The sequence below is a fragment of the Andreprevotia sp. IGB-42 genome, assembly GCF_009848685.1.
Classification (GTDB): domain Bacteria; phylum Pseudomonadota; class Gammaproteobacteria; order Burkholderiales; family Chitinibacteraceae; genus Andreprevotia.
On the sequence record NZ_WXTX01000001.1, the window covers coordinates 512,074 to 569,744 of the forward strand.

Here is a 57,671-nt window from a genome sequence, read left to right on the forward strand (position 1 = left end):
ACGTACATGAAAGCGTTTTCAGACAACTTTGTTGATTTGTAGTCTGTCAGCACTACAAAGGTGCATTTTTCAACAGATGAATCAAATTTGTGCAGAACGGCTATTTGGTTCTTATTCGAAATAATGGTAAAAGCCAGCGCATTCTCAACCGTTCATGCAGTGGGTGTTAAAAATAACAAAAATTGTGAAACAGATCACAAACCGCCGCAAAACCAATACCCGCGCGACTTTCACAGTCATTTCTAATGTACTACAAGACTTACGTTTATCTGCTGCCTGGGTTTTGTCGTTGTAATGAAACATATGCCGTGGCATCCTGCGCTGGACAAAAAACACACCAAACAGTCAGGGTTTTGTAAACAAGTATTTTCTTATGCAAGGAGAACGAAACATGCGTTTTGCCAACACTCTCGCCAAAACCGTCGTCGCTTCGCTGCTGCTTGCCGCAGCCAGCCTGAGCCATGCGGCCTATAGCAAGTCCTTCTCGAGCGACCAGCACACACTGTTTGCCTTCGATACCTTCAGCAGCAGCACGCCATTCACACTCAGCTACTCAGCCACCCCCAGCGTTGCAGGTGGTCAGCTGGAAAGCCTGTTCGGCGTTCTGTTCCTGATGTCCCCCACCGGCACCGGCCAATCGCTGGTTTCGCAGGTGTTCTCGCCAGGTGCGCAAAGCTTCAGCGGCAGCTTCTTCATTCCGGAAGCAGGCACCTACAGCTATGCGTTTTCGCTGAACAAGAACAGCGATTGGCTGGGCTCTTTCAACCTGAACGTGGCCCCGGTTCCGGAACCTGAAACCGTTGCCCTGATGGGTATCGGTCTGATGGGTGTACTGCTTGCGCGTCGTCGCAAGCGCGGTTAAGCATCCGGGCGCGCTGCCGGGCCGGAATCCAGTCCGTGCCGGGCAGCAGCGCTTCAGGATGACCCGCAATTACCTGTTGAATGCAATGCGTTTTTACCGTTTCTCGATGTTGTGCCCCGGCGTGCTGCCAGCTTGGGGCGTGATGTTCGGTGTTGCCCTGATTGGCGCGGCCGGCAAAGCGGCCGCCGCATATGACGACGACGATGTCTTCACTGCTCATGCCGAGGTCAACACGCTGTACGACAGCAACCTGTTCCGCGTCTCGGACGGTGCTGCGTCAGCAGTAGGAAAAAAGAGTGACACGGTGGTTGAGGCCCGTGCAGGTGGCAGTATCGACAAAACCGTTTCGCGTCAGCGCTTCGTGCTGGAGGGGGATGTGTTCCGGCCTACCTACCTGTCACACCGGCAGCTCGACTACCAGGGCTGGCAAGGCTCGGCAACCTGGCATTGGCAGGTGGGCAGCCCGCTGTCGGGCAAGCTGGCCTATGAGGATCAGCACACGCTGTCGGCTTTCGAAGATGTGCTGCTGGGGCAGAAAGACCTGGTGCGCCAGCGCACCACCAGCGCGGAAGCGGATTACGCGCTGGATTCGCACTGGTCGGTGTTGGCCGCAGTTTCCAGCGGAGACCAGAAGCACGACAGCCGTGGCTATCTGGATTTGCACCAGCAGACTGCGGCAGCCGGGGTACGACTACGTACCGGACGGGGCAGCGAGGTGAAGGTGATGGCCGACTACCTCGATGTCGATTACGACCGCGACTATGCCATTGCCCCCCTGGCCGAACGTGGCTATCGCCAACGCGGGTTGCACGGCAACGTGAGCTGGCCCATAAGCGGCAAGACCACGCTGACCGCCAATCTGGGCATTGCCAGCTGGCGCTACTACGGCGACGGGGATTGGCGCCAGACGGGAACCGGTGGATTCGGAGCCATCTGGCAGGCAAGCGAAAAAACGCGCGTCAGCATCGATTACCAGCGCGATTTCGAAGCGCCGGGCCAGAACATCGGCCGCAATGTCGACGACAACTTCCGGCTGGCCGTGCAGTGGCAAGCCACCGGCCACACCGTGGTCGATGCGTCCTGGCGCCGCACATTGCGCCATGTGCAACAGGTTTTCGATTACGACGAAACCACCGATTACCTGCGCCTTGGCCTTGAGTACGAGTGGCATAAATCATGGTTCGTCAGTGTGTACGGGCAATACCAAACGCGTGATTCCGAACTGCCCGCCAATGACTATACGTCGGCGCAACTGGGCCTGAATCTGGGATATCGCTACTGATGTACAAGCAACAACGGTGCAGCGTGCTGCGCCAGGGTATGGGGGATTAAAGCGTGAGTCATTCCGAACTAGCCATCAAGGATCTGCCGCCGCAGATCATCGAAGATGCCGGCCTGCCGCCGCACCTGTCCCAGCTCAACGACCGTTTCAGCGAACTGGTGACTGCAGCGCCACTGACCGGTTTCTTCAAGTCATTTATAGACCCTGTCGTGGTGGTTGCAAGCCTGTATCTGCTGTCACTGCCGTTCCAGGTCACGTTCGATGGTTACAGCTGCCTGCTGGCGGTGGTGACCTTCCTGCTGACCTCACAGGTGCTCGACGGCGTGTTCCTGTTCGTACCGGGGCACGAGCGCCCATTACTCGGGCTGGGACGTTTTGCCGTGCAATGGTTGTTCATCTGCGCGGTACTCTGCCTGATCGGCTGGGCAACCGGCTTTGCCGCCTATTTCCATCCGCCATACATCCTGACCTGGTTCCTGGTGGCCCCTGCGGCACTGATCGGCGTGCATGCGATGTTCCGGCCGTTCCTGCTGGCATCACGCGGCAGCACGCAAGGCACGCGCAGCGCCATCGTGGTGGGCGCCAACCGCCCGGGTTGCGCGCTGTCGGATGCGCTACGCAACGATCCGCTGCACCGCATCGAATTCAAGGGTTATTTCGACGACCGCGAGCATGACCGCCTGCCGGGCGTAAACGCCGATGAAATCATCGGCAAGCTCAAGGACCTGCCTGCCTATGTGCGCGATCACTGCATCAACAACATCTACATTTCGCTGCCGATGAGCTCGCAACCGCGCGTGATGCAGATGCTGGACGGGCTGAACGATTCCACCGCGTCGATCTACTTCGTGCCGGACCTGTTCGTGTTCGACCTGATCCAGGCGCGTTTCGACCACATTGCCGGCATTCCGGTGGTGACCATCTGCGAGAGCCCGTTCGTGGGCCTGCGCGGCGTGCTCAAGCGCTTCTCGGACATCGTGATCGCGTGCGCGCTGCTGACGCTGATCTGGCCGATCATGCTGGGCGTGGCCGTAGCGGTGAAGCTCACCTCCAAGGGCCCGGTGCTTTTCAAACAGCGCCGCTATGGCGCCGACGGCGAGAGCATCCTCGTCTACAAGTTCCGCTCGATGACGGTGATGGAAGACGGCGACAAGGTGGTGCAGGCCACCAAGAACGACCAGCGCCTGACGCCGATCGGCGGGCTGATCCGCAAGACCTCGCTCGACGAGTTGCCGCAGTTCATCAACGTGCTGCAGGGCCGCATGAGCATTGTAGGACCCCGCCCACATGCGAATGCCCACAACGAGCAATACCGCGCGTTGATCAAGGGCTACATGATGCGCCACAAGGTCAAACCGGGCATTACCGGGTGGGCCCAGGTCAACGGTTTCCGTGGCGAAACAGACACGCTGGACAAGATGCAGCGCCGGATCGAGTTCGATCTCGACTACCTGCGCAACTGGTCGATCTGGCTGGATCTGAAAATCGTCGCCAAGACTGCACTGATGATGGTGCATGACAAAAACGCCTACTGAACTTCATCCCAAGCACGCAATAGATTGATCGAGACCACCATGCGATATCGTGAACGCAATACCGCAGTGCTACTGGTACTGGCCGTGGCACTGAGTGCATGCAAGCCGGCGGCAGAAGAAAAGACTTCCCCCAGCCAGGTAATCGCCCGTGTAGGCGATGCTGAAATCACCGTGCATCAGCTCAACTTCCTGCTGGCGCAGCAACCTGCAGCGGCCAGCCCTACTACCAAGCAGCAAATCCTTGACGGATTGATCGACCAGGAACTGCTGGTGCAGAAAGCCGTGACGCTCAAGCTTGATCGTGACCCCAACGTGGTGCAGGCCATCGATGCCGCGCGCCGGCAGATCCTGGCCCGTGCAGCGGCCGAGCGCGAGTTTGGCAAAGCCCAGCCGCCAACGCAGGCGCAGATCGATGCATTCATCGCGGATAACCCGTTGCTGTTCAGTGAACGCCGACGCTATGAGTTTGAAGTGTTCGCCATCGCGCACTCCGCACTCAAGCCCGAACAGGAAGCGATGCTGGATCAATCGAAATCCCCGAAAGAAACCATCGCGCTGCTGCAGAAAGCCGGTATTGCCTTCCAGCAAAGCGATACCCAGAAAAACGCCGAACAGGTGCCGATGGCACTGCTACCGCAAATTGCAGCAATGCATGTGGGTGACATCACCTCGCTGGCGGAGGGTGACAAATTGCTGCTGTTGCAGCTCAAGAGCGCCTCCCCGGCTCCGCTCGATGGCAGCCAGTCCGCCGAGAGCGTCAAGCACTACCTGCAGAGCAATCGCGTGCAGACACAAGTCGCCACCCGGATGAAAGCGTTGCACGACACCACCAAGATCGAATACCTGCAGCGTTTTGCCTCGGCAACGGCTGCGGTACAGCCGGTGGCGCAGCAGGACGTCACGGATGCCAGCATCAAGGCCGGCCTGAAGGGGCTGCAATGATGCGCCGTTTGCTGATTGCGTTTTGCGTGCTGCTTTGCGCACTGCCCGCCTTCGCCGCTGCTGAATACCGGCTTGGTGCAGGCGACGTGGTAAAGATCACCGTTTATGACCATGACGATCTGAATACCGAGCTGCAACTGACCCAGAGCGGCGAGCTGGCTTTTCCACTGATCGGCCGTATCAAGCTGGCGGGCCTTACCTTCTCGGAAACGGAGCGCCTGATTGCCACCAAGCTGGATGAAGGCGGCTTCGTCAAGAAGGCTTTCGTCAACGTACTGATCACCCAGTACCGCAGTCAGCGCGTGACGGTGATCGGCGAAGTGAACAAGCCGGGCCGTTATGACCTGGACGGCGTTGCCAATATCGTCGACGCCGTGGCACTGGCCGGCGGCGTAGCCCCCACCGGGGGTGACCGCGTGGTACTGACCCGTGGCGAAACGCGCAACGAAATCCTGTTGTCGCAATTCCTCAGCCAGTCGAAGGAAGGCGATCCGGCCACACAGATCCGCAATGGCGACGTGATTTTCGTGCCGCGCATGCAACAGATCTATGTATACGGCGAGGTCAACCGCCCGGGTGCATTCCGTCTGGAGCCCGGTATGACCGTGGTGCAGGCGATCGCGGCTGCAGGCGGCTTCAACCAGCGCGCCACCAAGCGCGGCCTCGAGATCGAGCGCCGCAAGCCGGAAGGCGGCACCGCCGTCATTGCGCCACGCCTGAGTGACCCGGTGCAGGACAACGACGTGATCAACGTCCAGGAAAGCCTGTTCTAAGGCGCTCACACAAGGACGACGTAGCCATGCCCGCTTATTTTTCTGTTTTCTTCCAGGTCCTCAAGGCCAGACGCTGGATTGCGCTGCCGGTATTCGTGCTGGTGGTGCTGGTCACGCTGATTGCCAGCCTGCTGCTGCCCAAACAATACACCGCCGATACCACGGTGGCACTTGACGTCAAGGCGGTCGATACCGTCACCGGGCAGCAGGTTACCGGTTACCTGGCCCCCAGTTACATGGCCACCCAAGTCGAGATCATCGGCAGCATGGCCGTCGCGCTTAAGGTGGTCGATGCGATGGGCGTGGTAAACCTGCCGGAGGCGCAAGCCCAGTTCCGCGAGGCCGGCAAGGGCGAGGGTGATATCCGCAGCTGGTTTGCCGGCCGCCTGTTGCGCGGGCTGGAAGTACGCCCCAGCCGCGAGAGCAACATCATCAACCTGCGCTTTACCGGGGGTGATCCCAAATTTGCCGCAGCAACGGCCAATGCCTTTGCCGCTGCCTACGTGCACACCATTGCCGATATGCAGACTGCCGCCGCACAGAAGAAATACGACTTCTTCCAGTCGCAGATCAAGGGTTTGCAGCAGAACCTGGAGAAGAGCCAGCACCAGTTGTCTGCCTATCAGCAGGAACAGGGCATCGTGGCCTCCGACGAGCGCATGGACATGGAAACACAGCGCCTGAACGAGATCACCACCCAGTTGGTGCAGGCGCAATCACTGGCTTTCGATGCGCAATCCCGTGCACGTGGCGGCGCTGGCGCATCCGATGTGCTCAACAACCCGCTGATCCAGCAACTGAAGAACCAGCTTGCCACACAGGAAGCCAAGTTCAGCGAGATTGCAGCCAAGAACGGGCCCAATCACCCGCATTACCTGCAGGCCAGGGCAGAGCTTGAATCCACCCGCAATCAGCTGAACCAGATGCTGGGCCAGTACGCGGGCGGCATGGACAACGCGGCCGGCAATTCGGCATCGCGCCAGGCCTCGCTGCAGCAGGCATTGCAGAAGCAGAAAGACCGCGTACTGGAATTCAAGTCGCAGCGTGCACGCCTTGATGTACTGCAACGCGACGTCGATAGCGCGCAGCGCGCGTATGACTCGGCCATGCAGCGCCTGTCGCAAACCATGCTGGAAAGCCGCTCCGAGCAAACCAACGTCACCGTGCTGAACGAGGCCACCGAGCCCATGCGCCACAGCCGGCCGCGCGTCACGCTGAACGTGCTGTTGTCGCTGTTTGTGGGCGTGGTGCTGGCAGCGGGTTGCGCACTGCTGGTTGAAATGCTCAACCGCCGCGTGCGCTCCGCCAACGATCTGCAGCGCCTGCTGGGCCTGCCGGTGCTGGCTGACCTGAGCCTGGTGACCAGCAAGAAGCAGCCCCGCAAGGGCTTTTTCCAACACCAGCCACAAGCGAGCTGAACCATGAATACGCCCAACGCGATTCCGCTGCCGCAGGCACATGCCCGGATTGGCACCCTGTTGCTCGAACGTGGCAGCATTACCCAGTCCCAGGCGGCTCTGGTGCTGGAACATCAGAGACGCCGCGGCTTGCGCTTCGGTGAAGCCGCCGTCGAACTTGGCCTTGTCAGCGATGCCGATATCCGCCGCGCGCTGTCTGCCCAGTTCGATTACTCGTACGCACACAGCGGCGAAAGCAGCATCAGCCCACTGGTTACCGCCGCCTGCAATCCGTTCTCGCCCGAGGTGGAGGCGCTGCGCAGCTTGCGCAGCCAGTTGCTGCTGCGCTGGTTCGAAGCCGAACAGCATGCACTGATGGTAGTCGGCAGCGAAGCCGGTCCTTCCGCCTCCATCCTTGCCGCCAATCTGGCAGTGGTGTTCTCGCAGATGGGAGAACGCACACTGCTGGTGGATGCGAACCTGCGCCAGCCACAGCAGCAGACGCTGTTCGACCTCAAGGGCCGCCACGGGCTGACCGACCTGATGGCAGGCCGCGCCGAACCCAGCACCTGCATCCAGCAATTGCACACGCTGCCCGGCCTCTCCATCCTGGCCGCCGGCACCCAGGTACCCAATCCGCAGGAACTGCTGTCACGCCAGGAGTTTGCACTGTGGTGCGAGCAACTGGCGCAACAGTTCGATGTAGTGCTGTTCGATGCCCCTTCGCTGTCGCTGGGGGCCGATGCACAGCTGATCGGTGCGCGCGCACGCGGTGCGTTGCTGCTGGCCCAGCGCAACAAGACCGCCGTAGCCGACGTGGCGATGCTGCGTGATCAATTGCGCGTTGCAGGTACCGAGGTGGTTGGCTGCGTGCTCGACAAGGCCAGGCACTGACATGACGGCAGACCAGGCAGCTGTTTTCCCCCCGTTCCAGATAGGACGTTTCATCACCCGCAATCTGCTGGTGCTTGCCGGGCTGGCCGCCCTGCTGCTGCCCACGCTATACGATCTGGGCACCGGGCTATGGCAGAGCAATGAACAGGGACATGGCCCGCTGGTCTTGCTGGTGGTGCTCTACCTGTTCTGGCGCCAGCGTGGCGCCTCGCCGGGCCGTTGCTCAGCATGGGGCTGGCCGCTGATCTGCGCGGGCCTGCTTGCCTACGTGCTGGGCCGTTCACAGGAAATCTGGCTACTGGAAATCGGCGCCTTCATCCCGCTGCTGGCAGGGCTGCTGGTGCTGGAAGGTGGCTGGAAGCTGCTGCGCCAGCATGCATTTGCGCTGGGCTTCATCGTGTTCCTGATCCCGCTACCCGGCGTACTGGTCGACTGGCTGACCACCGGCCTCAAGGGCGATGTATCCGCGCTGGTGGAACAGATCCTCTACACGGCAGGCTATCCGATTGCGCGCACCGGCGTGATGCTGAGCATCGGCCCGTACCGGCTGCTGGTGGCCGATGCCTGCTCCGGGCTCAACTCGCTGTTCAGCCTGCTGGCGATGGGCTCGCTGTATGTCTACCTCGTCCACCATACCTCGCGGCTGCGCTCGCTGCTGCTGTGCCTGCTGATCGCCCCGCTGGCTTTTGCCGCCAACGTGGTGCGCGTATTGATCCTGGTGCTTGTGACCTATTACTGGGGCGATGCAGCCGGCCAAGGCTTCATCCACCAGTTCGCCGGTATCGCGCTGTTTGCAGTGGCATTGGGTGGCCTCTACCTGTTCGATGCCTTGCTGGGCCTTGTACTGCCCGACCGGAGAACCGAATGAATTCCGCCCTCACCCGCAGCGCGCTGCTGTTCGCGCTGATGGCACTGACCGCAGTCGCCGCCCGCTCGCTCACACCAACCGAATTCAGCGCGCGCAAGCACCCGGTGCAACTGGAACAAATGGTGCCGACAGAGTTCGGCCCGTGGACGCAGGACAACCTGGCGCAACCTGCCGTCACCGCTTCAGAGCTAGATCAGAGCGTGAGCAAGGTCTACTCGCAAGTACTCACCCGTACCTACCGCAATGCCCGCGGCCAGCGCATCATGCTGTCGATCGCCTACAGCGACGATCAGCGCGATAACGCCGGCAAGCAGGCGCACAAGCCGGAAATCTGCTACCCGGCGCAGGGCTTCACCATCGAGGCGCGCAGCAGCAGCACGCTGATGCTGCAAGGCCAGCAGGTGCCGGTACGGCGGCTGGTGGCGGTGCAGGGCGAGCGCATCGAGCCCATCACCTACTGGATTACGCTGGGCGGCAAGCCGCAGCGCAATGCCACGGATCTCAAGCTGGCGCAGATTGCCGCCGGCCTCGCCGGGCGCATCGAGGACGGGCTGATTTTCCGCGTGTCGTCCCTGGATGCCGATAGCGGCCTTGCCTACCGGCAACAGGCGGCGTTCATCGACGATCTGTACCAGATTGCCTCGCCAGCGGCACGCCGTGCCTTCTTCGGGGTAGGTGCATGAGCAATGCCGCAAACATTGCCGTACCTGCGATGACCAGCCGCAGCGGCTGGCTGGGCAACACGCTGGCGCGCGTACCGCGTCCGCTGCTGTCCTTCGTATGCCAGGGCCTCGTCAGTGGCGTGAGTTTCCTCTCGTCGCTGGCGGTGCTGCACTGGGCCGGCCGCGATGATTACTCGGCCTACGTGCTGTTCATCAATGCCTATGTGCTGCTGTCGAGCATACAGAACGCGCTGCTGCTGTCGCCGCTGGTAACACTATCCGGGCGCATGAGCGTGGCTGCACGCGAACACGCGGTGAGCTGGGGGGTGCGGCTGGGTGTGGTGCTGGCTTTGCTGGGTGGCCTGGTGCTGATGGCGTACTGGCACTGGCAGGCGCCGCACAGCATGCCGCAGTGGCTGTGGGCAGGTGTACCGGTGGGCTTCGGGCTGCTGCTGTTCCGCGACCTGCGCCGCGCCATCTGGTTGCTGCTGGGTGATCTGGTGTCGTTGCTGCGGCTCGATATCGTCTACTTCCTGCTGTCCACGTTGATCCTGCTGCTGGCATATCACTACCGCGGCATGAGTCTGGGCCTCGCCATCGTTGCCGTTGCATTGCCGGCGCTGTGGGCATTGCTGAAACGCCCCCGCTTTGCTGCCAATACCAGGACGCCCGAATTCGAGCAGCTGGACAAGGCATTCCGTGCCGAATTGTGGGCATGCGCACGCTGGGCGCTGCCGGGCGTGGGTGTGACCTGGCTGTTCAGCAATGGCTACTGGTTCTACCTGGACGCCGTGCAGGGCAAGGCTGCGGTGGCCTTGCTGGCGGCCACCCGGCTCTTCTATACCCCGATCGGTCTGATGATCCAGGGCTGGGCCGGCTATTACCGGCCGGTGTTTGCCCGCATGGAACAGGCCGGCCAGCAAAAGGAAAAATGGGTGCTGGTATGGCGCCAGGTGGTATGGGCGGCGTTCATCGTCGCGAGCTTTGCTGCAGTACTGGCGGCAGTGTCGCTGTGGGTGCCCGCCATCCTGCCGCACTTCATCGATCCGCAGATGTGGCTGCTGTCGGTGGCGCTATGGGCGGTGTATTTCATCATCCAGTGGGGGCGTACCGTCGTCGCCACTGCCCTGCTGGCCGATCCCACCGGCTACCGCGTGGTATTCCAGGCGGGCCTTGCCGGCTGCGTGCTGTTCTATGCGCTGTTCATTCCGCTGGCCGCGTTCACCCACCAACCCCTGTACTGCCCGCTGGCGCTGATCGTGGCTGAAGCCGCCATCGCCCTGTGGCTATGGAAGAAGCGCCATGTATAAGCCCCTGCACAACCCTACGGTTGCCATCCTGGTCTGCACCTTCCGCCGGCCAGGCATGCTCAGCGACCTGCTCGATTCCATGGCCGCGCTGGAGCGTGATGGCCTGCAACCCAGCCTGTACGTGATCGACAACGACCCTGCCCGCTCGGCCGCCGAGGTGGTGGCTGCGCGCCAGGCAGGCTTTCCGTTCCCGCTCACCTACCTGCACGAACCGCAGCAGAACATCTCGCTGGCACGCAATCGCGGTCTCGACAACGCCAATGCCGATTACATCGCCTTCATCGACGATGATGAAGTGGCGGTATCCGGCTGGCTGAAAAGCCTGGTCAGCACTGCCGGCAATTTCCAGGCCCAACTGGTGTTCGGTCCGGTCACGCCCATTTACCCGCCGGACATGCCGCACTGGCTGATCGAAGGCGGGTTCTATGAGCGCGCAACACACCCGAGTGGCACGCCGATGCCACTACTGGAAGCGCGCACCGGCAATGTGCTGATCGATAGCCGCATCCTTGGCACACCGGCATTGCGCTTCGATCCGGCACTGGGCTTGAGCGGTGGCGAGGACTATGTCTTTTTCCGCCATCTGTATGCAGCAGGTGCAAAAGGCGTGTTTGCCGAAGACGCAGAAGTGCGCGAAGAAGTACCGGCGGCACGCGCCAACGCGCGCTGGCTGGTGAAGCGCAGCTTCCGGGTAGGCTCGGTAGAAGCCACGCTGAGCCGCCGTGCCGGCGTGGCCAGCAGTGCCCGCATCGTGGCCAAGATTGCGTACGTGCTGGCGCGCAGCCTGCCGGCGCTGGCCATCAGCCCGTTCCGCTCGCAGGCGGGCCGGCTGTGGGTGCGCCGTCGCGTTGCCATCGGTTTGGGCCTGATGTATGGGCTGGTAAACGGACCCTATCGTGAATACAAGTAATCCTGCCCTCCATTTTGCCGCACAGCCAGAATGGCGCGGCCGCCTGTACGCACTGGCGCTGTTCCTGAGCGTGTTTGCGATCGTGGCGTTGGGTGCATCGCAAACCGGTGGCGGCGGCAGCATCGGCCGACAGCTGCAATGGCTGGGGCTGGCTGGCGGCGCAATCTGGGTGCTGCGGCGTGGCGACACCCGCACGCAACCGATGGCGTTCGGCTGGGCCAGCGCGGTCGGTATGCTGGTATTGCTGTACATCGCCGTATCCGCCGCGTGGTCCGTCGTGCCGGATATCACGCTCAAGCGCGCGATCCTGCTGTGGATCGTGGTGGCACTGTGCGTGGCGACGTTTGGCCAGTTGCGCAACGAACCGGTGGATTTCCTGCACTGGCATTACTGGCCGGTGGGTATTCTGCTGATCTCGTCGGTGATGGTGGCCGTGGCGTGGCCAGCCTATGGCGTGACCGCCATCGGCTGGCGTGGCGTGGCTTCGCACAAGAATGAACTGGGGCAGCTCGCCACGCTGGGTGTGTTGATCTATGCCACGCTGGCGCTGACCGGCCGCGTGTGGGTGGGTGGTGGCCTGGCGGTACTGGCGGTATTCGTATTGTGGCGCTCGCAAAGTTCCAGCTGCACGCTGGCGCTGGCCGTGGCGCTGATGGTGGGCGGCGTGGCATGGACCATTGCGCAGGCGCGCAACAGCCAGATCGCCAAGCCGCTGGTACTGGGTACCGGCCTGATGCTGCTGGTGGTGTTGTTCGCGCTGTTCGTTGCCGGGCTCATCCCGGATGTGCAGGGCATCATCGATATCGTATTCGGTGCGCTGGGCAAATCATCCACGCTCACCGGCCGTACCGAATTGTGGGAGCTGGTGCTGTACAACTCGCATTTCCAGAACCCGTGGCTGGGCGGTGGCTATGGCGGCTTCTGGAACGGCGTGGACAGTATCGCCGGCTATATCGCCTATCGCTTTGGCGGCGGTTACGTGGGTCAGGCGCACAACGGCTATATCGACCTCTTCAATGATCTGGGCTGGATCGGCATCGGCCTGCTGGTGCTGTTCCTGCTGACCTGGTTAGAGCGCATCTTCGCCGCACGCCGCATTGCCGGTACCGAGTTCTATTTCCACCTGATGTTCTTTGTCTTCATGGCGATTCTCGATATCACCGAGAGCGCGTACTGGCGAACGACACAGTCACTCAATATCGTGCTGATCGCATCGTTCATCCGGGTCAACACCCTGGCGATTGCCGCAGCAAGGAGCAACCGATGATCCGTTCCCGCGAGGATTACCTCCGCTATCTGGAAGCCGACCGCATTTCGCTCGGGGCCGACAACACGCTGTTCCAGCGCCTGTTCAACGATCGCTGGCAATACCAGCGCCTGCTGCGCCGCGTGGAATACCTGAAGAACTGCCGCAAGAACAAGCTGCTGCGGCTATGGGTGGAATGGCGTCATCGCAAACTGGGCCGTTTGCTCGGCTACTCGATCCCGCCCAATGTGTTCGGCCCCGGACTGGCCATTCCGCATCGTGGCACCATCGTGGTGAACAGCTACGCGCGCGTCGGCGCCAATTGCCGCATCCATGTCTGCACCAATCTGGGTACCAACTTGGGCACGCTCGATGAAGCGCCGGTGCTGGGCGACAACGTCTATATCGGTCCCGGTGCCAAGCTGTACGGCAAGATCGTATTGGGCGACAACATGGTGATCGGCGCCAATGCAGTGGTGAATCGCAGTTTCCCCGAGGGTAACTGCACTGTTGCCGGTGCGCCCGCACGCGTGATTTCCGAGCGCACATCCGCCGGCGGACTGATCCGCGGCCACGCCGTACCGCAAGGCGAGGCAATCGGGGCATGAGGCTGTCTGGCGCGCCCGACTGCTTTGAACGCTGCATTCGTGCGGCCATGCAAACCATCTCGTTGCTGAACCGGAAGCATGCGGTCAAGCGCGCTTTCCTTTCATCAAATTCTTACAAAAACCGGCTTGCAAGCCAAATACCTTACAAATCATGGTGGGAAAAATTTTCTGGAAAATTGACCTTTCGTCAAGGAACATTAGAACTCACTAATGCGATTCCAGTCCAACAGTTATCTCAACTGGAGGACCTCATCATGAAGATCGCAACGCTTGCCGCCATTTTGGCATTGGGGGGCTGCCTGGGAACCACTTCTCCGCGCGCCAAGGCAGACCTGTTTCTCGGACAACACATTTTTTATGCATCCAGCTGGCAGCCTGTAGAAGCCGGCTATTTCGATGGCGTGCGTATCTGGTCAGGCGCATCGCAATCCGTCACCTGGAAGGACATCGAGCCCACCAGCGGCAATTTCAACTTTTCCCTGCTTGATCAGCATGTTGCCAATGCAAAATCGCGCAACATGGATGTGCTGTACACGCTGGGGCAGGCCCCTGGCTGGGCATCTGCACGCCCTGCCGAACAAGCCAACATGGGCAAGGGTGCAGCAGCCGAACCCAGCGACATGAGCTTCTGGAGCCGCTATGTCGGCACCGTGGCCGCCCGGTATCGCGGCAAGATTTCTGCCTACGAGGTCATGAACGAGCCCCGCATCCCGGAAGCCATCCTGCCGTATTCGCCAGGCTTTTTCTCCGGCAGCACCGATCAGCTGGTGCACATGACACAACTGGCACGCGACGCCATCAAGGCTGAAGATCCAAATGCATTGGTGGTCTGCCCGCCCATGGATGGTGGTGACCTTGGCGTGAAGCGGCTGGATTATTTCCTGAGCCATGGCGGCGGCCAATATTGCGATGCAATCGGCTTTCACTTCTACCTGAAAACGCAAACCGTAGCGGAGTTCAATACGCTGCTGGCAGGTGTGAGAAGTGCCATGGTGCGCAACGGGGTAGGCAATCTGCCGATCTGGGATACCGAAATCGGCGTGCTGGTTGCACAGAGCGGCACCAATGTCGTGCCGCGCAGCCCCAGTGGCGCGCTGTCCACGGTACTGGATGAAAAAGATGCTGCTGCGCTGATGCTCAAGCTGGTGCTTGCCAGTCAGGTTGGGGGCATTGCCCGCACCTACTGGTTTGCGCATGACAGCTCGTCCATGGGCAGTACCCAACCGAACAAGACCGTGGGCGCCCTCAACCAGCTTGGCGTCGCTTATATCCAGGCCAAGGAATGGCTGAACGACAAACAGCCGCTCAACTGCAGCATCAATGATGGCAGCACCGACTGTACGCTGGTCAGCGGCAACACGCCTGTAGCACGTGTGAGCTGGAGCAAGACACTGACCGTGACGAGCTTGCAGCAGGCCGGCGTGCAAGCGGTATGGCTGCTCAATGGTGAGCGCCAGAATCTGGCCGGCATGAGCAATGCCACACTCGCCACACTGACGCGCAATTTTGCCGATCCGGTCTATCTGGTATTGCAGGACTGAATAATGGCGGCACCGGCACGCAATCTCACCCTCGACCTGCTGAAAGTGCTATTGGCGCTGATGGTGGTGGGCTTGCATGCCGGTTTACTGACCGATAGCGCGCCGGAGCTGGGCCAGTTGCTGGTGCAGGGATTGTTCCGCATTGCCGTACCGTCATTTTTCATCGCTAATGGTTACTACTTTGCTGCATGGCTGACCCGTGGCAAACCGATATCGAAATGGCTGCTGCGCATACTGGTGTTGTATGCGGTGTGGATGGTGATCTACGCGCCGCTCTACCTGCGCGCGTTCTGGAAAAGCGGGGATACGCTGGACCTGCTGACCGATCTGGTTTTTGGTTACCGCCACCTGTGGTATCTGCCGGCAATGCTGCTGGCTGGCTTGCTGCTACATATGCTGCGTGGGGCAAGCGTAAAGCGTATTGCAGCGCTCAGCAGTGTGCTGTTCGTATGCGGCCTGCTGCTGCAGAACAGCTGGCGCTTCGCAGCGGAGGCCCCAGGCCTGGCCGCGCTGCCCGCCGATCTTTACCGCAACGGCCTGTTTTTCGGCCTGCCGTTTTTTGCCGCCGGCTATTGCCTGGCGCGCGCCGACGCGCTGGCAACGCTGGCCCGTGGTTACTGGGCAGCGCTCGCACTGGCTGGCGTGGTGCTGATGCTGCTGGAATCGGATATGGACTACCGCTTGTTGCCGCCCGGAATGGGCCTCGATCTGCAATTGGGCCTGCCTGCCGCCAGCATCGGCCTTTTCATGTGGGCCAATCAATCGTTGGCAAAAACCAGCACCGACCTCTGGTCACGGCTATCCGCAGCCATCTATTTCATTCACCCGCTGTGCCTGACCGTACTGCTGGGTGTGCATCACTTCAAGAGCACCGTACTGACCGCACTGGGCGTGGCGATGTCGCTGTTGTGCAGCGTGGTATTGCTGCGCGTGAACCAGCGCTGGCCGGTATTCCTGTGACAAGCAAACCGTTTTTCCATCCGTACAGCCGGCCATTGCGGCCGGCAAGGCGAGCATCATGAAAGTGACCATTTTCCAGTACCGGCTGTTTCACTACCGCCAGCGCCTGTTCGAACTGATGCGCGAGAAGTGCATTGCGGCCGGCATCGACCTCAACCTGGTCTACGGCCAGCCGTATGGCGATGAAATCAAGAAGAAAGACAGCGTGGAATTGCCCTGGGGCATCAAGGTGAAAAGCCTGTATTTCCCCATCAAGGAAAAGAAAGACCTGTGCTGGCAACCGGCACCGGCATCGGTACGCGATTCGGACCTGTTCGTATTCATGCACGAGAACCGCCTGCTGGCCAACTACTGGTGGCTGCTGCGCCGCAGCTTGGGCCTCGGTCCAAAGGTGGCGTTCTGGGGGCATGGTCGTGATTTCCAGAGCAGCGCCCCCGGTGGCCTGCGCGAAAAGTGGAAAAGCCTCACGCTCAACTGGCCGGACTGGTGGTTTGCCTATACCGGACTTACCCGCCAGATCGTGCAGGCGGCGGGTTTTCCGGAAGAGCGCATTACCGTGATCAACAATGCCATCGACAATGAAGAGTTCGTCGGTGAGCTTGCTGCAGTGGATGAAGCGGCACTGGCGGCATTGCGCACCGAGACCGGCTTTGGCGTGGATGACTTCGTCGCCATCTATTGCGGCTCTCTCTACACCGAAAAGCGTATCGACCAGTTGCTGGAGATTGCCGAGCAATTGCACCAGCGCCAGCCGTCGTTCCGCCTGCTGATCATTGGCGATGGCGCGCTGCGCAGCCAGGTAGAAGCGCATGTGGGCAGCCGGCCATGGATTGCCTATCTGGGCGCGGCGCATGGCGCACGCAAGGCCACTTGCTTCAGGCTGTCGAAGTTGCTGCTGTGCCCTGGCGCGGTCGGCCTCAACATCCTTGATTCCTTCATTGCCGGCACGCCACTGGTTACCATGAAAAGCGCCAAGCACGGCCCGGAAATCGGTTTCCTCGAGCACGGCAGCAATGGCTGCATGATCGATGATTCCGCCGAGCAGTACATCGACCAGGTGGAGCGGCTGATTGCCGAGCCAGCCGAACTGGCACGCCTGCAGCGTGGCGCACAGATTGCCGCCCAGGAATACACCGTGGACCGCATGGCAGAGCGCTTTGTCGATGGCCTGCGCGCCGCACTGGCGGACCGCCGCCAGGAGCAGACCGCATGAAGGTGGCCATCGTCGGATTGCGCGGTTTTCCGGATGTACAGGGTGGCGTGGAGCGCCATGTGGAATCGCTGGCGCCATTGCTGGTGGCACAGGGGGCCGACGTCACGGTGTACGTGCGCTCGCCATACATGCAGCATGTGCAGGGCAATGAGTATCAAGGCGTGCGTTTTTGCCGGGTATGGTCGCCCACCGGGCGCGCTTCGGAAACGCTGGTACATACCTTCCTGGCGGTGATCGCCGCCGCATGGCAGCGCAACAAGGTGATCCACTTCCATGCCATCGGCCCGTCGTTCTTCGTGCCGCTGGCACGCCTCCTTGGCATGCGCGTGGTGATGACGCATCACGGCCAGGATTACCAGCGGCAGAAGTGGGGCAAGGGTGCGCGCCTGTTCCTGCGTACCGCAGAGAGCCTGGGCGTGCGCTTCTCCACCCACGTGGTGGTGATCTCGCACCAGTTGAAGAACCTGGTTACCGATACCTTCAAACGTGATTCGGCGCTCATTCCCAATGGCGTGACGGGCTTTCCGGCGGGCAGCGGCGATGCGGGCCTGCTGGCCGGCATGGGGCTGGAAGCCGGTAAATATGTGCTGAATGTCGGCCGCTTTGTACCGGAAAAGCGCCACCACGACCTGATCGACGCCTTTCTGCGCCAGCCGCCGGCTGGCTGGAAGCTGGCGTTTGCCGGGGGCGCGGATCACGAGGACGCGTATTCGCGCTCGGTACTGGAACGCGCAGGCGACAACGTGGTGTTCCTCGGCCGCCGCAACGCCACCGAGCTGGCCAGCCTGTACCGCCATTGCGGCCTGTTCGTGCTGCCCTCTTCACACGAAGGATTGCCGATTGCATTGCTCGAGGCACTGAGCCTGGGCGCGCCGTCGGTGGTCAGTGATATCGAACCGCATCTTGAAATGCACCTGCCGGCGGAAAGCTATTTTCCGCTCGGCAATGTTGACGCGCTTGCCGCACGCATCCAGCACTTTGCCCTCACGCCCGCACGCTGGGACGAATGGGCCGAGCGCGTGAAGCGTGATTACGACTGGCAGGCCGTTGCCCAAAAAATCCACACCCTCTATCAAACGCCATGAAGCAAGGAAAGAAGAAAATGACAACACTCGCAGTCGTCGGTCTGGGCTATGTCGGCCTGCCCCTCGTGGTCGAATTCGGCAAACAGATCAAGGTCATCGGTTTCGACATCGATGAAAACAAGGTAGCCCGCTGCCAGGCAGGCAAGGACCCGTCGCAGGAAATCCCGGATGCGGAAATGGCCTCGGCCATCCACGCCGAGTACACCAGCGACGGCAAGCGCCTGGCGGAAGCGGATTTCATCATGGTGGCCGTGCCTACGCCGGTGGATCAGGCGCACCAGCCTGACCTGCGCCCGCTGCTGTCGGCCAGCCGTTCGGTCGGCCAGAACCTGAAGAAAGGCGCCATCGTCATTTTTGAATCCACCGTGTACCCGGGCGCCACCGAAGAGGATTGCATCCCGGTGCTGGAGCGCGAATCGGGCCTGAAGTGGAAGGAAGACTTCTTCGTCGGTTACTCGCCGGAGCGTATCAACCCGGGTGACCGCGAGCACATGCTCACCAACGTGATCAAGGTGGTATCGGGCGATACGCCGGATACCCTCGTCAAGGTGGCCGAGCTGTACGAGCTGGTGGTAAAAGCCGGTACGCACCGCTGCTCCAGCATCAAGGCAGCCGAAGCGTGCAAGGTGATCGAAAACACCCAGCGTGACCTGAACATCGCGCTGATGAACGAGCTGGCCATCATTTTCGACAAGCTCGACATCGACACCAACGAAGTATTGGAAGCCGCCGGCAGCAAATGGAACTTCCTCAAGTTCAAACCGGGCCTGGTGGGCGGCCATTGCATCGGCGTGGACCCGTACTACCTGACACACAAGGCCGAGAAGATCGGCTACCACCCGCAGGTGATCCTGGCCGGCCGCCGCATCAACGACGGCATGGGCAAGTACATCGCCGAGCAGACCATCAAGCAGATGATTGCCGCCGGCAGCTATGTGAAGGGTGCGCGCGTGAACGTGCTGGGCCTGACCTTCAAGGAAAACTGCGCCGACCTGCGCAACTCCAAGGTGGAAGACATCGTGCGCGAGCTGAAGGAATTCGGCGTGGAAGTGGCCGTGCATGAACCGTGGGGCGATGCGGAAGAAGCGCTGCACGAATACGGCGTGAAGCTGCACAGCTGGGAAGACCTGCCGCGCGCCGATGCCATCGTGGCCGCCGTTGCGCACCGCAACTTCCTTGAGCTGGGCCTGGAAGACCTCTCGAAGAAGCTGGTGAAGGGGGGTTGCTTCATCGACGTGAAGTCGCAATTCAACAGCCGCCAGCTGGAAGAAGCCGGTTTCCGCGTGTGGCGCCTGTAATCGGCTAGCGCCTGATCAGACAGCCTCGCTCGCGGGGCTGTTTTTTTGCGTGCACTGCAGATACCTTGCGTCTGCAGTGTCGGCATCCTGTGCGCGCACGCGCCATGTTGCCCATACAATGAACTGACTCTCTCAGGGGATACCTCATGCCTGCATCCGCCAAACCATGGCGCCCGTACCACACGCTGGAAGACCGCCTGCTGATACCCAGCGCCGAAATACGCGGCCCCGGCGCGATCATCGTCACCGGGCCATCGAGCTGCGGCAAGGGGGAGATCTCCAACGCGCTGTGCGAGCTGCTGTCGATTCCGCATACGCGCTGGCTGTCGATGGGCAACATCCTGCGGGCCACCTACGAGCATGCGGCCAGCGATGCCGAATTCAGGAATCACCTGGCCAACAAATACAGCATCAGCAGCGAAACGCTGGTGCTCGACTGCATCGATACCACGCCGGAACTCGCTGCCAAGGTGGAAGCACACGCGGAGCAACTGAACGCGCAAATGCGTGCCAGCCACCAGATCATCGGCACACCGGACCTGTGGCGCTCTGCCACGCAGCTGGAATGGCTGGAACTGTGCACGGTAAATGGCCTGCTGGTGCCGGACCGCTGGACGCAAGCGCTGATCGCCGCGCATATCGAATCCATCCCCGATCTGCAGGAACGCCCGTTCGTGATCGACGGCTACCCGCGCACCAAGGCTGCAGCCGCGCATTTGCTGGAGGTATTCGGCGAGCTGAACATCCCCGTGCTGAAGGTGCTGCACCTGAGCATCAGCAAGCAGGAAATGCTGCACCGTGCCGGCCGCCGCCAGCGCATCGACGACAATCACGAATCGCTGCTCAAGCGCTATGCGTTCTATGTCGACAACGTGCAGCCCAGCGTCGACTACCTGAAAAAAGCACTGGGTCCGGATGCCATTGCACTGATCGATGCGCACCAGCCGCATTACGATGAAGTGAACGGTGAAAAGATCTTCAACCTCAAGCAGTCGATCCGCAACGTGGTGTATGCATCCGCGCTGAGCATGGGGCTGCCACGAGTGGTGATCGATGCGCTGATCGCGGCGCGGCCATAAGGTGATGCCGGCACTGCCCACTGCGGTGCCAGCATCTGGCGTTCTGCCGGTATCATCCGGGTCTTGCCACCCGGATCACCTGCCATGACAGAACGCCAGCTCATCATTGCCGCCGCCCTCAACATGCTGATCGGCGTTGCTGCCGGGGCTTTCGGTGCGCATGCGCTCAAGATGCGCCTGCCACCGGATCTGCTGGCAGTATGGCAAACGGCGGTGCTGTACCAGATGCTGCACGCGCTGGGCCTGTTTGCCATTGCGCTGCTGCTGCCGCGTTTTGCCAGCCCCGCCCTCACCTGGGCTGGCCCGGTAATGCTGGCCGGCATCGTGCTGTTCAGTGGCAGCCTGTATGTGCTGGCCCTATCCGGTATCCGCATACTGGGTGCCGTTACCCCGCTGGGTGGCGTAGCGTTCATGGCCGCATGGGTGATGGTCATCGTTGCCGCGTGGCGCAGCCCGGCCTGAACTGGCATACCTTGTCGACTGATCCGGAGACCGCCCCATGCTGAGCGTCAACGATGCCCTTGCCCGCCTGCTGGCGGCAGCCCTACCCGCTGGCGCCAGTGAAACCATCGCGCTGGGCCTGGCCGATGCACGCATCGCCGCACGCGATTACACCGCCAGCGTCAACGTACCTGCACTGGATAATAGCGCCATGGATGGCTACGCACTGGCGCTGGCCGATGGCGCACCGCTACCCGCCAGCTTTCCGGTAGTACAACGCATAGCTGCAGGCCAGCTTGGCACCGCGCTGCCGGCAGGCTGTGCGGCGCGCATTTTCACCGGCGCGCCCATCCCGCCCGGCGCAACCCTGGTAGTGATGCAGGAAGACTGCGAGCTGCTCGATACCACACTGCAGCTGAAACCCGACGTGCAGCCCAAGCCGGGCCAGCATATCCGCCGCAAGGGCGAAGACATTGCGCATGGCGCCACGTTGCTGCAGCGTGGTGATGCGTTGAACCCGGCACACATTGCATTGCTGGCAGCCAGCGGCATTGGCGATGTCGAGGTTTACCGGCCGCTGAAAGTCACGCTGCTCTCTACCGGAGACGAACTGGCCGAGCCGGGCGATCCGCTGCCGGCAGGTGGCGTGTACAACAGCAACCGGCCGATGCTGATCGCCATGCTGCGCGCGCTGGGCTGCGCAGTGCGCGACGGTGGCAAGGTGCCGGATCAGCGCGCCGCGACCGAGGCCGCGCTACAGGCAGCAGCAGCCGATAGCGACGTGGTGATCAGTACCGGCGGGGTATCGGTAGGTGAAGAAGACCATGTAAAGGCCGCGCTGAGCGCACTGGGTACACTGGATTTGTGGAAGGTGGCGATCAAGCCGGGGAAACCGCTGGCATTCGGGCGCATCGGCAACGCGGATTTCATCGGCCTGCCGGGCAACCCGGTATCGGCGTTCGTTACGCTGCAGGTGCTGGTGCGCCCTTTCCTGCTCAAGCGCATGGGCGCCAGCGGGCTTGCCACCAGCGGCTGGCCGGTGCGGGCGGACTTCAACTGGCCACGGCCGGATTCGCGCCAGGAATACCTGCGGGTGGCGCTGGACGCCAATGGCCTGCAACTGGTCGGCCAGCAAGGCTCGGCAATGATATCCGGCCTGGCGGGCGCGCATGGGCTGGTGGAGGTGACGCCGGGCCAGATCATCCAGCCTGGCGACATGGTGCGCTTCCTGCCGTTTCAGTCACGCTGAACCGTATGGCGCCAAGCGGCCAGCAACGTGCTGACCGGTATGCCATCGATACTGGCACCATCCAGCTGGCAGCCGTTCAGCGCGGCACCGCGCAGATCGCAATCGGTAAGGCGGGCATTGCGCAGATCGCAGCGTTGCATGCTCACCGGCTCGGCTTCTTCGCCATTCCAGCCCAGATTGCTGTCGCTGAACTGCGCACCGCCCAGCGATACATTGCATAGCCGCACCCCATCAAGCCGTGCATTGCCGATGCGCGCGCCGGACAGGTTGACGTTATTGAAGACCGCCCCCGTCACATTGGCATTCTGGACCGTCAAACCGGCCATGCCGCTGCTGCTGATCTGCACACCGGCAAGATTGCACTCGAAAAAATCGGCGCCGGACAGCGTGCAGTCACGGTAACCGGTGCCGGCCAGATCCGCCGTGTATTGCTGGCGCTGCGCACTTGCACCGTCCACGGGTCGCTGCTTCCTCAGGTAATACTCATCGTCATCCTCACCAACCAGCACATACCCATGCTTCCGGTAGAACGCCAGATTGCGCGCGCTATGGCGTGTGGTATCCAGCGACCATGTGCTGACTTGCGGGTAGTGCGCTTCCAGCAGCTGCAGCACCTGTCCACCCAACCCCCTGCCCTGCCAGACCGGGTCCAGATAGAACAGCTCGATGCGTGCATGCTCGCGCCCGCTGTGCGTGAGCTGCACCGCGCCAGCCAGCATGATCTTGTAATAGGCGCCCAGGCCAGCCTGGTAACGCTGCATGCCGGGCTTGTGATGGTCGGGGATGAATGGCTGCCTGCCACCCAGCCAATGGCTGGCCTCATGGGCAACAATTCTGGCAAACAACGCGCACAGCGCATCGGCATCCGTCACTGCCTGCAGTGACGCGCTTGCGGGATGGGTCGTACTTGAAGACATCAAGGGTATTCCTGATCAGCATGGGCATGCGTACCCGCACAGGCGGCTAGCAGCATGCAAATCCCTGCAGCGGGTTGCGCTGGCAGGCCATCGTCGAAAGCGAAGGCAGATCAGTTGGACACGGCTGATTTCCACCGGATTTGCAGCGGTAGCGCTGCGCAAGCCGGCACAGTAAAGGAAGGGCGCGGAAAAGGGCATACCCGTGCATAGCGCTGTGGCGAAAATGCGCCACCCCGGATTGCGGTGTAGTGCCCAACCCGGCGATCTGGCCGGCTTGCCTTGCATTCGTCGATCACCTTTGGTGCAGCGCACTCCAAATCGGCAACTCAATGGGGCAGCTGCTATCCGTAGGCCAGATGGCACACGGATACTGCACCGCACAAGCAATTGTTCTTGCAGGTTTTTTCAAAGCACCCTAAAAATGTAAACGATTACATTATTGGTGCGACAGCATGCCCGAACGCAGTGCCAGCACACCTCAAAACGGTGCATCCATCACCACCGTCGCCTTGCAGGCAGGGGTATCGGTGGCGACCGTATCGCGTGTGCTCAATGGCCATGCCGGCGTGAAACCCGCCACACGTGACAAGGTGATGGCGGCGGTGAACGCCAGCGGTTATCGCATCAACGAAATGGCGCGCAACCTGCGCACATCGGAAAGCCGCTTGCTGCTGGCCATGGTGCCGGATGTGGGCAACCCGTTTTATGCCGAGCTGGTGCGCGGCATCGGCAGCGTGGCACGCCAGCACGGTTATGACGTATTGCTGTGCGATACCGGCGCAGACCCGGGGCGCGAGCGCACCTACTTTGACCTGCTGCGCCGCAAGCGTGCCGACGGCGCCATCTGCCTGGACCCGGATACCGTGCAGCATGCGCTGGCCGAGGAATCGCTCGATCTGCCGTGGGTAGCCTGCTGCGAATTCGATCCCGCGGTACCGGTGCCGTATGTGGGCATAGACAACCATGCGGCCGCGCGCGATGCAGTGCGCCACCTGCTGGCCACCGGCCACCGCCGCATTGCGCTGATCAACTCGGACGAAGGCTATCTGTATGCACGCCAGCGCCAGCTGGGTTATGTGGATGCACTGCGCGAGCTGGATATCGCCATCAACCCCTCTTGGGTGCTGAACGTGAACTCGCTCGATTACGCCGCTGGTGCCGATGCAGCGCGTGCGCTGATGGCGCAGGCCGATGCGCCCTCGGCCATTTTTGCGGTATCCGATACCTTGGCCATCGGCGTGATTGCCGGCCTGCGCAGCGTGGGCAAACGCGTGCCGCACGATATTGCCGTGGTGGGTTTTGACGATATCTCGCTCGCTACGCAAATCGACCCTCCGCTGACCACCATCGCCCAGCCGATGCGCGCGCTGGGTGAAACCGCCGCACGGCTGTTGCTGCAGCGGCTGGCACAGCCCGGCCATACCGTGCCGGGGGTATTGCTGCCCCATCAACTGCTGATCCGCGGGAGCGCCTGACCATGAGCGTTGCAGTGCATTTCGACGCGATACGCAAGGATTTCGGCCCGGTGCGGGTACTGCACGGCGTGAGCTTCGAGATCGCCCCCGGGCGCATCTACGGCCTGCTGGGCGAAAATGGCGCCGGCAAATCCACGCTGATGAAAATCCTTTCCGGCTATGAGACGGCCACCGCCGGCGAAATGCGCATCGATGGCGTACCGCAGGTATTTGGCAACTCGCGCCAGGCAGAAGCAGCCGGCATCGTGCTGATCCACCAGGAATTCAACCTGGCCGAGCACCTGACCATTGCGCAGAACATGTATCTGGGCCACGAAAAGCGCCGCGGTCCGTTCGTGGACGATGTGGCAATGCGCAAGGATGCGGCGCGCTACCTGGCGCAGGTGGGCCTGACCATCAGCCCCGATACCCGCGTGCGTGATCTGATCGTGGCCGAGAAGCAACTGGTGGAAATTGCCAAGGCGCTCTCGCGCAACGCCCGGTTGCTGATCATGGACGAGCCCACCGCCACGCTCACGCCAGGTGAAACCGCCCGCTTGTTCACGCTGATGACCAAGCTCAAGGATGACGGCGTGACGTTGCTGTACATCTCGCACAAGCTCGATGAAGTGGAGCACATTACCGATGAGATCATCGTGATGCGCGATGGCCGCTTCATCACCCGCGAAGCCACCGCCAATGTCACGCGCCAGCAGATGGCCAACCTGATGGTGGGGCGCGAGCTGTCCGACATGTTCCCGCCGCGCAATCCGCCGGCGGCCGATGCGCCGGTGGCGCTGAAAGTGAGCGGGCTGACCGTGCCCGGCTGGGCCAGCGAGCTGGACTTTGAAGTGCACGCTGGCGAAATACTCGGTTTTGCCGGGCTGGTGGGTGCCGGGCGCACCGAATCGTTCGAGGCCATCATCGGCCTGCGGCCACGCAGCGCCGGGCAGATCGAGATGCTGGGGCGGCCGGTGCAGCTGAAATCGCCGCGCGATGCGGTGCGCCACGGCCTGACTTACCTGTCCGAAGACCGCAAGGGCAAGGGGCTGCACGTGAACCTGCCGCTGGCCGACAACCTGACGCTGATGACGCTGGAGCGCTACGCCCACCCGTGGCTGAGCCTGCAAGCCGAGCGGGCGGCGCTCAGGCAGGCGGTGGCCCACTTCGGCATCCGCACCGGCGACCTCGACTTGCGTGCCCGCATGCTCTCGGGCGGGAATCAACAAAAACTGGCGCTCGCCAAGGTATTGCACCCCGATCCGAAGGTGGTGGTGCTGGACGAACCCACGCGCGGCGTGGATGTGGGTGCCAAGCGCGATATCTATTTCCTGATCCACCAGCTGGCCGCACAGGGCCGCGCGGTGATCGTGATTTCCAGCGAGCTGATCGAGCTGATCGGCTTGTGCCACCGCGTGGCGGTGATGCGGGGCGGCAGGCTGCAAACCATGCTGGGCATGGAACAACTGAACGAAGAGGAGTTGATCGCTCATGCAACCGGCACACACTGAAACCGGCAGCACCCGTCCATCGCTGCAGCGCATGCTCCGGCATGTGAGCAGCCTGGGACCGGTACTCGGGCTGATCGTGCTATGCATTGCCGGCACGTGGCTGAACCCGGATTTTGCCACGCTGGACAACATGATGAACGTGCTGACCCGCACCGCCTTCATCGGCATCATCGCGGTGGGCATGACCTTTGTGATCATTTCCGGCGGCATCGACCTGTCGGTGGGGTCGATGGCGGCATTGATTGCGGGCAGCATGATCTTCCTGATGAACAAGCTGGTGCTGGCCGGCACGCTCAGCCCGCTGGCCATCGTGCTGACCGGCATCGCGCTGGCACTGCTGCTGGGGGCGGCATTTGGCGCCATCCACGGGCTACTGATCACCAAGGGACGGATCGAGCCGTTCATCGTCACGCTGGGTACGCTGGGCATCTTCCGCGCCTACCTCACCTATCTGGCCGATGGTGGCGCGCTCACGCTCGATACCGCCCTCAACGATCTGTATGCGCCGGTGTATTACGCCAGCCTGCTGGGCATACCGGTGCCGATCTGGGTGTTCCTGATCGTGGCGGCGCTGGGCACCATCATCCTCAACCGCACTGCATTCGGCCGCCATGTGCAGGCGATCGGATCGAATGAGCAGGTAGCGCGCTACGCAGCCATCCGCGTTGATCTGGTCAAGATCGTTACCTATATGTTTCTGGGATTGTGCGTGGGCATCGCCACGGTGCTGTATGTGCCGCGGCTGGGGTCGGCCACGCCCACCACCGGCATCCTGTGGGAGCTGGAAGCCATTGCCGCGGTAGTGGTCGGCGGTACGGCGCTCAAGGGCGGCGAAGGGCGTGTGATCGGCACGGTGATCGGCGCCATCCTGCTGTCGGTGATCAGCAACATCCTCAACCTCACCAGCATCATCAGCGTGTATCTGAATGCAGCAGTACAGGGCTTCGTGATCATCATCGTGGCCTTCCTGCAACGCAGCCGCCACTAGAGCGGCGCGTCAACAGCAAGCGGGGGAACGGATTCGGTTTTTACCCATGGGCTGCCACGGCCGCCCACCATTTGGAGAGAGCATCATGAAACGCTTTACTCAGGTATTGGGCGCCGGCGTACTGGCACTGGCCTTCGGCGCAATCAGTGGCAATGCAGTGGCTGAAAAAGTCACCCTTGGGGTATCGATTCCCACCGCCACGCATGGCTTTACCGGTGGCATCGTGTGGTGGGCGGGCGAAGCCAAGAAAGAACTGGAAAAGAAATACCCGGATCTGAAAGTCATCATCAAGACCGCCGGCGGTGCGCCGGAGCAGGCCAACCAGCTGCAGGACCTGGTGACGGTGAACAAGATCAATGCGCTGGTGATCTTTCCGTTTGAATCCGCATCGCTCACCCAGCCGGTATCCCAAGTGAAAAGCAAGGGCGTGTACGTAACCGTGGTGGACCGCGGCCTGACCGATACCCGCGCGCAGGATGCCTATGTGGCGGGCGACAACACCGCATTCGGCAAGATCCCCGGCGAATACATCGGCAAGACACTGGGCGGCAAGGGCAATGTGGTGGCGTTGCGCGGCATTCCCACCACGCTGGACAACGAGCGCTACGAAGCATTCCAGACCGCGCTCAAGGCCACGCCGGATGTGAAAATCCTCGATGCCAAGTATGCCAACTGGAACCGCGACGATGCGTTCAAGGTGACGCAGGATTTCCTCACCCGCTTCAAGCATATCGATGCGATCTGGGCTGCCGACGATGACATGGCAGTGGGCGTGCTCAAGGCGCTGGACCAGGCCAAGCGCACCGACGTGAAGATCGTGTTCGGCGGTGCGGGCGCCAAAGGGGCCATCAAGACATTGATGGACGGCAGCGACAAGCGCATCCAGGCCAATGTGTCGTACTCGCCCAAGTTCATCTACGACGCCATCAAGCTGACCGCTGAAGCCCGCCTGAAAGGCGAAGCCCTGCCGGCCAAGACCATCATTCCGTCGGTGCTGATCACCAAGGAAAACGCCAAGCAGTTCTATTTCCCGAACTCGCCATTCTGATAGGCCGGGAGATGGATGGGGAAACGGATCAATCGGTGGGAAAACCCGGCGCGGGCGCAGCAATGGCGCGGCCGATGGATTGATCACGGCGCGGGCGCGCAGCAGGGGTAGGCCCCTGCTGCGCGCCCTTCCGGAGCAGCACTGCCGGCAGGCACCGCTGCTGGTGTAGCGGCCTTGCGGCCAGTTCAGCACACAGGACACGCGAGATGAAAACCATCAAGGGCCCGGCGATCTTCCTTGCCCAGTTCATGGGCACGGCAGCGCCATTCGATACGCTGGATCACCTGGCTGGCTGGGCGGCAGGCCTGGGCTACGAGGGTATACAGCTGCCGACCGATCCGCGGCTGATCGATCTGGCACTGGCCGCGCAAAGCCAGACCTATGCGGACGAGATACGTGGCACCGTTGCGCAGCACGGGCTGGCCATCACCGAACTATCCACGCACCTCCAGGGCCAGCTGGTGGCGGTGCACCCGGCCTATGACAGCCTGTTCGACGGCTTTGCCGCACCTGAGGTACGCGGCAAGCCTGCCGCGCGCACTGCATGGGCGATTGCGCAGCTCAAGGCGGCCGCGCAGGCATCGCAACGGCTGGGCCTGAGCGCACAGGTGACATTCAGCGGTGCGCTGGCGTGGCCCTATCTGTACCCGTGGCCGCAACGCCCCGCCGGGCTGGTGGAAGAAGCCTTCGGCGAGCTGGCACGCCGCTGGCAACCCATCCTGGACGAGTTTGACCACTACGGCGTGGATTGCTGCTTCGAGCTGCACCCCGGCGAAGACCTGCATGACGGCATCACTTTCGAGCGTTTTCTGGATGGGGTGAACGATCATCCGCGCGCCAGCATCCTGTACGACCCCAGTCACTTCGTGCTGCAACAGCTCGATTACCTGGCCTTCATCGACATTTACCACACGCGCATCAAGGCCTTCCATGTGAAGGATGCCGAGTTCCGCCCCGATGGCCGCCAGGGTGTATATGGCAGCTATAACGGCTGGGCGGAACGCGCCGGCCGCTTCCGCTCGCTGGGCGACGGGCAGATCGATTTCGTCGGCATTTTCTCGAAGCTGGCGCAGTACGATTTCCCCGGCTGGGCAGTGCTGGAATGGGAATGCGCGCTCAAGCACCCGGAAGATGGCGCGGCCGAAGGGGTGGATTTCATCCGCCGCCATATCATCCGCGTGGCGGAACGCGCATTCGACGACTTTGCCGGCAGCGGCGTAGATGCAGTGCAGATCAAGGCACTGCTCGGTACGCAGGAGGCATGACATGACACGGCGTTTGCGTCTGGGCATGGTCGGCGGCGGCCAGGGGGCGTTCATCGGTGCGGTGCACCGGCTGGCTGCGCGCATCGACAATCATTATGAGCTGGTTGCCGGTGCGCTCTCCGCCAATGCTGTGCGCGCTGCCGCCAGCGCGGCCGAGCTGCGGCTGGATCCGGCGCGCAGCTACACCGATTACCAGGAGATGGCGCGCACGGAAGCCGCGCGCAGCGATGGCATCGACGTGGTTGCCATCGTCACGCCCAACCATCTGCACGCGCCCGTTGCGACCGCTTTCCTGCAGGTTGGCATTCACGTGATCTGCGACAAGCCACTGGCCATCTCCTTGGCGGAAGGCCAGGCGCTGGCACGGCTGGCGCGGCAGCAGAACCGCCTGTTTGCACTCACCCATACCTATTCGGGCTACCCGCTGGTACGCCACGCCAGGGCGCTGGTGGCCGCGGGCGAATTGGGCGATCTCCGCGTAGTGCAGGTGGAATATGCGCAGGACTGGCTGGCAGAGCCATTGGAGCAAGGCAGCAACAAGCAGGCCGGCTGGCGCACCGATCCGGCGCTGGCAGGCCCGGCCGGTTGCCTGGGCGATATCGGCACGCACGCCTATCATCTGGCTGGCTTCGTCACCGGCATGCTGCCTAGCGAACTGGCTGCCGAGCTGCACACCTTTGTGGCAGGCCGCCGCGTGGATGACCATGTGCAGATGCTGCTGCGCTATGCCAATGGCGCACGCGGCATGCTGTGGGCCAGCCAAGTGGCCAGCGGCGAGGAAAACGGACTGAAACTGCGTGTGTACGGCAGCAAGGCCAGTATCAGCTTCGATCAGCAACACCCCAATGAGCTGTGGTTCACGCCGCTGGGCGGTACCGCGCAACGCATCACGCGTGGCCGAGCGGCAGGCAGCGCCGCCATGCATGCCACGCGTATTCCAGCCGGCCACCCGGAAGGCTATCTGGAAGCCTTTGCCCAGCTGTATAGCGACGCCGCACTACAGATTGCCGCCATCGATGCCGGCTTGCCCATCCCTGCGGAGGCAGCACTGCTGACCACGGTGGAAGATGGCGTGGCCGGGCATCACTTCATCGATGCAGCGCTGGCCAGCCATGCAGCGGGCGGGCAATGGACGGCCATCAGCACCGGATGAAGCGCCGCGCGCTGGGCGGGCATTGCGGCAAAACAGGCAGATGCCGCCCTTGCAGCGCCGGCCGGCAGCCCCATCTGTGCTGCATACACAGGGGAATGCAATGCGCGCGGCAGACTGGCTGATCGGATGGATAGGCAAGCACACCGGCAATCCGGCACGCAATGCGCACTACAACCCGGCGCTGGCACACCACCTGCCGGAAGGGTTCCGCAACAACTACCCGCATGGCCGCCCACAAGCCGGCGATCTGGCCCGCTGGCGCAAGGAGCGCAAGGCAGCGGGCCTGCCCAAGCCACCGCAAGCAGACCTCTCGCCGATTGCCGCTGATCTCGCCTTCATCCAGCAAAACCGCAGCCAGACTGCAGTAACGTGGATAGGCCATATCACCCAGCTGGTGCAGGTGGGCGGCATGAATATCCTCACCGACCCGATGTTCTCCGAGCGCTGCTCGCCGGTGCAGTTTGCCGGGCCCAAGCGCCACCAGCCACCGGGTGTGGCATTGCAAGACCTGCCGCATATCGATCTGGTGGTGCTGTCGCACAACCATTACGATCATCTGGATGCCCGCAGTATGAAGGCACTGGCGCGGCAAGCCGGCGGCCCGCCGGTCTTTGCGGTGCCGCTGGGCGTGGATGTCTGGTTCAGGCACAACATCCCGCAGTTGCCGGCCAGCAAGCTGATTGCGCTGGACTGGTGGCAAAGCGCCAGCGTGGGCAAGGCGGTCGTCACCTTCGTGCCGGTGCAGCACTGGAGCGCACGCACGCCTTTCGATCGCAACGCCACGCTATGGGGTGGCTGGGTGATCGAGGTAGCCGGCTGGCGCAGTTTCTTCTCGGGCGACTTGGCCGACTCCAAGGATATCGACGACATCGCCGCCTACTTTCCCGCCGGCTTTGATTTTGCGGCGATCGGCATCGGCGCGTATGAACCACGCTGGTTCATGCATAACCAGCACATCAGCCCCACCGAAGCCGTAAGCATCCATCAGCGGCTGAAAGCCAGGCAAAGCCTAGGTGTGCACTGGGGCACGTTCGAGCTGACCGATGAGCCGCTGGATGAACCGCCGCAGGCGCTGGCCCGTGCCCGTGCCGCCGCCGGGCTGAGCGAGGCCGATTTCTACGTGCTGCGCCACGGCGAAACCCGCGTGTTGCAGCCATTGCCCTCGCCTCTATGACGCAGCATGTTGAAGTGCACCCTTCCATCCGGACACCCCCGATTGCCTGCCGGCGCATAAAGCGCCACGCTGGCAGCGGCATCCGTGCTTGAACCCGGGAGAGAACACGCGCATGTTCATCGGCATCGACCTTGGTACCTCCGGCCTCAAGGCCATCCTGCTCGACCGGCACGGTCAGGTTGCCGCCAGCGCGCATGCGCCGCTTGCCATCAGCCACCTGCAGCCACGCTGGAGCGAGCAGCATCCTGCCGACTGGTGGCATGCGTGCGAAACCGCGCTGGTGGCCCTGCTGGCACAGGCAACGGCGCGCGGCATTGCGCTGCATGATATCGAAGCCATCGGCCTCACCGGCCAGATGCATGGCGCCACAGTGCTGGATGCCGGCGGCCAGGTGCTGCGCCCTGCCATGCTGTGGAACGATGGCCGCGCGCATGCCGAATGCGCAGAACTGGAAAAGCGCGTGCCGGATGCACGCAGCATCACCGGCAACCTGATGATGCCGGGCTTCACCGCCCCCAAGCTGCTGTGGCTGGCCCGGCACGAGCCAGCCATCTTTGCCCGCACCGCCAAGGTGTTGTTGCCCAAGGATTACCTGCGTTACCGGCTGACCGGCGACTACGCCACCGATTTATCCGATGCGGCCGGCACAATGTGGCTGGATGTGGGCAAAAGGGACTGGAACGACGCATTACTGGCCGCCACCGGCCTCAGCCGCAGCCATATGCCGCAGTTGTACGAAGGCAACCGGATTACCGGCACCTTGCTGCCTGAGATTGCCGCGCGGCTGGGGCTGCGTTGTATCCCGGTGGTGGCCGGCGCTGGCGACAATGCCGCGGGGGCCATCGGCATCGGTATCGTGCAGCCGGGGCAGGCGATGCTGTCACTGGGCACATCCGGCGTCTACTTCGTGGCGAGCGACGGTTTCCACGCCAACCCGCAACGCGCGGTGCACAGCTTTTGCCATGCGCTGCCGGGCACCTGGCATCTGATGTCGGTGATGCTGTCTGCTGCAGCCTGCGTTGATTTCACTGCCCGGCTGACCAGCCTGCCCGACGTTGCCACGCTGCTGCATACTGCCGAAGCACGTGGCCTGCACGCTGGCACGCCGCTTTTCCTGCCCTATATGGCGGGCGAGCGCACGCCGCACAATAATCCGGCCGCGCAGGGCGCATTCTTCGGGCTGACCACAACGACCGAAGCCGCCGATCTTGCCAATGCCACGCTGGAAGGCGTGGGGCTGGGCTTGCTCGATGGCATGGATGCACTGGAAGCCACCGGCATTGTCCCGGATGAAATCACGCTGATCGGCGGCGGTTCGCGCAGTGCCTACTGGGCGCAGATGCTGGCGGATATCACCGGCCGCACGCTGACCTGCCGCGCAGGTGGCGAGATCGGCCCGGCACTGGGGGCGGCCCGGCTGGCACACCTGGCCATGCACCCGGCAACACCGCTGGCACAGGTTTGCCCGGTACCCACGCAAACCGCCCGTTACTCGCCAGACAGCCGCCGCCATGCGTTTTACCGCGATGTGCGCCGCCCGCGTTTCATGGCGCTTTACCGGCAGCTGCTGCCGTTATTTGCCGCTGGCGGTGGCGAGCAGGCGTGACAGCACCCGCCGCACTCAAGCCCCGGTAGCGGCAGTGAAGGCGATTTCCACTTGCAGGTCGGGCGATGCGAGCTCAGCGCGTATGCAGGCACGCGCCGGTGCACTTCCCGCTGGCAGCCATGCGCCCCAGATCGCATTGAATTCGGCACGGCGATCCAGATCCGGCAGGTAGATCGTTGCCATCATCAAACGGCTTTTATCCGAGCCGATGGCAGCGAGCGTGCGCTCGGCCTGCGCCAGCAACGCATGGGTTTGCTCGGCAAAGGTCCCGCCACTTTCCGGCACCTCGACAAAGCAGGCAATGCGGTTGAACACCACAGCATCGGACCACAGCGGCGTGGGATTGAGGCGCTGGATATCGGGGTTGGGCATGAAAGGCTCCAGATTGGCAGGCTTCGCAGTATAAGGCTGCGCCCGGCGATTGCATGCCCGGGCCGCCCCGGGAACGGGGCGAGCATGATCAGAGCCAATACCGGCAAAGGCGTGCCGCTGATGCTGTGGAAGGAAAAAAGCTGCGTGGTTTCTCGGCCTAGCGCTACGACAAGCTGTTTGCACAGGCCAGGTAAACGCCGGCGGCAAGGCCAGCCGGTTGACAGCTGCGCAGAAGTGGCGCTCTATCCGGCCTTATGACAGCACCACTTCAAGTCCCCAGCAAGGACGCCATCAATCTGCTGCCGCTCTACCGGGCGCTGGATCTTGCACGTATCACGCTGGTGAACAGCGCGGAAACCGCGCAAGCCGCATTGGCCGAGCTGAAAAAACACCCGGCCGTGGGCTTCGATACTGAATCGCGCCCCACCTTCCACAAGGATCAACAATCCACCGGCCCGCATGTGCTGCAGTTCTCCACGCCAGAGCATGCGTTCATCTTCCAGATCCACCAGCAAGACAGCCATTTTGCGATTACCGAACTGCTGACCGATGCCGCGCTGCTCAAGGTGGGTTTTGGCCTGGGCAATGATCTGGGCCATATCCTGCGCAAGCTGAAAGTGCAGCCGCGTGGCCTGTTCGATCTGGGCCGCGAATTCAGGAAACGCGGCTACAAGCACGAGGTGGGTGCGCGTAGCGCGGTGGCCATCCTGTTCGGGCAGCGCTTCTCCAAATCCCGGCATATCAGCACCTCCAACTGGGCCGCCAGGGTGCTGAACGACAAACAGCTGATCTACGCCGCCAACGATGCCTATGTGGCGATCCAGGTATTCCTGGCGCTGGCGCCGGTCGATACCCCGGACCACGCTGCTGCCAGCTGAACCACCGGCCGGCATTTGACACATCATGCCGGCGATACGCTTGGTACACTGCGCAGCGGTGGCATAGCGCCACATCCTTTCCGCCTGATGGACCCGTGAACTTGCAAGCGCCCGTTTTTACCGAAATCCCGCCGTATGGCGTCGATGAAGAAACCGACCTGTGCTGGAAGTGGCTGCAAACAGTCGGCCAGCTGGTTGCGGCCGAGCTTGCGGCCATGCCGCGTGGCACGCTGGCGCTGGCAGACGATGGCGACTGCGTGTACTGGGCGGCGCTGATCGAGGATCATATCCACCTGGCTACCGCCCCCGTCAGCGATGGCGTGATCCATTTTGAACACAGCGCGCTGCTGCGCCAGCTGATCGGCTACAGCGTGGAAGAACTGCACTACCTGCGCGGTACGCTGGAAAACTGGTTGCAGGCACAAACCACCATGCGCATCAGCGACCAGCGCGAGCTGCAACGCTGGCCCACGCTACCTGCCAACCTGACCGATTGAACGACAGAGACCCATCCCATTACAGAATCCTTTATGACCGATACCGCCACACCGCCCATCGATCAACCCGAAGCCGCTGCGCTGGCCGAATACCTGCACGCCCAGCAGGCCACGCTGGTCACCGCCGACGGCAGCTACGCCGTTTCGGTGCATGGGCAGATCATCGTCAACAAGCGCGTGGTGCCCTACCACCTGGTGCCCGACGAAGGGTTCCTCGGCAAGACGGCGAAATGGCGCAAACTCAATACCCACGAACGGCTGGAACTGCTGCATGCGCGCTGGAACGATGCCGCGCGCGCCAAACTGGAAGCGCAGCTGCAGCAATGCGCGGACACCATTGCCGCCATCGCGCGCGATTACGAGCTGGACCCGGGCAGCGCCTACAACGCCTTCCAGGCCAAGTACGAACGCGCCAGCCTGCGCTGCAACCTGGCAATGGACCGGATCGAGGCGCTGCAGGGCACCCGCGCCGCCACGCGGCAGGCCGAGAAAACCCGCAACGCGGTCAACCTGTCGCTTTATCCGGAATCGTTTACCGTGGCGCAAGGCATGCAACGCCATTTCATCGCGGTGCTGGGGCCGACCAACTCGGGCAAGACCCATCAGGCGATGGAGCATCTGGCCGAGGCGAAATCCGGCGTCTACCTGGCGCCGCTGCGCCTCTTGGCGCTGGAAAACTATCACCGGCTGCAGGATGCCGAAGTGGCGGTCAGTCTCGTCACCGGCGAGCAGCGCAAGGTGCACCCGGAAGCCACGCATGTGGCCAGTACGGTGGAAATGCTCAACCCCAACCGCCCGGTAGAAGTGGCAGTAATCGATGAAATCCAGCTGCTGGACGATCCGGACCGAGGCGCCGCGTGGACGGCGGCCGTATGCGGCGTACCAGCCAGCACCGTTTACCTGCTGGGCGCGCTGGAAGCCGAAGAAGCGATCGTTTCACTGGTGAAACGCGTGGGCGGTACGCTGGAAATTCGCAAGCTGCAGCGCAAATCACCGCTGGAAATGGAAAAGCAGCCGCTGGGCTCGTTGAAGAACCTGCAGCCAGGCGATGTGCTGATCGCGTTCTCGCGCCGCGAAGTGCTCAATTGGCGCGACCAGGCGATCGAACAAGGTTTTGCGGTCTCGGCCATCTACGGCAATCTGTCGCCGGAGGTGCGCCAGGCGCAGGCTGCGCGATTCGTGGATGGTGAAACCAAGATCATCGTCGGCACCGACGCAATCGGCATGGGCCTCAACACCCCGGCGCGGCGGGTGATCTTCACCACCGCCAACAAGTGGGACGGTTATGCGGAAGGCACAATCAGTGCATCGCTGGCCAAGCAGATTGCCGGCCGCGCCGGGCGCTTCGGCGCGCACGAGGCCGGCTTCGTGGCCGGGCTGGATGCCGGCACGCACAAGACCATCGCCGCGTTGCTGCGCGAAAAGCCCGAGCCCTTGCCGGCCAGCGGCTTCTTCGTTGCCCCCAACCTGGATTACCTGCAGCAGATTTCCGCCGCCACCGGCCAGACCAAGCTGCAGGCGCTACTGGAGCTCTTTGCCAAGCACATCAATGTGCATGACGAGTTCTTCCTGCCGGCCAACCTCACCGAACAGATCGAGAAAGCGCGTTGGCTGGATACGTTGAACCTGTCGCTGGCGGATCGTTACCTGTTCAGTTTGTGCCCGATCTCGACCAAGATACCGATGCTGGAACGTGCACTGCAGGATTGGGCACGCTACCGCGCCGACAAGCGTCAGGCGCCGCTGCTGCGCATGGAAGGCATGGGCGGGCGTAACGAGCTGCAATACCTGGAAGACACCTGCAAGCTGTATTCCGCGTATGCGTGGCTGGGTTACCGCATGCCAGAGACCTTTCCCAACGAGGACATGGCGCAGATGCTGATGCAATCGACCTCGGAAAAAATCGACAACCTGCTGCAGGTGCAGAACACCCGCTCGCGCCACGGCAAGCGGCCGGAGCAGGCCAAGCGTGGTGGCGGCAAATACGGCCGGCGTTGATATTGCAAAGCGGCTGGTCAGCAATTGTACAAATTTAAATTGAACCCCTGACAAAAAACCCGGTCTGTTGCTTGCGCCTTGCGCAATCCCCTTGTTTTACCGACTTGAAAACCCTGCTCTCCGGAGCGGGGTTTCTTTTTTTTGCGGCCGTATCAGGGAAAGCAGCAATGTGTATCTGTCTGCGTTAACCGCATTTGCCTGCATCCGGTGCCAAGCCGGTGAGATACGCGTTTGCGGTCATTCCTGTTGCTTATTTCCTTATTGCCATAAAGATTTTGTTCTTATATCTGGCAAAGCTAATATTGCGGCTTGATGGCTACCCGCCATACTCATAACAAGACAGGCACCCAAAAGGCTGCTCAGTGATCCAGTTCAAGAACATATACAAGTCCTACCGCGTGGCAGGCACAGATGTGCCCGCATTGCAGGGTATCGATTTGCGCATAGAAGCCGGCGAAATTTTCGGCATCATCGGGCACTCAGGTGCCGGCAAATCCACGCTGGTGCGGCTGATCAACCTGCTGGAGCGCCCCAGTGCCGGCCAGGTACTGATCGGCAATACCGATATCACCGCGCTGGACGCCGCCGCATTGCGCGCGCAGCGCCAGCGTATCGGCATGATCTTCCAGCACTTCAACCTGCTGTCTGCCAAGACCGTGGCGCAGAACGTGGCGTTTCCGCTGTCGCTGGCGGGCGGTAAATCCAAGGCCGAGATCAAGCAACGCGTTGCTGCACTGCTGGCGCGCGTGGGCCTGACCGAGCACGCCGACAAATACCCGGCGCAGCTCTCCGGCGGACAAAAGCAGCGCGTTGGCATCGCCCGGGCACTGGCTACCGAGCCGCAAATCCTGCTATGCGATGAAGCCACCAGCGCGCTGGACCCGCAAACTACGCAATCAGTACTCAAGCTGCTGGCCGACATCAACCGCGAGCTCGGGCTGACCATCGTATTGATCACACACGAAATGGATGTGGTGCGGCGCATTGCCGACCGCGTTGCGGTACTGGATGCCGGCACGGTGGCAGAAATCGGCCCGGTGGCGGAGGTATTCCTGCACCCGCAGCACCCCATCACGCGGCGCTTTGTGCTGGAAGCGGAAAACGTCGATGAAGGCGAACTGGTGGACGACTACGCGCACGTGCCCGGCCGCATCGTGCGGCTGACCTTTACCGGCGACGCCACCTACGAGCCCTTGCTGGGCGCGGTGGCGCGCGATACCGGCGTGGATTTCAGCATCCTGGCCGGCCGCATCGACCGCATCAAGGACACGCCCTACGGCCAGCTCACGGTGGCGTTTACCGGTGGCGACATCCCGGCAGCGCTGCAGCAACTGGCCGGGCGTGGCCTGGCCATTGAAGAGGTGCGCGCATGAACGGATTTTTCAGCAATATCGACTGGGCCGATATCGGCCAGGCTGGGCTGGACACGCTGTTGATGCTGGGTGGCTCCTTGCTGTTCACGCTGCTGCTGGGCTTGCCCATCGGCGTGCTGCTGTTCCTGACCAGCAAGCGCCAACTGCTGGCGCAACCCCTGGTATACGGGCTGCTGTCCTTCGTGGTGAACATCCTGCGCTCGGTACCGTTCGTGATCCTGCTGATCGTGATGATCCCGCTCACCGTCTTCGTGACCGGGACCTCGCTCGGCGTAGCCGGGGCCATTCCGCCGTTGGTGGTGGGGGCCACGCCGTTCTTTGCCCGGTTGGTAGAAACGGCATTGCGCGAGGTGGACCGCGGCATCATCGAGGCCACACAGGCGATGGGCGCCACCACCACACAGATCGTATTGCGTGCGCTGCTGCCAGAAGCGCTGCCAGGCATCCTTGCCGGTGGCACGGTAACGGCGATCACGCTCGTCTCCTACGCGGCCATGTCCGGCGTGATTGGCGGCGGCGGCCTGGGCGACCTTGCCATCCGCTTTGGCTACCAGCGTTTCCAGACCGATGTGATGGTGGTGACGGTGCTGTTGCTGCTGATCTTGGTGCAGCTATTGCAGATGCTGGGCGACCGGCTGGTGATCCATTTTTCGCGCCGCTGACCATGAAGCCACCCTACCCGCCGCGCAGCCAGCTGCCCTGTTGAACCGATTGAATCCTGATCGCCTGCCCCAGATCCGGGACCAGGCATAACACCCATCCCACAAGGAAACGACATGAAAAAAACCCTCGCTCTCATCGCTGCTGCTCTGGCATTTTCGGCCCACGCTGCCGACAAGCTCGCCATCGGCGCCACCGCGGTACCCCACGCGGAAATCCTCGAATTCGTGAAACCTGCGCTGGCCAAGCAAGGCGTGGAGCTCGATATCAAGGTATTCACCGATTACGTGCAGCCCAATGTGCAAGTCGCCGAGAAAAAGCTCGACGCCAACTTCTTCCAGCACAAGCCTTATCTGGATGAGTTCAACAAGGGCAAGGGCACTAACCTGGTGGTGGTGACCGGCGTGCATGTAGAGCCGTTCGGCGCGTACTCGACCAAGATCAAGAAACTGGCCGACCTGCCCGAAGGCGGCACCGTGGCGATCCCGAACGATGCCACCAACGGTGGCCGCGCGCTGCTGCTGCTGGACAAGGCCGGCGTGATCACGCTCAAGGACAAGAAAAACATCCTGGCTACCGCACGCGACATTGCGCAGAACCCGAAAAAGCTCAAATTCAAGGAACTGGAAGCCGCCACGCTGCCACGCATCCTGGACCAGGTTGACCTGGCGTTGATCAACACCAACTACGCGCTGGAAGCCAAGCTCAACCCCAGCAAGGACGCACTGGCGATCGAAGGCAAGCAATCGCCGTACGTGAACATTCTGGTGGCCCGCCCGGACAACAAGAACTCGGCCGCGATCAAGAAGCTGGCCGCCGCGCTCAACAGCCCGGAAACGAAGAAATTCATCGAAACCAAGTACAACGGTGCAGTGGTTCCGGCATTCTGATCACGTCACGGCAACCGTTTCATCGACTGGCCGGCCAGCTTGATGCCGGTTTACTGCAAAATCCGGCTCCGGCCGGGTTTTTTCATGGCGGCGATACGCGGATAATGCAGCGCATGCCTCAACTTGAAATCCTGCTGTTCGATACCCGCAACGCCAGCGCTGCCGCCCTGTCACCACAGGCGCTATCGGCATCCACACTGCAGCGGCTGTCCGCAATACAAAGTACGCACCGTGCACGGCAGATCGTGCTGGGGCGGCGCCTGCTGGCTGTGGCTGCTGGCCGGATGCTGGGCACCGCAGTCGCTGCGCGTGACATCAAAGAAGGCGATGCGGGCTATCCACTGATCAACGGGCATGGCATGGTGTTTGCCAACCTGTCGCACAGCGGCCCATGGCTGGCAGCAATTGCCTGCCGGGATTGGCAGCCGGGGCTGGATATCGAAGTGGCAAGGCCGCGCAATGTGCTGGCGCTGGCAGAGCGCGCATTCGATGCCGATGATGCTGCACTCGTCTGCAACGCCGACCCCGCCCATGGCATGCAGTTGTTCCACGCGGCCTGGACACTGCGCGAGGCGGCCTACAAGGCAGGCCTGCGCAGCAGCGTGGTAGGTACCCCGGCTGTGCTCGACAGCAGCGGTGGCCCGGCTGCCGGCCTGCGCGGCCAGTTGCTGCAGCACACCTGGCAAGACGGGGATGCACTGCGCCAGTTGCACTTGGCAGTGGTTGCGCCCCGCCCTTTCAGTGTCAGCTTGTGCCTGATCGATCAGCTGGAAACAGTCTGAGCCAGTCTGCAGACCCAAGACCGTCGATCAGAACCGCCGATGGTCAGCAAGCATGAAAAAACCGGCCAACAGGCCGGTTTTCTTTTGCACCGGATCAACCGGCAGGCTATTCAGGCGAGGACGTCTTCGTCCCCATGCTGGCGTGCTTCGATGAACTCCTCCAGCTTGCGGCGGCGCTCGGTGACAACTCGGTTGGCGCGCGCGACGGCTTCCTTGGTGATGCCGCGCTGCGGGGGTTTGGAGAGCTCGTTGATGACGCTTTCCAGCTGTGCAATGCCCTGCGTTACAGACTCACTCATGGTTCAACTTCCCTTGATGCTGATGTGGACCGGGTAGCGCGCTGCAAGCACAGGCGCTCAATCGAGTATGCGCCCAGTTGGCCGGGATCGACAGTGCAAATTGGGCAAACGCTCCCGCGTGCTTCCCCTCCCCGGCCAAGCCGCGAAATCTCTGGCAGATAGCCGACCCCGACGTTGTACCGATGCGACAATCATGCAAGCCGCCGTAGAGCTAAAAACCCGTACAGACACGCTCCCCTCCAGCTGCAGGCTACACGCCTGATCACGACAGTACATGCAGGTGCAGCGCGTGGACAGATGCCCTGCCGATGCCGCAGATCCATACGCAAGCCTTGTTTCGCATAACGCCAAGGCAAGTGTTACACCCGGCAAGCCCCTTGCAGCAAACGCCTAACATGGCAGTGGCCAGCACGAACGAATGCTTGGCAAAGACCGGCCAGCAGCAAGGCCGGTATGACATGACCGGGATCGCCCCAGGCGATATTCAGAATTGTTTGCAAATCCTGTGTAAATAATAACCAGCTGCGCGGTGAACCCTTGTTCAGTCTGGACAAGCGAACCTGCCGGTCACGGTATTTGCGCAGGCCCAATCTAAGGAGATGGCATTGAAACCTGATCTGAATTCAAATGCCCAGCCACGTTGGCTTGGCAAGCTGTTCAAACCGGCAGCAACAATATGCTTGCCGATGACGATGTTACTGGCCATGGGGCTGAGTAGCGCTGCGATACCGACGGATAACTTGTTGACTGGCCGGGCGAGGCACTCGGGCACAACGCTGGCAGACGGCCGGGTGTTGTTTGCCGGTGGGACGACATCCAGCGGAGATTTTTCCAGTTCCACGAATACGGCGGAGATTTTTGACGGTACCAGCGAAACCTTCGCACCGACGGGCAGCCTGGCCCAGGCACGTGCATCGCACGCCGCGGTCAGGCTGGCCGATGGCCGGGTGCTGGTCATTGGCGGGCGCAGCACGACCTCGCCCTATAAAGGGCTGGCTACCGCAGAAGTCTACAATCCGGCCACTGGCAGCTGGAGCCTGGCGGGAACGATGAATACAGCCCGCTCCGAACCCGTGGCAGTGCTGTTGCCAACCGGCAAGGTGCTGGTCATCGGGGGAGACAGCGCGGTCAAATCAACCGAATTGTTCGACCCGGAAACCGGCACTTTCAGCGATGCCGGCACCTTGCCGCAAGGTCTGACCCAGTTCACTGCTGTAGCCCTTGCCAATGGCCGTGTGCTGCTGGCCGGTGGCAGCCCCGGCGGTGCCACCGTGGGCCTGGGTTTGACCACGGCTTTGCTATGGGATCCACAGCAAAATGGCTGGAGCAACACGGGCACCATGCTGCAGGCCCGACGCCAGGCAGCGGCGCTGGTACTGGCCGATGGCAAGGTACTCATCGCGGGCGGGTGCGCCACCGCAAGTGAATGTGTTGCCAGTACCGAAATTTATGATCCCCTGACAGGGACATTCGCGCTGGCGGCATCGACCAATAATGCCGGCAGCGGCTCGCTGATCAGCCTGGCAGATGGCAGCATCCTGATGGTGCGGGTTAGCCAGCCGCTGGAGCAATACACACCGGCAAGCGGTAAGTGGCGCATCGCTGGCGATTGGCTCAATGCGCATGGCTATGGCGCGGTCGTGCCGCTGGCTGATGGTAAAACCGTGCTGATGGCTGGCGGGGGCAGCACCAGCAACGGGGCGACTGCCGAATTGTTCGATCCCTCATGCGCATCGCTGCCCAGCCCGGTCAGCCCGCTGACGCTGAATTTCGATGGCAATGGTGGCGAGGGCGTACTCAATATCAATGTACCGGCTGGTTGCCGTTGGACCTACCAGCGCCTGCCAAGCTGGATTACCGCGCCAGTCCGCGTTGGTACGGACAGCGGCCCGTTCCGCTTCACGGTAGCACCGCTTGCGGCAGGCCAGACCAGCACCGCTTTGCGCATCAACGAAACCAACGTGACGATCTCGCAAACGGCCACCACCTCCACGGCGACGGTCCTGACACCTGCCAGCCAGGCGTTCAGCGCCAATGGCGGCACCGGCATCGTTTCCATCCAGACCGGCAGCAGCACGGCATGGAGCACCAGCAACGCACCCAGCTGGGTCCAGATCCTCAGCGGCGGTGGCACCGGCAATGGCCAGGTGCGGTACACACTGGCGGCCAATACCGGCCCGTTGCGCACGGGCAGCATGCTGATCGCAGGAAAAACCTTCAGCGTTACCCAGTCATCCAGCACGCCGGAATGCGATACGCCCACCTTGTCTGCAAGCGGCGCTTCGTTTGCATCCGGTAGCGGTAGCGGCAACGTGACCCTGACAACCGGCGCCGCATGCACCTGGTCCATCAGCAACGTACCGAGCTGGCTCACCATTACCGCAGGCGCAACGGGCATGGGTGGCAGCAGCATCAAATACGCTGTCACTGCGAACAGCGGTGCCGCCCGCAGCGCCACGCTGACCATTGCAGGCAAGAGCCACACCGTCTCGCAAAGCGCCAGCACCGCCTACAACTGCCAGGGGGGCAAGATCACCCCGCAAAGCCACACCATGAGCAATGCCGCAACAGGTAGTGAATTTGTGCTGAGCGTGCCGGGCACATGCAGCTGGAGCATCAGCAGCTTGCCAAGCTGGGTGAAGATCACCAGTGCAAGCAGTGGGCAGGGCAGCACGACTGTGCGCTACACCCTGACTGCCAATACCGGCCCCTCCCGGAACACAGCCATCAATATCGGCCCCGCCAGCTTCAACCTGACCCAGTTGGGTGGATACACTCCGGGTAATTGCACCGCCGCCCCCATTGCATTCAACCAGACGGTATCAGGCAACCTTGTCGCTGGCGACTGTACCGCTGGTGAACGTGGCAGTGCCTACTTTACTGACCGTCATACCTTTAATGCTGCACCGGGTGATCTGGTTGGCATCACCCTCAAAGCCAGCTTCGATGCGTATCTGTACCTGAAAGACCAGTCCGGTGCGGTGATCGCTTTCAGCGACAATGACGCCGCCAGCCCAGCATTCACGAACGCGCATATTCCGTCGGATACCACTTGGCTCACCTTGCCGACGGGCAGCAACGGCCCGTATGTGATCGAGGCAACATCATCCAGGCCGGGCGAAACCGGATCCTACAACCTGATCTTCAACCAGCCTCCCCAGTAACAGCAACGCAGCAAAAAGCCCCCGATGGGGGCTTTTTGTATTCCGGTGGCAACCACTTCAAGCAGCAATTACGCCACTGACACCGGAATTTTGCCGATTTTTGCCTGCCATTCCTTCGGTGCAATCGCGTGCACCGATGTGCCATGGCTATCCACCGCCACCGTGACCGGCATGTCCACCACGTCGAACTCGTAGATCGCTTCCATGCCCAGATCTTCGAAGCCGACGACCTTGCTGGCCTTGATGGCTTTGGAAACAAGATAAGCCGCGCCACCCACCGCCATCAGGTACACTGACTTGTGCTTCTTGATGGCTTCCAGGCCGGCCGGGCCACGCTCGGCCTTGCCAATCATGCCCAAAAGGCCGGTGGCATCGAGCACTTGTTCGGTGAATTTGTCCATGCGCGTGGCGGTGGTGGGGCCGGCAGGGCCGACGATTTCATCCCGTACCGGATCTACCGGGCCGACGTAGTAGATGAAGCGGTTGGTGAAGTCCACCGGCAGTTTTTCGCCCTTGTTGAGCATTTCCACCATGCGCTTGTGCGCGGCATCGCGGCCGGTGAGCATCTTGCCGTTGAGCAGCAGCGTCTGGCCCGGCGTCCAGCTGGCCACGTCTTCACGCGTGACGGTGTTGAGGTCGACGCGCGTTGCGGCGGCAGATGGCGTCCAGGTGACGTCCGGCCAGTCTTCCAGCCTGGGCGCTTCCAGCACGGCGGGGCCGGAGCCATCCAGCGTGAAGTGCACGTGGCGGGTAGCGGCGCAGTTGGGGATCATCGCTACCGGCAGCGATGCGGCGTGGGTGGGGTAATCCTTGATCTTCACGTCCAGCACGGTAGCAAGGCCGCCCAGGCCCTGTGCGCCGATGCCCAGCGCGTTGACCTTTTCGTACAGCTCGATGCGCAGTTCCTCGGCGCGGGTTTGCGCGCCACGCTCGATCAGCTCATGGATATCGATTTCTTCCATCAGTGCCTCTTTGGCCATCACCATGGCCTTTTCAGCGGTGCCACCGATGCCGATACCCAGCATGCCCGGCGGGCACCAGCCGGCACCCATCAGCGGCACGGTCTTGAGCACCCAGTCGACGATGCTGTCGGAAGGGTTGAGCATGACGAACTTGGATTTGTTTTCCGAACCACCGCCCTTGGCGGCAATATCGATATCGACGGTATCGCCCGGCACCACTTCGAAGTGGATCACTGCCGGCGTATTGTCCTTGGTGTTCTTGCGCCCGCCTGCGGGGTCTTGCAGAATGGATGCACGCAGCTTGTTATCCGGGTGCAGATAGGCGCGGCGCACGCCTTCATTGATCATGTCTGTCACGCCCATCGTCGCGCCGGCCCACTGCACATTCATGCCGACGCGCACAAAACAGGTGACGATGCCCGTATCCTGACAGATGGGGCGATGCCCTTCCGCGCACATGCGGCTATTGGTAAGGATCTGCGCAATGGCATCCTTGGCGGCCGGGCTTTCTTCGGCCTCATATGCCTTGCCCAATGCCTGGATATAATCTTTGGGATGGTAATAGCTGATGTACTGCAGCGCATCTGCGACGCTGTCGATCAGGTCTTCCTGGCGGATGACGGTCATGCTGAGGCTCCGGAAAGCGGCAAACGAAAGCGGCGATTATACCTTGCCGTGCCCGCTATCCTGCAGCCCGCACGCACGCCGCCTCATAGCCCGGCGGCAGTGCGCGCTGCCGGCAACGCGTGCCAGAGTTTTTCTGCCAGATCCGGATTGGCGGCGATGAATCCCCTGGAAAAAACCAGGTAAAACGGCTTGGTGACGAGGGGCGGATCGATGCGCTCGATGCGGCTGGCAAACTCTGGGTAGGCGGCAACGGTGCGGTCACCCTCGCCGGTGAGCAAAGCCACCGCGTCAATCCGTCCGGCCAGCAGTTTGCGCAGGTTCTGCTCGGCAAGGCGTGTACTGGTATCCAGCCTGAAGCCGGCTTCCTTGAGCTGCCCGATGATCGAATAGCCGGGCGGCACGCCGACAAGGCCGTGCACGCCGGAAAAATGCCGGCCATCCCATTGCACATTGCTGCCACGCACGCGATACAGGCTGTAGGTATCGAGTGTCATGCGGCGTTGTGCATCGGGCTTGCCGTTTTTCATCGGGAATGCGGCCAGTACCTGGCGCTCGGGCAAAAAGCTCATGGCCACTGCGCCATCCCACACGTTGGTGCGCAACTCGGCCATGCAGCGTTGCCACGAGCGCCCTTCGAATTCAAAATGCACCCCGCTTTGCTGTTCCAGCTGCACCAGCACCGCATGATTGGGGCTTTGCTTGAAGCGCACTTCGCCGACCGCGCCTTCCTGATCGTCGTAACAGACGCGGATGGTTTGCGCATTGGCCAACGGCAGCAATAGCAACCACACAGCGATCAGCACAGGCGCGCGCATGATGTAATCCGTTTTGTCAGGAAACCCACTGTCCATCGTAGCAGCCGCAGCACAGCAGGCAATGCCCACGCCGCGCTGCAGCGGAAAAAAAGCCTATCAATCATCTAGATGAAACATCTACCCGTTATGATTCGTGCTTACATTCACCCCAAGGTTATTCATCATGGTTGAGCGCGGTTCGGGTATTTCGCTGTGGCGGCAGATCGAAGAAACACTGGCAGGTGATATCGCCACCAAAAACCTGCGTGAACGCCTGCCCAACGAGATCGAGCTGGCGGGCCGTTTTGGCGTCAACCGCCATACCATCCGCCGTGCGGTGCAGGCGCTGGAAGGCCGCGGGCTGGTCCGTATCGAGCAGGGCCGTGGCACCTTCGTGCAGGAAGACCTGATCGATTACCGGCTGGGCCACAAAAGCCGCTTCACGCACAGCCTGGAAACCCAGCGCCTGACCGGTGGCAGCCGCGTGCTCAAGCATGAAGAGCTGGTGGCGCGCGAGGACGTTTGCGGTTTGCTGGCGCTGCCCGGCGGCAGCCGCGTGCTGAAGGTGGAATCGCTCGACCTGGTAGATGAGCGCGTGGTTGGTGTGTGTACCCAGTATTTTCCGCTGCCGCGCTTTGCCGGTTTTGCCGAACCGTATGCGGAGCGTGGCTCCACGGTGCTGACACTGCGCGAGTTCGGCGTGCAGGAATGCCGCCGCAAGCTGTCCCGCGTGACGGCGCGCCTGCCCAAGCCGGAAACCGCGCATCAGCTCTCCCAGCCCAAGACGCAACCCATCCTGTACGTGGAAAGCGTGTATGCCGATGCTGCCGGTGTGCCGATCGAATACGGCATCACCCGCTTTGCCGGTGATGCGGTGCAGTTGTTCATCGAGCCCGAGCAATAAACGGGCAGGCTGACCGGTTGCGGGCACTCGCGCTGACGGGTGCCCAGGCTCTACACTCTGCATATGGATGCACTGACCCCCTATCTGGAACACCAGCCGGTGTTCTCCCCCGCTGCGCTCAGGCGCTTTGTCGTGAGCGGACACGCGGTTGGCTGGCTGGAAGCCGTCACCGTCGATTTCCTGCTGGCGCAGGTGCCCGGCTTCACACTGGCGGGAAACACGCTGCAACTGCCACTCAGTGGCGACGCATGCAGTGCGCTGCTGGGCCGGGCGGCGCTGGCCATGCAGGATGCGGGCCTGATCCGTGGCTGGCGCAACGAGCGCTATGCCTGTCATGCCCCGGCGGCCGATGCCAGCCCGGATTTGCAGCAGGTGCTGTTCACGCTGGAGCGCGCGGCATTCCGCCGTTTTGGCCTGACCAGCCGCGCGGTGCATATCAATGGCTACACCCACGACGGCCGGCTGTGGGTAGGCCGGCGCGCACCCGGCAAGAGCATCGATCCGGATCGGCTGGATAATCTGGCCGCCGGCGGCCTGCCCGTGGGTGAAGCCATCACCGATTGCGTGATTCGCGAGCTATGGGAAGAAGCCGGCGTGCCGGCAGCACTGGCCAGCCATGCACAGCCGAGCGGCGTGCTGCGCACCACGCGCAACGAGGTGGACGGCACGCACGACGAAATCATCTACACCTTCGATCTGGCGCTGCCGGACGATTTCACGCCACACAATACCGATGGCGAAGTGGCCGGCTTCAAGCTGATGACGGCAGAGCAAGCCATTGCCGCGCTGGCCGACTTCACCTGGGATGCGGGCCTGGTGACCGCGCAGTTCCTGCGCCGGCAAGGCTGGGCATCAGGCCAGCCATGAGGCTGTTCATCGGCCTGGCGCCACCTGCCGACGCCCGTGCGGCCATTGCACGGGAGCGGGACCGATTGCATGCACAAACCGGTGGCCGCCCCAGCAGCGATGCCAACCTGCATCTCACGCTGGCATTCATCGGCGCCAGCACACCGCAAGCGCTGCAACGTATCCGCAAGATGCTGGAAACCATGCCAGCGGTTCCTTTTGCGTTGACGCTCGATTGCGCGGGCGATTTCAGACGTGGCGGCATCGTCTGGCTGGGCAGCAGTACGCCCGCTGCTGCGTTGCTGGCACTGGCCGATGCGGTACGTGCCGGCCTTGCCGCAGCCGATGTGCCGTTCGACCCGCAACCGTTTGCGCCGCATGTGACGCTGCTGCGCAAGGGCCAGCCGGTACGCGAGCAACTGGCCGCCCCCATCAGCTGGCTGGTGGATACGCTGGTGCTGTACGTGTCCGAATCAACAGAAGCCGGCGTGCAATACCGCCCGCTCTACCAGCGCCTGCTGGCTGCAAGGTGAAGCGCGCATAACCCCGTCACGCCTCGTCCAATGCGGGTTCGGGCCGGGTTTGCCTGGCCGGTGCCACCGGATCGGGCTTTGCCGCAGCCGCGGACGGTGGCGTCTTCCCTTGGTCCGGGTCGGCCGAGATATCGCGCCCGCGCGTTTCCGGCAGCAGCAGCCAGCCAACGATCAGTGAAAAAGCCGCGATGCCGATCGGGTACCACAGGCCGGTGTAGATGCCGCCACTGCGTGCCACCAGCGCAAAAGCCACCGGGGCGAGGAAACCGCCAAACCAGCCATAGCCGATGTGATACGGCAGCGACATCGACGTATAGCGGATGCGTGGTGGAAACAGCTCCGCCAGTTGTGCAGCCAGCGGCCCGTAGGTCATGGTGGCCAGCAGCACCAGCAAGGTCAGCAGCAGCAATACCATGGGCTTGTTCATGTGGGCCGGGTCGGCAGTGGCCGGGTAGCTTGCCCTGGCAAGGCCGGCTTCCAGCGTGGACTGGAAATCGGTGATGCGCTGCTGCAAGGCCGGGCCGCCCAGCCCCGCGCCTTCGAAGCTGGCAATGACATGTGCGCCGATCACCACCTGCGTAGGTGTACCGGGCACGGCAACATCGTTGCTGTAGGGAATGCCGCGCATGGCCAGCGCCGCCTTGGCGATATCACAGGCGGACACGAAACGCGCATTGCCCACCGGATCGAACTGGAAACTGCAGGTGGCCGGGTCTGCCACCACCAGCACCGGGTAATCATGCTGCGCGGCGGCAATGGCCGGGTTGGCGTAGTAGGTCAGCGCCTTGAAGATGGGCAGATAGCACACGGCAGCCAGCAGCATGCCGGCGATGATCACCGGCTTGCGACCGATCCGGTCGGACAAGGCCCCGAACAGCACGAAGAACGGCGCACCCAGCGCCAATGCGGCGGCCATCAGCAGATCGGCGGTCTGCGGATCGACACGCAAGGTCTGTTTCAGGAACAGCAGCGCATAGAACTGGCTGGTGTACCAGATCACCGCCAGGCCGATCACCGAGCCGAACAGTGCGGCCAGTGCGCGCTTGAGGTTGCGCCGGTTGCCGAATGCCTCGGTCAGCGGCGCGCGCGACTGGCGCCCCTCGCGCTTCATGCTGAGGAACACCGGCGATTCATTCAGTTGCATGCGGATATACAGCGATACCCCCAGCAGCGCGAACGACAGCAGGAAGGGAATACGCCAGCCCCAGATATCGAACGCATCGCCGGTCAGCCATCTGCAGGCCATGATCACCACCAGCGACATGAAGAGGCCCAGCGTGGCCGTGGTCTGTATCCAGCCGGTATAGCGGCCCCGATGCCGGTTGGGGGCATGCTCGGCCACGTAGACCACCGCACCGCCATATTCGCCGCCCAGCGCCAGGCCCTGCAGCAGGCGCAGCACCACCAGCGCAATTGGCGCGGCCACGCCGATCTGCGCATGCGTGGGCAAAAAGCCCACCGCGGCGGTAGATAGCCCCATGATCAGGATGGTGGCCAGGAAGGTGTGTTTGCGGCCGATCAGGTCACCCAGCCGGCCAAACACGATGGCGCCGAATGGCCGTACCGCAAAGCCTGCGGCAAACGCCAGCAACGCGAAAATGAACGCCGTGGTGTCGTTGACCCCGGCAAAGAACTGCTTGCTGATGATGACGGCCAGCGAACCGTACAGATAAAAGTCATACCACTCGAACACCGTCCCCAGCGATGCGGCAAGGATGACCTTGCGCTCTTCGCCCGTGAGGCTGCTTGTTGCTGACATCATGCCCGTCTCTCCGGTTTTTTCGTCGCCCGCCTTGCGGCAGCAACGCTGATCCTTGTCAACTACCCGATAAAGATCAACAGGAAAGCACTTAGCGTGGTATGCGCCCAACAACAGTGCCCGGGCGTGCACCGCAGCACCGCACTGCACCATGGCGGCACGGCGCTGCATGCCGCCACTGCCGGCATGCCGGGCAAAAGCACTCAGCGCGCGACCGGGTTATCCGCGTGCGAGCACCATTCGCTCCACGATCCCGCGTACAGGCGCCCGCCCTGCTGGCCGGCCACCGCCAATGCCAGCAGGTTGTGGCATGCGGTCACGCCGGAGCCGCACTGGTGCACTACCTCGTCTGCGGTGGTATCGCCCAGCACATCCGCCCATTCGGCACGCAATTGCTCCGCGCTCTTGAAACAGCCATCTGCCGCCAGGTTATGCTGGAAGAAGCGGTTCTTGGCGCCGGGGATATGCCCGCCGACCGGATCGATAGTTTCGCCACGGCCCAGGTAGCGATCCGGGCTGCGCGCATCGACCAGCTGGAATTGCGGCTCGGTCAGGTTGCGGCGCACGTCCGCCATGCTGACCAGCACATCATCCTGCACCTGCCAGGCAAATTGCGCGGCTTGTGGCTGCGGCACCTTGTTGTTCACCGGCAGGCCCGCCGCCGTCCACGCACCCCAGCCACCATCGAGCACCTGCACCGCATCGTGCCCCAGCCACTGCAGCAGCCACCACAAGCGTGCGGCAAAAAAGCCTCCCGATGCATCGTACGCCACCACCCGGCTGGTGTTGCCGATGCCCTGGCTGGCCAACCACCCCGCCAGTGCAGCCGGATCAGGTAGCGGGTGACGACCATTGCTGCCGGTCTTGGTGCCGGACAGGTCATGGTCGAGGTGGGCGAACACGGCGCCGGGGAGATGGCTGATGCCATAGGCCTGGCGGCCGGCATCCGGGTTGGCGAGATCATGCCGGCAATCAACGATGACCAGATCCGGCTGCCCGAGCTGGCTGATGAGTTCTATGGTCGAAATGAGGGGATGCATTGCGCACTCCTGCGGTATTGGATTGATGTGGGATGATGATGAATCGAGTAGCGGATTGATCGTGGATCGCATAGCCGGAAGGCCCGGGGCTTGAATACTGGCTGGCGCCGGAACAGGGCACCATCGCGGATCGGGCTGGCCCGCCAGCGCAGGGATTGAATCATCCCCCAGCGGCGAGGTATCAGGTACAACAACGCCCTCCAGCGGAGGGCGTTGCTTTTTCAACAGTGGTCAGGCCGGCGAGATCAGCGCTCGACAGCCAGCGCCACACCCATGCCACCGCCAATGCACAACGTTGCCAGACCCTTCCTGGCATCGCGGCGCTGCATTTCGTGCAGCAGCGTCACCAGCACGCGTGCGCCGGATGCGCCGATCGGGTGGCCCAGCGCGATGGCGCCGCCGTTCACGTTCACGCGGTTCCAGTCCCAGTTCAGTTCACGCGCCACGCCCAGCGCCTGTGCGGCGAACGCTTCGTTCGCCTCGATCAGGTCGATGTCATCGAGCTTCCAGCCGGCACGGGCCAGCACACGCTGCGTGGCCGGCACGGGGCCCAAGCCCATCAGTGCCGGGTCCACACCCGCCGAAGCGGCAGCGCGGATCGTCGCCAGCGGCTTGAGGCCCAGTGCATCGGCACGCTCACGCGTCATCAGCAACACGCCGGCAGCGCCGTCGTTCAGGCCCGATGCATTGCCTGCGGTCACGGTGCCTTCCTTGTCGAAAGCCGGGCGCAACTTGGAGAGGCCTTCCATGCTGGCGTTGGCCTTGATGAATTCGTCCTGCTCGAACACCACCGGATCGCCCTTCTTCTGCGGAATGGTCACCGGCACGATTTCATCGGCAAAGCGCCCTGCTGCCTGTGCGGCGGCGGCTTTCTGCTGGCTGGCCAGCGCCAGTTCATCCTGCTCGGTGCGGCTGATGTTGTGCTTCTTGGCGATATTCTCCGCGGTGACACCCATGTGGTAGTTGTTGTACACATCGGTGAGGCCGTCGTAGACCATGGAATCGATCAGCTGGGTATTGCCCATGCGGAAACCGTCGCGCGAGCCCGGCAGCAGGTGCGGGGTGGCGCTCATGTTTTCCTGACCACCGGCGATGACGATATCGCTCTCTCCCGACAAGATGGCCTGCACGCCGAGGGCAACCGCCTTCAGGCCGGAGCCGCACACCTGGTTGATGGTCAGGCCCGGCACGGCATCGGGCAGACCGGCGCGGCGCAGTGCCTGGCGGGCAGGGTTCTGGCCCAGGCCAGCGGTCAACACGTTGCCGAGGATGACTTCGCTGATCTGGTCACCGGCCAGGCCGGTTTTTTCCAGCAGCGCCTTGATCACGATGGCGCCAAGCTCGGGTGCGGCCACTTTGGCCAGGCTGCCGCCGAAGTTGCCGAGGGCAGTACGTTGGGCGGCGACGATGACGATATCGGTCATGAGGTTCTTCCTGATTCTTCCTGATTGATAGGGTATTGAGCTGGCCGGATCGTTGTAGAAGAGCCGGCCGGCAATTTCAAATCCGGTTTTGCAAGCATTGCGGTTGAGAGCAGGCACGCAGGCATTGGTTTGCACCAGCCGACCTGCGGCGCCTGCCGGTCAATCAGCCCAGGCGAGCACGCACGTAGCGGCCCGGCGCGGGTTCGATCTGCTTGAACTTGGCGCTGCCCAGTGTTTTTTTGGCGGCCACTTCCTTGCCGGCGTGCGGCACCAGCCAGGCGGCCCAGTCGTGCCACCAGCTGCCGGCACGCGATTCGGCACCCTCGAACCATGCAGCGGGCTCGGCTGCCAGATTGTCGTTCACCCAATAGTTGCGCTTGTTGGTGCTTACCGGGTTGATGGTGCCGGCAATGTGGCCGGAAGCGCCCAGCACGAAGCGCAGCGGGCCCTTGAAGATGCGTGTGGTGCCATAGGCCGACTGCCACGGCACGATGTGATCTTCACGCGCTGCAAACACATAGGTGGGCAATTCGATCTGGCGCAGGTCGATCGGCACGCCGCACAGGCTGAAGCTGCCCGGCTTGGTCAGGTTGTTTTCCAGGTACATGTTCTTCAGGAAGAACGTGTGCATGGGCAGCGCCAGGTTGGCCGAATCGTTGTTCCAGTACAGCAGGTCGAATGGCGGCGGCGTCTTGCCCTTCAGGTAGTTGTTGACCACGTAGTTCCAGATCAGGTCATTGGCGCGCAGCGCGGCAAACGTGCGTGCCAGCTCCTTGCCCGATACCACGCCGCCGGTTTCCGGTTGCGCGGCCAGCTGCGCTTCGCGCTTGCGGATGATGCTCCAGTCGATGAAGTGCTTGATATCGCCCGGATCGGTATGGTCGATGATTACCGTCATCAGCGTCAGCGATTCGAACCAGTCCAGATTGCGCGCCTGCATCACCGGAATCGCCGTGGATACCAGCTCGCCGCCGATGCAGAACGACAGCACGTTCATCTTTTCGCGCTTGGTGATCTCGCGCACCACTTCGGCAGCCTTGATCACGCCATCTTGCACGTAATCATCCCACTGCAGGTGACCTTGCTCGGGTTCGACGGATTTCCACGATACCAGGAAGGTGGTGTGGCCCTGCCCGACCACCCAGCGCACCATCGAGTTATCCGGCTGCAAGTCCATGATGTAGTACTTGTTCACGCAAGGCGGCACGATCAGCAGCGGGGTTTCGTACACCTTGGCAGTGCTCGGCGTATATTGCAGCAACTGGAACAGATCGTTCTCGAACACCACGGCGCCAGGCGTAACGGCAAGATTGGCGCCCACTTCGAACTGGCTTTCGTCCGTCATGGTGATGCTGCCGCGCTGCACGTCCTCCAGCATCTTCTTCATGCCTTCCTGCAGGCTTTCGCCCTTGGATTCGATGGCAAGCTTCAATACTTCCGGATTGGTGATGGCAAAATTGGTGGGGCTGATGGCGTCCAGATATTGCCGTGTAAAATACGCGAGCTTTTCGCGTGCTGTCTCATCGGTCTGGGATTGGCCTACCATATCCATCAACCAGCGCGAGCTCAGCAGGTAGCTCTGTTTCAGATAAGCGTAAAGCGGTTGTTCCCATTCGGGGGCATTGAAGCGGCGGTCGCCTTTTTCCGGTTCGATCTGCTGTTCCAGCGGTTTGGCGCCGATCAGGCCCAGCCACAGATCAAGTTGCTGGCGATAGTAATCGGCATGCGTTTCCAGCCAGGATGCAGGCAGGCCGTGGCTTTGCAGGAAAGGGGCAGTGGCTGGCGCAGCTGGCGGAACGGGTTGTCCCCAGCTTTGCCACCAACGGGAATTGGCGTCATTCAGTTGCTGGAAAAGGGCTTCAAGCGAGGTCGATGGCAACACCGGGAACTCCATTATCGATTTGGATGCGGGCAAGACAAACGTCAATCATGCACCCAAATTGTTGCACTGCAACGTAAAAAAATCCACCAGTCGACGAAAGGCTGGCGCAATTTTTAAAGAAGCACTTTGCAAATGCCACCGTACTACTTGATTTTGCATGACATTTTCAAAATGCTCCGATAGAATCAGTAGTATCTGATAAAGGTCAAGCCCGTATTCACATACGGTAATTTGATCTTTGCGCGCACCCAGGAGCTTTCATCATGCGCCGACCGATTCTGTTTCTATGTACTTTGACTGCTGCCGTGGCGCTGATGCTGCCTGGTGTAGTCGAGGCTGCCAGCAAATCCCAAGCCAAATCCCCAAGTAGTGCCAGCAAGAAAACGGCGACTGCCAAAAGCAACGCCAAGGCCGGCAAACAGCAGGCCAGAACCACGTACGTAACCCGCAACAAGGCAGCTGCGGTCAAACCGCGCAGCACCGTGGCGCGCACCGCGATTGCCAGTGCCCGCAACAACGTGCGCGTGGCCAAGACCTCCACACTGCCAAGCACGCTGGATCACCCGGGCGTGCAATCGTCGGGCGTGCTGGTGCTCAACGAAATCAGCGGCGAAGTCATTTATGAAAAGAATGCCGACAACGTCACCCCCATCGCGTCGATCACCAAGCTGATGACCGCGATGGTGACGCTGGATGCGCACCTGCCGATGAATCAGCTGATCACCATCAGCGATGAAGATACCGATACGCTGAAGGGCACCAGCTCGCGCCTGACCGTGGGCACCACGCTCACCCGCGCCGAAGTGATGCTGCTGGCGCTGATGTCGTCGGAAAACCGCGCCGCTGCCGCGCTGGCCCGCTCCTACCCCGGTGGCCGCGACCTGTTCATCCGCAAGATGAACGAAAAAGCCGCCATGCTGGGCATGCGCAATTCGCGCTTCTATGATTCGACCGGCCTCACGCCCAACAATGTCTCCACCCCGCGTGATCTGGCGCTGATGGTGAAGGCGGCGCACGGCTACCCGGAGATCCATCATTTCACCACGTCGAGCGAATACAGCTTCGTCTCCAATGCCACCGGGCGCGAGCTGATCTTCCGTAACACCAATCCGCTGGTGAAGGACGAAGACTGGCAGATCGGCATTTCCAAGACCGGCTTCATCAACGAAGCCGGCCGCTGCCTGGTGATGCAGGCCACCATCGACGACACGCCGGTGGTGATGATCCTGCTCGATTCCAACGGCAAATACACCCGCATCGGCGATGCCACACGTGTACGCAAGTGGCTGGAAAACAGCCCGACCGCCAAGCTGCGCGCAGGTTGATTGCTGGCCATGCCTGACTGGCCGTGCCTAGAATACGAAAACGCCCGGTTTACCGGGCGTTTTTCATTGCTGCATCAGCCGATATGGCAACCAGCCATCAATCCACAAAACCCATCACCCACGCCTTGAACTGCCCTGCCGACATGGCGCCGTTCAGGCGCTCGACCTGCTGGCCGCGATCAAATGCGATCAGCGTGGGAATACTGCGGATCTGGTACTGCGCGCTCAATGCCTGCTCGGCATCGGTATCGACCTTGATGAATATGGCCTTCTTGCCAAAGTACTCGGCAGCCGACGCAAACGCCGGTGCAAACACCTGGCACGGGCCGCACCAGGTTGCCCAGAAATCGATCACCACCGGCACGGTGGCGTGCTTGATGATTTCCGGCACGTTCTCGGTGGTGCCGATCAGCGGTTTGCCGGACAGCAGCGGCTCGTGACAGGCGCCGCAATTGGGCGCTTCTTTCAGCCGTGGTGCTTCCAGCCGGTTTCCGGCGTTGCAATGGGGGCAGGCAATGATCATGGTGATTCCTTTCCAACCGCATTCAGCGGGATTTTCAGATAACGCGTGCCGTTTGCCGCGGGTTCAGGCAGGCGGCCGGCACAGATATTGACCTGCAGCGCAGGCAGGATCAAGACCGGCATCTCCAGCGTGGCATCGCGCGCTTCGCGCATCGCCACGAATCCGGCTCGCGTGGTACATGCATCCAGGTGGATATTGCCCGCTTTCTGCGCGGCAATACTACTTTGCGGCTGCACTTCGCTCCGCGCTGGCGGAGGATAATCGTGGCAGACGAAAAAGCGCGTGGCACCCGGCAATGCATAGAGCGTCTGCACCGAATCGTACAACGTGCCGGCATCGCCACCGGGGAAATCGCAGCGGGCACTGCCCACATCCGGCGGGAACAGCGTATCGCCAGCGAAAAGCGCATCGCCGATCAGGTAGGCCACGTCGGCCGGCGTATGACCGGGCACCGGCAGCACCTGCGCCTGCAGATCGCCGATGGCAAACAGCGCCTCATCATCGAACAGCACGTCGAACTGCCGGCCATCCGGCACAAATCCGCCATCCAGGCCATACAGCGCCTTGAACACGCGCTGCACTTCGGTAATGCGTTTGCCGATCGCCACCTTGCCGCCCAGCTCCCCCTGCAACCACTGCGCGGCGGAGAGATGATCGGCATGCGCGTGGGTTTCCAGTATCCAGCTCACCCGCAGCGCATGCTCACGCACGAAAGCGGTGAGCTGCTGCGCGCCATGCGCCGTGGTACGCGCCGATCTGGCATCGAAATCGAGCACCGGATCGATGATGGCCGCATGGCCGCCTGTGCGGTCGTACACCACGTAGCTGAACGTGCCGGTGCGCGCATCGAAGAATGGCTGCACCTGTG

51 protein-coding genes and 1 pseudogene (1 of these 52 running past the window's edge) are annotated in these 57,671 nt (G+C 62.1%); 41 read left to right on the forward strand and 11 right to left on the reverse strand.

Translation table 11 applies throughout. From position 1 onward, the window contains the following. Positions 1-769 precede the first annotated feature (769 nt). The 21 genes and pseudogenes from IGB42_RS22625 to glp all read left to right on the forward strand — a co-directional run. Positions 770-862: pseudogene (locus IGB42_RS22625) on the forward strand (PEP-CTERM sorting domain-containing protein); the annotation flags it as partial. 58 nt (positions 863-920) lie between these two features. Beyond that, positions 921-2,144: a hypothetical protein gene (locus IGB42_RS02320; protein ID WP_159666073.1), complete on the forward strand. Its 1,224-nt coding sequence runs from the start codon at positions 921-923 to the stop codon at positions 2,142-2,144. 53 nt (positions 2,145-2,197) lie between these two features. Continuing rightward, a complete protein-coding gene (locus IGB42_RS02325) occupies positions 2,198-3,679 on the forward strand; it encodes an undecaprenyl-phosphate glucose phosphotransferase (RefSeq protein ID WP_236822466.1) in 1,482 nt (493 codons plus the stop codon). 39 nt (positions 3,680-3,718) lie between these two features. Next, on the forward strand, positions 3,719-4,621 hold the full coding sequence (locus IGB42_RS02330; RefSeq protein WP_159666076.1) for an EpsD family peptidyl-prolyl cis-trans isomerase: 903 nt from the start codon (positions 3,719-3,721) through the stop codon (positions 4,619-4,621). Then, complete coding sequence (locus tag IGB42_RS02335) at positions 4,618-5,394, forward strand: SLBB domain-containing protein (protein WP_159666079.1); 777 nt, start codon at positions 4,618-4,620, stop codon at positions 5,392-5,394. The genes IGB42_RS02330 and IGB42_RS02335 overlap by 4 nt, the downstream gene beginning before the upstream one ends. Before the next feature lie 26 nt (positions 5,395-5,420). Further along, a complete protein-coding gene (gene epsF, locus IGB42_RS02340) occupies positions 5,421-6,812 on the forward strand; it encodes a chain length determinant protein EpsF (protein WP_159666082.1) in 1,392 nt (463 codons plus the stop codon). 3 nt (positions 6,813-6,815) lie between these two features. Continuing rightward, positions 6,816-7,685, forward strand: coding sequence for a polysaccharide biosynthesis tyrosine autokinase (locus IGB42_RS02345; RefSeq protein ID WP_159666085.1), 870 nt, complete (start codon positions 6,816-6,818; stop codon positions 7,683-7,685). A gap of 1 nt (position 7,686) precedes the next feature. Next, on the forward strand, positions 7,687-8,553 hold the full coding sequence (gene xrtB / locus IGB42_RS02350; RefSeq protein WP_159666088.1) for an exosortase B: 867 nt from the start codon (positions 7,687-7,689) through the stop codon (positions 8,551-8,553). Then, positions 8,550-9,236, forward strand: coding sequence for an exosortase-associated protein EpsI, B-type (epsI, locus tag IGB42_RS02355; RefSeq protein WP_159666091.1), 687 nt, complete (start codon positions 8,550-8,552; stop codon positions 9,234-9,236). The genes xrtB and epsI overlap by 4 nt, the downstream gene beginning before the upstream one ends. Next, positions 9,233-10,525 carry a hypothetical protein gene (locus IGB42_RS02360; protein WP_159666094.1) on the forward strand — a complete coding sequence of 431 codons (1,293 nt, stop codon included), beginning with the start codon at positions 9,233-9,235 and terminating at the stop codon, positions 10,523-10,525. Before epsI ends, IGB42_RS02360 begins: the two co-directional genes overlap by 4 nt. Beyond that, complete coding sequence (locus tag IGB42_RS02365; RefSeq protein ID WP_159666097.1) at positions 10,518-11,435, forward strand: glycosyltransferase family 2 protein; 918 nt, start codon at positions 10,518-10,520, stop codon at positions 11,433-11,435. Before IGB42_RS02360 ends, IGB42_RS02365 begins: the two co-directional genes overlap by 8 nt. Further along, positions 11,422-12,702, forward strand: a complete 1,281-nt coding sequence (locus IGB42_RS02370) for an O-antigen ligase (RefSeq protein ID WP_159666100.1) — start codon at positions 11,422-11,424, stop codon at positions 12,700-12,702. The genes IGB42_RS02365 and IGB42_RS02370 overlap by 14 nt, the downstream gene beginning before the upstream one ends. Further along, a complete protein-coding gene (locus IGB42_RS02375; protein WP_159666103.1) occupies positions 12,699-13,289 on the forward strand; it encodes a serine O-acetyltransferase in 591 nt (196 codons plus the stop codon). Before IGB42_RS02370 ends, IGB42_RS02375 begins: the two co-directional genes overlap by 4 nt. 254 nt (positions 13,290-13,543) lie before the next feature. After that, complete coding sequence (locus IGB42_RS02380; RefSeq protein WP_159666106.1) at positions 13,544-14,830, forward strand: endo-1,4-beta-xylanase; 1,287 nt, start codon at positions 13,544-13,546, stop codon at positions 14,828-14,830. Between the two features lie 3 nt (positions 14,831-14,833). Continuing rightward, complete coding sequence (locus tag IGB42_RS02385; RefSeq protein ID WP_159666109.1) at positions 14,834-15,790, forward strand: acyltransferase family protein; 957 nt, start codon at positions 14,834-14,836, stop codon at positions 15,788-15,790. Between the two features lie 58 nt (positions 15,791-15,848). Further along, entirely contained in the window at positions 15,849-17,003 is a 1,155-nt protein-coding gene (locus IGB42_RS02390; protein ID WP_159666112.1) for a glycosyltransferase family 4 protein, read from the forward strand. Then, complete coding sequence (locus IGB42_RS02395) at positions 17,000-18,088, forward strand: glycosyltransferase family 4 protein (RefSeq protein ID WP_159666114.1); 1,089 nt, start codon at positions 17,000-17,002, stop codon at positions 18,086-18,088. Before IGB42_RS02390 ends, IGB42_RS02395 begins: the two co-directional genes overlap by 4 nt. 17 nt (positions 18,089-18,105) lie before the next feature. Further along, positions 18,106-19,386, forward strand: a complete 1,281-nt coding sequence (locus IGB42_RS02400; protein WP_159666117.1) for a nucleotide sugar dehydrogenase — start codon at positions 18,106-18,108, stop codon at positions 19,384-19,386. Between the two features lie 146 nt (positions 19,387-19,532). Then, positions 19,533-20,465 carry a nucleoside monophosphate kinase gene (locus tag IGB42_RS02405; RefSeq protein ID WP_159666120.1) on the forward strand — a complete coding sequence of 311 codons (933 nt, stop codon included), beginning with the start codon at positions 19,533-19,535 and terminating at the stop codon, positions 20,463-20,465. An 84-nt stretch (positions 20,466-20,549) separates the two neighbouring features. Next, complete coding sequence (locus tag IGB42_RS02410) at positions 20,550-20,927, forward strand: DUF423 domain-containing protein (RefSeq protein ID WP_159666123.1); 378 nt, start codon at positions 20,550-20,552, stop codon at positions 20,925-20,927. 37 nt (positions 20,928-20,964) lie between these two features. Then, the gene (glp, locus tag IGB42_RS02415) at positions 20,965-22,155 is read left to right on the forward strand and encodes a gephyrin-like molybdotransferase Glp (protein WP_159666126.1); all 1,191 of its coding nucleotides are present in this window, start codon (positions 20,965-20,967) and stop codon (positions 22,153-22,155) included. On the opposite strand, the gene IGB42_RS02420 is transcribed toward glp, so the two are convergent. Further along, on the reverse strand, positions 22,143-23,072 hold the full coding sequence (locus IGB42_RS02420; RefSeq protein ID WP_159666129.1) for a GNAT family N-acetyltransferase: 930 nt from the start codon (positions 23,070-23,072) through the stop codon (positions 22,143-22,145). The genes glp and IGB42_RS02420 overlap by 13 nt on opposite strands. A gap of 452 nt (positions 23,073-23,524) precedes the next feature. Between IGB42_RS02420 and IGB42_RS02425 the strand changes: the two genes are divergently transcribed. The 8 genes from IGB42_RS02425 to xylB all read left to right on the forward strand — a co-directional run bounded on the left by IGB42_RS02425 (position 23,525) and on the right by xylB (position 33,271). Then, positions 23,525-24,547 carry a LacI family DNA-binding transcriptional regulator gene (locus IGB42_RS02425; RefSeq protein ID WP_159666132.1) on the forward strand — a complete coding sequence of 341 codons (1,023 nt, stop codon included), beginning with the start codon at positions 23,525-23,527 and terminating at the stop codon, positions 24,545-24,547. Positions 24,548-24,549: 2 nt separating this feature from the next. Continuing rightward, positions 24,550-26,037, forward strand: a complete 1,488-nt coding sequence (locus tag IGB42_RS02430; RefSeq protein WP_159666134.1) for a sugar ABC transporter ATP-binding protein — start codon at positions 24,550-24,552, stop codon at positions 26,035-26,037. Continuing rightward, entirely contained in the window at positions 26,018-27,025 is a 1,008-nt protein-coding gene (locus tag IGB42_RS02435) for an ABC transporter permease (RefSeq protein WP_159666136.1), read from the forward strand. Before IGB42_RS02430 ends, IGB42_RS02435 begins: the two co-directional genes overlap by 20 nt. A gap of 85 nt (positions 27,026-27,110) precedes the next feature. Further along, positions 27,111-28,073 carry a substrate-binding domain-containing protein gene (locus tag IGB42_RS02440; protein ID WP_159666138.1) on the forward strand — a complete coding sequence of 321 codons (963 nt, stop codon included), beginning with the start codon at positions 27,111-27,113 and terminating at the stop codon, positions 28,071-28,073. 206 nt (positions 28,074-28,279) lie between these two features. Then, complete coding sequence (locus IGB42_RS02445; protein WP_159666139.1) at positions 28,280-29,338, forward strand: sugar phosphate isomerase/epimerase; 1,059 nt, start codon at positions 28,280-28,282, stop codon at positions 29,336-29,338. Between the two features lies 1 nt (position 29,339). Next, on the forward strand, positions 29,340-30,491 hold the full coding sequence (locus tag IGB42_RS02450; protein ID WP_201799791.1) for a Gfo/Idh/MocA family protein: 1,152 nt from the start codon (positions 29,340-29,342) through the stop codon (positions 30,489-30,491). Positions 30,492-30,591: 100 nt separating this feature from the next. After that, the gene (locus IGB42_RS02455) at positions 30,592-31,665 is read left to right on the forward strand and encodes an MBL fold metallo-hydrolase (RefSeq protein ID WP_159666140.1); all 1,074 of its coding nucleotides are present in this window, start codon (positions 30,592-30,594) and stop codon (positions 31,663-31,665) included. A gap of 112 nt (positions 31,666-31,777) precedes the next feature. Next, complete coding sequence (xylB, locus tag IGB42_RS02460) at positions 31,778-33,271, forward strand: xylulokinase (protein ID WP_159666141.1); 1,494 nt, start codon at positions 31,778-31,780, stop codon at positions 33,269-33,271. Between the two features lie 15 nt (positions 33,272-33,286). Here the strand turns inward: xylB and IGB42_RS02465 are convergent, their stop codons facing one another. Beyond that, entirely contained in the window at positions 33,287-33,643 is a 357-nt protein-coding gene (locus IGB42_RS02465; protein WP_159666142.1) for a RidA family protein, read from the reverse strand. 254 nt (positions 33,644-33,897) lie between these two features. On the opposite strand from IGB42_RS02465, the gene IGB42_RS02470 reads away from it, so the two are divergent. The 7 genes from IGB42_RS02470 to IGB42_RS02500 all read left to right on the forward strand — a co-directional run bounded on the left by IGB42_RS02470 (position 33,898) and on the right by IGB42_RS02500 (position 40,721). Further along, on the forward strand, positions 33,898-34,521 hold the full coding sequence (locus tag IGB42_RS02470; protein WP_159666143.1) for a 3'-5' exonuclease: 624 nt from the start codon (positions 33,898-33,900) through the stop codon (positions 34,519-34,521). A 101-nt stretch (positions 34,522-34,622) separates the two neighbouring features. Further along, positions 34,623-35,018, forward strand: coding sequence for a hypothetical protein (locus IGB42_RS02475; protein WP_159666144.1), 396 nt, complete (start codon positions 34,623-34,625; stop codon positions 35,016-35,018). A 33-nt stretch (positions 35,019-35,051) separates the two neighbouring features. Next, positions 35,052-37,016: a helicase-related protein gene (locus IGB42_RS02480; protein WP_159666145.1), complete on the forward strand. Its 1,965-nt coding sequence runs from the start codon at positions 35,052-35,054 to the stop codon at positions 37,014-37,016. A 398-nt stretch (positions 37,017-37,414) separates the two neighbouring features. Beyond that, the gene (locus IGB42_RS22630; protein ID WP_236822467.1) at positions 37,415-38,389 is read left to right on the forward strand and encodes a methionine ABC transporter ATP-binding protein; all 975 of its coding nucleotides are present in this window, start codon (positions 37,415-37,417) and stop codon (positions 38,387-38,389) included. Further along, entirely contained in the window at positions 38,386-39,051 is a 666-nt protein-coding gene (locus IGB42_RS02490; protein WP_159666148.1) for a methionine ABC transporter permease, read from the forward strand. Before IGB42_RS22630 ends, IGB42_RS02490 begins: the two co-directional genes overlap by 4 nt. A gap of 114 nt (positions 39,052-39,165) precedes the next feature. Then, a complete protein-coding gene (locus IGB42_RS02495) occupies positions 39,166-39,939 on the forward strand; it encodes a MetQ/NlpA family ABC transporter substrate-binding protein (RefSeq protein ID WP_159666150.1) in 774 nt (257 codons plus the stop codon). Positions 39,940-40,052: 113 nt separating this feature from the next. Beyond that, the gene (locus IGB42_RS02500) at positions 40,053-40,721 is read left to right on the forward strand and encodes a 4'-phosphopantetheinyl transferase superfamily protein (RefSeq protein ID WP_159666152.1); all 669 of its coding nucleotides are present in this window, start codon (positions 40,053-40,055) and stop codon (positions 40,719-40,721) included. Between the two features lie 110 nt (positions 40,722-40,831). Here IGB42_RS02500 and IGB42_RS02505 read toward each other — a convergent pair whose 3' ends face one another. Then, positions 40,832-41,020, reverse strand: a complete 189-nt coding sequence (locus IGB42_RS02505) for a hypothetical protein (protein ID WP_159666155.1) — start codon at positions 41,018-41,020, stop codon at positions 40,832-40,834. Positions 41,021-41,706: 686 nt separating this feature from the next. Here IGB42_RS02505 and IGB42_RS02510 point away from each other — a divergent pair. Continuing rightward, on the forward strand, positions 41,707-44,184 hold the full coding sequence (locus tag IGB42_RS02510; RefSeq protein WP_159666158.1) for a kelch repeat-containing protein: 2,478 nt from the start codon (positions 41,707-41,709) through the stop codon (positions 44,182-44,184). A gap of 68 nt (positions 44,185-44,252) precedes the next feature. Here IGB42_RS02510 and IGB42_RS02515 read toward each other — a convergent pair whose 3' ends face one another. Both IGB42_RS02515 and IGB42_RS02520 read right to left on the reverse strand, forming a co-directional pair. After that, positions 44,253-45,773, reverse strand: a complete 1,521-nt coding sequence (locus IGB42_RS02515) for a fumarate hydratase (protein ID WP_159666161.1) — start codon at positions 45,771-45,773, stop codon at positions 44,253-44,255. An 83-nt stretch (positions 45,774-45,856) separates the two neighbouring features. Beyond that, positions 45,857-46,588: an ABC transporter substrate-binding protein gene (locus tag IGB42_RS02520; protein ID WP_159666164.1), complete on the reverse strand. Its 732-nt coding sequence runs from the start codon at positions 46,586-46,588 to the stop codon at positions 45,857-45,859. Between the two features lie 163 nt (positions 46,589-46,751). On the opposite strand from IGB42_RS02520, the gene phnF reads away from it, so the two are divergent. From phnF to thpR, 3 genes are all read left to right on the forward strand, one after another. Then, positions 46,752-47,471, forward strand: coding sequence for a phosphonate metabolism transcriptional regulator PhnF (gene phnF, locus IGB42_RS02525; RefSeq protein ID WP_159666166.1), 720 nt, complete (start codon positions 46,752-46,754; stop codon positions 47,469-47,471). A 63-nt stretch (positions 47,472-47,534) separates the two neighbouring features. After that, positions 47,535-48,338, forward strand: a complete 804-nt coding sequence (locus IGB42_RS02530; protein WP_159666169.1) for an NUDIX hydrolase family protein — start codon at positions 47,535-47,537, stop codon at positions 48,336-48,338. After that, positions 48,335-48,850, forward strand: a complete 516-nt coding sequence (gene thpR / locus IGB42_RS02535) for an RNA 2',3'-cyclic phosphodiesterase (RefSeq protein ID WP_159666172.1) — start codon at positions 48,335-48,337, stop codon at positions 48,848-48,850. Before IGB42_RS02530 ends, thpR begins: the two co-directional genes overlap by 4 nt. Before the next feature lie 16 nt (positions 48,851-48,866). On the opposite strand, the gene IGB42_RS02540 is transcribed toward thpR, so the two are convergent. The 4 genes from IGB42_RS02540 to IGB42_RS02555 all read right to left on the reverse strand — a co-directional run bounded on the left by IGB42_RS02540 (position 48,867) and on the right by IGB42_RS02555 (position 54,955). Beyond that, positions 48,867-50,612 carry an MFS transporter gene (locus tag IGB42_RS02540; protein ID WP_159666175.1) on the reverse strand — a complete coding sequence of 582 codons (1,746 nt, stop codon included), beginning with the start codon at positions 50,610-50,612 and terminating at the stop codon, positions 48,867-48,869. A 200-nt stretch (positions 50,613-50,812) separates the two neighbouring features. Then, positions 50,813-51,649 carry a sulfurtransferase gene (locus tag IGB42_RS02545; protein WP_159666178.1) on the reverse strand — a complete coding sequence of 279 codons (837 nt, stop codon included), beginning with the start codon at positions 51,647-51,649 and terminating at the stop codon, positions 50,813-50,815. A gap of 245 nt (positions 51,650-51,894) precedes the next feature. Then, positions 51,895-53,073, reverse strand: coding sequence for an acetyl-CoA C-acetyltransferase (locus IGB42_RS02550; RefSeq protein WP_159666181.1), 1,179 nt, complete (start codon positions 53,071-53,073; stop codon positions 51,895-51,897). A 163-nt stretch (positions 53,074-53,236) separates the two neighbouring features. After that, positions 53,237-54,955, reverse strand: a complete 1,719-nt coding sequence (locus tag IGB42_RS02555) for an alpha/beta hydrolase (RefSeq protein WP_236822468.1) — start codon at positions 54,953-54,955, stop codon at positions 53,237-53,239. Between the two features lie 263 nt (positions 54,956-55,218). On the opposite strand from IGB42_RS02555, the gene pbpG reads away from it, so the two are divergent. Continuing rightward, positions 55,219-56,280 (forward strand): D-alanyl-D-alanine endopeptidase, encoded by a 1,062-nt coding sequence (gene pbpG / locus IGB42_RS02560; protein ID WP_159666187.1) that lies wholly within the window; start codon positions 55,219-55,221, stop codon positions 56,278-56,280. Between the two features lie 97 nt (positions 56,281-56,377). On the opposite strand, the gene trxC is transcribed toward pbpG, so the two are convergent. After that, positions 56,378-56,803 (reverse strand): thioredoxin TrxC, encoded by a 426-nt coding sequence (trxC, locus tag IGB42_RS02565; protein WP_159666190.1) that lies wholly within the window; start codon positions 56,801-56,803, stop codon positions 56,378-56,380. Beyond that, positions 56,800-57,671, reverse strand: partial view of an MBL fold metallo-hydrolase gene (locus IGB42_RS02570; RefSeq protein ID WP_159666193.1) — the 3' portion only. The gene runs 19 nt beyond the window's last position; 872 of the gene's 891 nt are visible here — the last part of the coding sequence; the start codon falls outside the window, past its right edge; its stop codon occupies positions 56,800-56,802. The genes trxC and IGB42_RS02570 overlap by 4 nt, the downstream gene beginning before the upstream one ends.

Coding starts and splice junctions, on each gene's coding strand:
- IGB42_RS02380 (WP_159666106.1), top strand. CDS start 13,544: ATGAAGATCGCAACGCTTGCCGCCATTTTGGCATTGGGGGGCTGCCTG.
- IGB42_RS02470 (WP_159666143.1), top strand. CDS start 33,898: ATGACAGCACCACTTCAAGTCCCCAGCAAGGACGCCATCAATCTGCTG.
- epsI (WP_159666091.1), top strand. CDS start 8,550: ATGAATTCCGCCCTCACCCGCAGCGCGCTGCTGTTCGCGCTGATGGCA.
- IGB42_RS02375 (WP_159666103.1), top strand. CDS start 12,699: ATGATCCGTTCCCGCGAGGATTACCTCCGCTATCTGGAAGCCGACCGC.
- IGB42_RS02455 (WP_159666140.1), top strand. CDS start 30,592: ATGCGCGCGGCAGACTGGCTGATCGGATGGATAGGCAAGCACACCGGC.
- IGB42_RS02385 (WP_159666109.1), top strand. CDS start 14,834: ATGGCGGCACCGGCACGCAATCTCACCCTCGACCTGCTGAAAGTGCTA.
- IGB42_RS02425 (WP_159666132.1), top strand. CDS start 23,525: ATGCCCGAACGCAGTGCCAGCACACCTCAAAACGGTGCATCCATCACC.
- trxC (WP_159666190.1), bottom strand. CDS start 56,803: ATGATCATTGCCTGCCCCCATTGCAACGCCGGAAACCGGCTGGAAGCA.
- IGB42_RS02395 (WP_159666114.1), top strand. CDS start 17,000: ATGAAGGTGGCCATCGTCGGATTGCGCGGTTTTCCGGATGTACAGGGT.
- IGB42_RS02515 (WP_159666161.1), bottom strand. CDS start 45,773: ATGACCGTCATCCGCCAGGAAGACCTGATCGACAGCGTCGCAGATGCG.
- IGB42_RS02480 (WP_159666145.1), top strand. CDS start 35,052: ATGACCGATACCGCCACACCGCCCATCGATCAACCCGAAGCCGCTGCG.
- IGB42_RS02360 (WP_159666094.1), top strand. CDS start 9,233: ATGAGCAATGCCGCAAACATTGCCGTACCTGCGATGACCAGCCGCAGC.
- IGB42_RS02365 (WP_159666097.1), top strand. CDS start 10,518: ATGTATAAGCCCCTGCACAACCCTACGGTTGCCATCCTGGTCTGCACC.
- pbpG (WP_159666187.1), top strand. CDS start 55,219: ATGCGCCGACCGATTCTGTTTCTATGTACTTTGACTGCTGCCGTGGCG.
- IGB42_RS02430 (WP_159666134.1), top strand. CDS start 24,550: ATGAGCGTTGCAGTGCATTTCGACGCGATACGCAAGGATTTCGGCCCG.
- IGB42_RS02445 (WP_159666139.1), top strand. CDS start 28,280: ATGAAAACCATCAAGGGCCCGGCGATCTTCCTTGCCCAGTTCATGGGC.
- IGB42_RS02450 (WP_201799791.1), top strand. CDS start 29,340: ATGACACGGCGTTTGCGTCTGGGCATGGTCGGCGGCGGCCAGGGGGCG.
- IGB42_RS02465 (WP_159666142.1), bottom strand. CDS start 33,643: ATGCCCAACCCCGATATCCAGCGCCTCAATCCCACGCCGCTGTGGTCC.
- IGB42_RS02420 (WP_159666129.1), bottom strand. CDS start 23,072: ATGTCTTCAAGTACGACCCATCCCGCAAGCGCGTCACTGCAGGCAGTG.
- IGB42_RS02500 (WP_159666152.1), top strand. CDS start 40,053: ATGCCTCAACTTGAAATCCTGCTGTTCGATACCCGCAACGCCAGCGCT.
- IGB42_RS02490 (WP_159666148.1), top strand. CDS start 38,386: ATGAACGGATTTTTCAGCAATATCGACTGGGCCGATATCGGCCAGGCT.
- IGB42_RS02505 (WP_159666155.1), bottom strand. CDS start 41,020: ATGAGTGAGTCTGTAACGCAGGGCATTGCACAGCTGGAAAGCGTCATC.
- xrtB (WP_159666088.1), top strand. CDS start 7,687: ATGACGGCAGACCAGGCAGCTGTTTTCCCCCCGTTCCAGATAGGACGT.
- IGB42_RS02410 (WP_159666123.1), top strand. CDS start 20,550: ATGACAGAACGCCAGCTCATCATTGCCGCCGCCCTCAACATGCTGATC.
- IGB42_RS02495 (WP_159666150.1), top strand. CDS start 39,166: ATGAAAAAAACCCTCGCTCTCATCGCTGCTGCTCTGGCATTTTCGGCC.
- IGB42_RS02335 (WP_159666079.1), top strand. CDS start 4,618: ATGATGCGCCGTTTGCTGATTGCGTTTTGCGTGCTGCTTTGCGCACTG.
- IGB42_RS02440 (WP_159666138.1), top strand. CDS start 27,111: ATGAAACGCTTTACTCAGGTATTGGGCGCCGGCGTACTGGCACTGGCC.
- IGB42_RS02435 (WP_159666136.1), top strand. CDS start 26,018: ATGCAACCGGCACACACTGAAACCGGCAGCACCCGTCCATCGCTGCAG.
- phnF (WP_159666166.1), top strand. CDS start 46,752: ATGGTTGAGCGCGGTTCGGGTATTTCGCTGTGGCGGCAGATCGAAGAA.
- IGB42_RS02550 (WP_159666181.1), bottom strand. CDS start 53,073: ATGACCGATATCGTCATCGTCGCCGCCCAACGTACTGCCCTCGGCAAC.
- thpR (WP_159666172.1), top strand. CDS start 48,335: ATGAGGCTGTTCATCGGCCTGGCGCCACCTGCCGACGCCCGTGCGGCC.
- IGB42_RS02345 (WP_159666085.1), top strand. CDS start 6,816: ATGAATACGCCCAACGCGATTCCGCTGCCGCAGGCACATGCCCGGATT.
- IGB42_RS02520 (WP_159666164.1), bottom strand. CDS start 46,588: ATGCGCGCGCCTGTGCTGATCGCTGTGTGGTTGCTATTGCTGCCGTTG.
- glp (WP_159666126.1), top strand. CDS start 20,965: ATGCTGAGCGTCAACGATGCCCTTGCCCGCCTGCTGGCGGCAGCCCTA.
- IGB42_RS02405 (WP_159666120.1), top strand. CDS start 19,533: ATGCCTGCATCCGCCAAACCATGGCGCCCGTACCACACGCTGGAAGAC.
- IGB42_RS02530 (WP_159666169.1), top strand. CDS start 47,535: ATGGATGCACTGACCCCCTATCTGGAACACCAGCCGGTGTTCTCCCCC.
- xylB (WP_159666141.1), top strand. CDS start 31,778: ATGTTCATCGGCATCGACCTTGGTACCTCCGGCCTCAAGGCCATCCTG.
- IGB42_RS02545 (WP_159666178.1), bottom strand. CDS start 51,649: ATGCATCCCCTCATTTCGACCATAGAACTCATCAGCCAGCTCGGGCAG.
- IGB42_RS02390 (WP_159666112.1), top strand. CDS start 15,849: ATGAAAGTGACCATTTTCCAGTACCGGCTGTTTCACTACCGCCAGCGC.
- IGB42_RS02330 (WP_159666076.1), top strand. CDS start 3,719: ATGCGATATCGTGAACGCAATACCGCAGTGCTACTGGTACTGGCCGTG.
- IGB42_RS02320 (WP_159666073.1), top strand. CDS start 921: ATGACCCGCAATTACCTGTTGAATGCAATGCGTTTTTACCGTTTCTCG.
- IGB42_RS02510 (WP_159666158.1), top strand. CDS start 41,707: ATGACGATGTTACTGGCCATGGGGCTGAGTAGCGCTGCGATACCGACG.
- IGB42_RS02540 (WP_159666175.1), bottom strand. CDS start 50,612: ATGATGTCAGCAACAAGCAGCCTCACGGGCGAAGAGCGCAAGGTCATC.
- IGB42_RS02400 (WP_159666117.1), top strand. CDS start 18,106: ATGACAACACTCGCAGTCGTCGGTCTGGGCTATGTCGGCCTGCCCCTC.
- epsF (WP_159666082.1), top strand. CDS start 5,421: ATGCCCGCTTATTTTTCTGTTTTCTTCCAGGTCCTCAAGGCCAGACGC.